We start from the raw sequence: 57671 nt of genomic DNA on the forward strand, positions 1-57671 counted from the left end.
ATAGAAGCTTGAAGAGGGCAATAAACATAAGCAAGAAGGGAAGGTGAGCTTTTTTTAAAAAAATAAAAAATTACTTGTGTGCTATTATTATTATTATTGCATTGTTCGTTTACGGGAGCTCCTACAATAAACGGACATGTTTGAAAAATGTGTAACCTTAAAAAAGTCAGAGTCATGAAGGTGAAATTGTTTTTTGCTGCCATTGCCTTTTTTGCATTATTTTTTGTCTCGAAAAGTGCAGTGCATTCATCGAGCGAAAAACATAAGTTAGCGGCAAAAACTTGTAAAGTGAAAATTGTAGTTATAAATGAAAATGGAGAGAAAAGAAAGGCAAAATGTAGAGCAGCTACTTGTAGCGAAGCGATGCTTTGTGCTTCACAAAAGCTATAATGGTACTTTGAAGTAAATAATAATAATAATGCTATGAAAAAGCTTCTTACTTGGTGGTTGGCTGCGTTACCGGCGCTGCTCTGGGCGCAGCCACCTATAAAAGTGGAGTATCTGGTTATAGAAGAGCCTACTTGGAAAAATCAAGAAAAGTTTCCTAAGCCCACTGACAAAAACTCACTGGAGGCTGTGCTATGGGGACTTCCTTCGGAGTGCCTCTATTGGGAAGTACATCCCGGGCTGGATTATGAGACTTGGAAGCAAGAGGAAAATAAACGAATAAGAGAAGAAATACAGAAACAGTTTCAAGAAGGGAAATTAGAAATAGAAGTTTCATATGATGTAACCAAACTTGTAGAAAGCAGAGGAATTTTCCTCCAAAAAGGAGGCAGATGTATAGATGTAGATACTACTAGAGGAAGGGGTATAGATGAATATGGGCAATATGCATACGAAGAGGTGATTCAAATAAATTGGCAACCTTATCCCAATGAAACCAAAGAAATCTTGGGGTTTAAGTGCTACAAAGCAGAGGGCGACTTTCGCGGGCGGCACTATATCGTATGGTATTGTCCCGACTTGCCCTATCCCTACGGACCATGGAAATTGCATGGCTTACCCGGCTTGATTCTGGAAGCTCATGACGATTTGAATCAAGTGAACTTTATAGTTAAAAGAATAGATATCTCTGCAAAGGCAGATGAAGAAGTACAGCAAAAAATAGCTTCTTTCAAAGCGTGGATGAAAAAGCCTCCTATTGAGATTATAAGTCAAGAGGAGCTTTTGAATTGGTTTAAGAAACACACTCGGAGAAAGCTGAGGAAAGACTTAGCTCAAGGGGTGGAGGTAGAGCTTGATTACAATCCCTATCGGGAACAGCAATTCTATGAGATAGTAAAGGAGGTGTTGAAAGCAAAGTAAGAGGCGTACACAAAAGAGACGACGGCTGTTGTCTCTTTTGTGCTATATAGTGGCTTCGAAGCACTTCTTCTTGAGAGGAGTATTTAAGCAAAAAAGAAGCCCTGTCGTGCTTACAAGCCCGTAGCATGGCTCAATTGAGGTCTCTTGCTCGCTTCGCTCGTTCGGGATAACAAGCTGTGTTTGATACGAAATAACAAGGGCAGCTTCTTTTAGATGCCATAAGAAGCAAAAGAGATTTCCCGCATGCGCTCGAAATGGCAAAGGAGGGGGCTAAATGACAAGGGGGAGCCCCGGAATGCTAAATAGAAGCTTGAAGAGGGCAATAAACATAAGCAAGAAGGGAAGGTGAGCTTTTTTTAAAAAAATAAAAAATTACTTGTGTGCTATTATTATTATTGCATTGTTCGTTTACGGGAGCTCCTACAAATAAACGAATATGTTTGAAAAATGTGTAACCTTAAAAAAAGCAGAGTCATGAAAAAGATTTTATTTTCTTTGATTTTGATGTTGGCAGTCAACGCCGGCAGTATGGCATCAAGTGTATTGTCTGAGAAAGAGGAAATAAAAGCACTTCCAAGTGTTGAGTACGGCTTTGTAGAAAAGTACTCTGAAGAAGAAAGCTGTACAGTGACAGTTACGCTTTCAGCTACGTTTTCCCTTTTGGGACAGTCCGTAACAGTTACCTCTTCAGCTAGTTGCACTGCTGATACCTGCGAAGAAGCAGGAGACTGTGCATCAGCCGGTGCATTACTCGGGTTGAAAGCTGCTAAAAAGTCACTTGCTGATGTATTCTAAGTATCTTGCCTTCTCCCTCTCTTTTGAGAGGGGGGCTTTTTACTAAATTAGTAATATTAATATTCGTGTAATAATAAAAAATATAATTTGGTGATGAGATGTTTAGTAATGCTATTTTTGTTAATTCCGGCGTGTGATCTCTTTGCCCAACAAACTGTACATGTGGAGTATCTGGTAGTAGAAGACATGAAGTGGAACAATGCCGATACCTTCCCCGAGCCTACTGATTTAAACACCCTGCATGCAGATTTGTGGATACATTCTTCGGGGCAGGTTTATCATGAGGTGAAAGAGGGCAAAACCGTCGATGAGTTAATTGAAGAGGAGTTGGATAAAGGCTTAGAAGAAGTACAAGAAAAAATGGGGAAGGAAATTGAAGCGGGCAATAATAATGTGCATGTTAATATCAATATCAACATTGAGGAAGGGAAACTGAAAAGAGAAACATGGTTGGTTTTTGAAGGTGAATATGTGGTTGATTTCGACACTGTCTCGCAAGAAAGGACTATGTTTGCTTCTTATCCTGCATATTGTGAGCCGGAGAGCGCTTTAAAAATAGCTTGGAAACTCTTCCCCAATCAGAAAAAGAAGATAGCCGGCTTTACTTGCTACAAAGCCGAAGGCGACTTTCGCGGACGACACTATGTGGCGTGGTATTGCCCCGACTTGCCGTATCCTTACGGTCCATGGAAGCTACATGGTTTGCCCGGCTTGATCCTGGAAGCTTATGACAGCAAAAGAAAAGTCAACTTTCTGTTCCAGTCCTACAGTTCTACCAAAGAAGTACAAAAGCAATATGAGCAGCTTAGTGGCAAAGTACCCCGCTTACCAAAAGATGACTGCATAGACCGTGAAACGTACTTGAAAGCTTTTGGTGAGGGCATCAAGCAATGGCGACGAAAACTAATCGCGACAATAGGGGCTTCGAGCGCAGATGTCTCAGTAAGAACGGATGAAGAAGTAAAAGAAATGTATAGAGAGAAGGATTATGCTGACTATATACCCAAATAAAAAAACTGAAAGGTGGAGAACGTATTTTGGGAAGGCTGCCGGCAAGTATGTCGCAGCTTAACCCGCAGAATCAATAAATTTATATAGAATAGAGGGGGAAGCCTTTTTTCCTTATGCTTAGAAGAAAGTAAGGCGAAAATAATTTCTACATCTCTACCTCTTTCGATGTTTTCTTTTGCTATATTCGGCAAGCTGGTAAGACAGAAGTCGAAGCCAAGGCGCTCTCATTAGTAGATAGGAGCGCCAAAATATAAAGAGAGTAAACTAACATGAAAAAATATATCGCTGTCTTTTTACTCTTGCTATGCTTTTTTTGGGGGGCAATGCCCACATATGCACAGCAGGTGAGGATACAGGGGCAAGTAATAGACACGCTTACCCGCGAACCGGTAGTAGGGGCTTATGTGCTTTTGAGCGACAGCAGTGGCGCAAAGCAATATGCCTATACCGTATCGGACGAAAACGGCTACTTTGAGATGTCCGCTGAGCAACAAGCAGAGGGCGGCTACTGGTTTTGGGTCATGAGCATCGGCTATGAAGAATACCGTGCTCGCTGGGACGGCAAGTTTTTTGTGCAGCTCCGGCTGCAACCTAAAAACTATGAACTGGAGGAAGTGGTTGTGGAAGGTGAAAAATATCCTGTAAAAATCGTGGGCGACAGTGCCATCTTTCGCAGCGAAGACTACCGCGACAGCACCGAGCTGACCGTTGCCGATGTATTGAACAAATTGCCTGATGTGAAGGTCGAAGCCGGCAAGATATATTACCGCGGTAAGCTGGTGGAGAACGTGTATCTGGAAGGTGACAACCTCACCGGTAGCTATTACGAACAGCTTATCAACAGCATATCGGCAGATTTGGTTGAGGAATTTCATTTTGTGGACCGCTTCGAAGAGGAAGAGGTACTGCGGGGCATCACTACTTCAAACAAACTGATTCTAAACCTGAAAATAAGCGAGCGCTTTCTTCATACATGGACGGGCAGTGTGCAAGCGCATGCAGGCAACGACTGGCGACGCAAAATCAACGCTTCAATGTTTTATATACGCCAACGGCGGGGGGGCGTTCAGGAAGGCGCCGGCAAAAAATACGACAAATACTTTAACCTCTTGCATCACAATAGCTTGGGCGAGACGGCAAGCAGCCAATTTGGGGGCTACGACTACCGCGACAACTTCTTGTATGTGCAACAACCCTTTACACAAAGTGCCACCGAATTCTACGGCATGAGCATCCCTTATATTTTCCCTAATACAACCGGCGGCAGCGTGGTATCCGACAACATAGGCTTGGTGAAATACCTCAACGATTCCTCGAAGGTGATTCTGTCCGGTTTTGGTTATTACAACGATTTGGGGTATCCGTTCACCTACAGCAGCGATTTCCGGGCAAATGACATCCGCTTTTCTACCGAAAGCCGCGACGACATACGCCAATACAGGGGAAGCATAGCCGGGCGATTTTTGTATGAAAACACGCTTTCACCGACCACAAGCATCAAATGGCGCTCGCTGCTCAACCGCCACCAGTTTGACAACCGCTTTTCCAACCTGTACTTCATAGACGGGCAAGCCAATGACTCGTTGTCGCGTCGTTCGCTCTTGCAGCACCAAGGGCAGGAGCACAGCCTCAAATGGGCAAAGCGTCTGCACAAGCGCCATGGCTTGGAGATGAACCTCTACTACCAAAGCGGGCAAATGGTAGATGAAATGCAGGTGGACGGCATCTTCGACCGCTATGGGGCTTGGCGGGAAACAGCGGAAGCCTTGTCCCGGGCGCGGCAGCAATTGCGTATCGAAGAAGAACGCATGGAAGGCAATATATTATGGCACTTCAAAGCAGCACGGAGAGACAGCCGCCGCCAATTGGGCATATGGTACAACCGCCACACGCAGCGCTTGGTGCCCCGGCTCTATTTCTTGAACGACGACCGCCAAACCGGCGACAGTTTGAGCTATAGCCCCCCGTACAGCTTGCAGAAACAGCAATGGATGGCACAGACCGAATGGATGGCAGGAGGCAAGCGCCTGAAAGCATTTTGGCAACTGCAGGCAGGCTTTGAGCAGGCAACACAGGTCGATACCTTTCGTACCCGCTATACCAACATCACAGGACGCCTGACGATGAGCCAGAACATTGACCTTCGGAGTCGCAAACAAAACAAAAATAAGGGCAAAACCACCCTGATTCTCACGCAAAAATGGGAACGCTTTACACCGGACTTAGCGACCGTGGCATCACCTTTATGGATGCGTGAGTTTCGTTCGGTACGCACCGGAGGCGCCCCCTTCCGGATAGTAAACCGCTATGGCGGTGATGTGCAATTGGAAACTCATTATCGCTTAAAAATAGCCTTGGGAGGACAATACCAAGACCATACCTATGCACAACAGTTCCTGCCTTCACCGGTTCTTTCACTATACAACCACGTGTTGCTCGATGACAGCTATCAATGGAAGACAAGTATAGACTTACCGGCTTGGTATATGGATTTCTTGCTGGCGGGGTTGGCTGTTAAGGCGAATTACTTCCAGACGACCGGCAGAAACCGCCTTGCGGAAGATGACCGCTGGTGGCAGAGTGAGCAATGGAGTGTGTCGGCAGCTTTGCGTTCTGCCTTCTTTGGCTTTTTCAATTATCGCTTATCTGCCGACCGCCGGCAAACGCGCACGCTGGTAAGAAGTGCAAGCACCGGTGCTTTCCGGAACGAAAACCTCATTCACCATCTACAGCTGGATACTTACTTCGACTTTTTCGACAAGCGGTTGCGTGTAGAATTGCAGCAACACTGGCTTCAGTTTAACGACTCGCCCGGAAGCTACTATATCGACTTTGAAGCTACCTGCTACTGGCACCCGAAACGCAAGTTTCCTGTATGGATAGAGGGGCGCAACCTGACCAACCTTTCCGGAATAGAAATTCGTAGTGTGAGCGATACAGGCAGCAGCTCCGCCCTTTATTGGGTGATGCCCGTTTACGTGACCATAGGCACACAGTGGAATTTTTAAATCCCGCTACCTCGAAAAGACAAGAAGGGACACAGGGTGATAAAAGAAGACCTCAAAGAGCAGGGCGCAAGCACAAAGCATAGTATAAGCTGTCATTTCTCACCTCACGCAGCCTGCCATCTCGAACAAGCGAAGCATAGCTTGTCATTTCGAACCGAACGCAGTGAGGTGAGAAATCTAAATTCCAACAAGCTACAAGAAGCAAAACAGATTTCCCACATGCGCTCGAAATGGCAAAGGAGGGAAGGAGGAAGGTTGAAAAATAAATAAAACGAAAAGAAAGAGGGGCAAGAAAACAGAAGCAGCCGGAGACGTATTGCTTTGCTTACTGTCTCTGCCCCCATTTTTTACCCTTTCAGGTCAGCATCGGAAAAGAGACCTTGGCGGCGGGCTTCCTGCAAAAAGAGCTCCGTCATTTCGCTTTTGAAGTTGAACTCAAAGCGTATGTCCATTACATAAGCCTTCAAACGCATCTTTAAATAAGGGCGCTGTTGGTTCAGCGTATGAAAGAAAAGCACGGTAATGGGCTTGTTCAGATAAATATACTGCGACGTTTGCGCTACTTCGGTGGCTATTTTACGCGCCAGTTGGGTGTCTATGTAGGGCGGCAGGAAGAGTTCGGCAACTACTTGGCAGTTGGGTTCACCTGCATTGGAGTTGATGATGGCTTCGTTCATAAGCTTGCCATTGGGAACACTCACCAGAGAGTCGTCGGGCGTGACAATGCGGGTAGAGCGCAAGCCGATTTCTACCACTTCGCCGTATTGCCCGCCTATTTCCACTTTGTCGCCTACTTTGAAAGGAGCATCTAAAAGGATTAAAATGCCCCCAAAGACATTTTGCAAAATATCTTGTGAGGCGAAGCCAACGGCAATGCCCAGCGAAGCCGAGATGGTCAGAATGGTTTCTATGGGAGGGGCAAAGACACCTTCTATGATGATGAAAAGCACGATGAGCCAGCCGAAAATTTTGATGATGGGCAACAAGCCTTTGACTTGTATGCGGTATTGGGCATTCCGCTCGGCAAAGCGTTCCAGCAAAGCAGAACTGAAGCGGATGATGAAATAGCCGCCCAACGCAAAAACTATAGCCCAGAATATCTTATGCCAGGCAAAGACTTTATGCAACGGCGGCGGGTTCTGAATGCCTTTGGATGCCTCTTCAGTTTGCTTGGCTTCTTCTTTCTCTTGAGTGACTGCAGGCGTTTGCAGCTGGAGCTGCACTTGCTGCGCTTCGATACGTATCACTGCCAAGCTGTCTTGGGCAGGACTTTGTTGGGCACGGGTTTGCGGAGTGGCTACCAGCATGCACAGCAGCCACAAGAAGGGAAGATAATATACGCGTATTTTCATGGTCTTTCGCATTTTTAATGAATGATATTGCGGCTTTTCAAAACTTGAACAATAGCCTGATAAAGGATGGGATGCAGGTGATAATATCCGTCGGGGCGTTGCAATACGATGCCGTCATCCATCAGTAGCAGCAGCAAAGTGTTGATTTCGCCGGCAGGCAGGCGCAAACAGCGGGCAAGCGTATCGCGATGGGCAGCCCCATGCAACAACAAAGCACGCATGACCAGAAGCTTTTGCATGCTTTGCTCTTTCAAAAACGAAAAGTGAATGCCTTTGAGCGAGGTGATATAAATAGCTTGGTCGTCGAACTGCTCGATGGCATTAATCCACAGCAACTGTGCTATGCGCAGATTCCCTTGTATAATGTTTTGAAGATCTTTAAAAAATTCATCCTTGAGCAGCGCTTGTTGCGCTTCGTGGTCAAGATTTTGAAACTTGCGACTCTGTTTTTCTACTGCTGAACTTTGGTAGCGCAGCTCGTAGCCGCTGATTTGGTGTTTTTGAAGAATCAATTTCTCTATTTCATCTTTCTTGAAAGCACGAAGATGAATGGGCGGGTAAGCCAAAAAGTCATTGACCTGCTTGGTTTTTTGCAAGTACTGCCAGCTGTAATCATGACAAGAGCCTATCCAGAAAACATTGCTGTTGGTTTGCGACATGATTTTGAGCTGCAACAATATGACTTCGAAACCGGTTACTTGCCTTGTGAACAAAAATTCCATGTTTTCGACGATAATACAGCAGCGAGGTGCTTGCATGAGTGCCCGGCAAAGTGCTTCCGGCGTGTCTTCTTCAATCGATAGCCCCGGCAGTGTTTTGTATGCATGAATCAACTCAATGGGGTGTTCTATGCGCTGCTGCAAGTCCAGTACGTGTACCGGCAGGTTTGAAGGCAGAATGTTGGCTTTTACGTAATTAAGGAAGGTGGTTTTGCCATTGCCGGCTTCCGCAGTGACAACGATGGGGGCAAAGCCGCCTTTCTGCCAGTTGTCAAATGCTTTTTTTACTTGCGATTCAGCTTCGGGGCGGGCTATGTAAAAGCGCCAGTTGTCCAGTGGTTGAGGCTCGAACAACTTGCGGTAGATAAAAGGAAGCGACTGCACACGTGCCGAAGCGGTTGCCAAAAAATCGGCAATGGGGATCTCCAGCAAGAGGGGGTTGTCTAAAAGCCCCAGGCGAATGGCTATTTTGTGGTAATACTCGATGACTTTGGTTTTGCCGGTTCGCCAAGCGGCCAGCAGATGGGCAGGCAGGTGCACAAGAAAATCCCATGCTTGTTGGCGGTAGTGGCGCAGACGCTCGCGGGCTTGGGCTTTGCGGATACGCAACTGCAAGCCCAGCAGGCGATCTATTTGCTCCATCTCCAGCAGGCGTTCCACGAAGCGCCTGTCTGCTTCTTGCAGCTTGTTTTGTGCCGCCCCTACTATCTGTTGAAAATCCATGCCGGCTTGGCGTATTTGCTCGGCGGCACGCTGCAAAGCGCCCGTCAGTACATCCTTTGCCGATACTTCTTCTTTTTCGTTTTGTAGCCGTTCGGTAACGGTATGAAAGTTGAACAGCACGGCCTCCCAGTTTTGAAGCAGGCGGCTTTCTACTTTGGTAAGCGCGCGTGCCAGCTCTGTTTTGACTTCTTTGAGTGCTTTACGGTAGGCCGGCAGGCTTTCATGTTGTATCAGTTGGTTGAGATTCACAAAACTAACTTTCTTGGCAATACCCCGCCGGAAGTTGATTTGTGGTATGAGGGGGCGAAAGAGTGTCTGTTTTTTAAAGAAATCATCCAGGTACAGTTCGTAGGCAGTGAGTTGTTCGCCGGGCTTGTGTGTGTCGAGCAATTGGCGGAGGCGTGATTCCATGTTTTGCCTTTCCGTTTGCAGGCGCACAAGCCATTCGTTGATAGCTTGTGGGCTTGTTGTTTGCTGCGTGCTGATTTCTTGCTCCAGCGCATGCATGAACGTGCAACTGCCTTCTATGCTTGTTTGGGCAAGGGCTTGCCGGAGCGCCTGCCAATGGTCAAGCAAATGGGCTTCCTGAAGCTTTATTTCGCAACTTATTTTAATGAGCGACTCATGTGTGCGCCAGTCGGAAAGCAGGGCAGTGGCAAGTCTGTTGTGGGGCAAGAGTGTTTTGCGGTAACGCTTATCCAGCCGGCGTTGCTTTCGCCGGAGGGCTGCTGTCCGGAAGCGCCGGTTCGAAAGCTCCCAAGTGCCTGCTTTGGCATACAAATCTTCGGCGAGGGTGCTGTGTTGCCGGAGCAGCTCTTGAGTGATATATTCGCTTTGCCGTTTGGCAAAGACATTTAGTGCTTCCAAAAGGGTCGCTACGTCTTCGGATGAATGGCCGCCGGTGAGCGGAAACAGTGCCTTGCTTTTGTCTATGCTCAATTGCTTGACAGCGGCAAACTGTTGATTCATCAGCTGAAACCACTCCACATAAATGGGCAAGAGCGCCTGCGGTAGTTGGTAGAGGCACACATGAGCAGCAATGCCACGAAGGGCAGTGCGCTGACGGCCATAGCCGATGCTTTGTTTTTGTTTGCGGAACAAATTGGCAATGCGTCGCGGCAAGCGGCTTAGCTGCCATCCGGTGCGCTTGAGTGGTTTTATGAGGTAAGCTATTGCGGGGTCGCCTGCTTGCACATAATAGCGCTCCCGTGCTTGGGTGTGCTCTACCATTTCGGGCAGTGTCAAAAGAACACTTTCCACGCGTTGTACATAAGCTTGCCGATCCCGGGAAAAAAACAACTGTTGCCGCTTCAGCCGCCGTTCTGTTTGTTGTATCAAACGGGCAAAGGCTTCTTTCTGCGTTTGCAGCTCTTTGTAGGTGGGTGCCGGAGTCCGGAGCAAGTGTTGCACTTGTTTCAAAAATTGTTCATGAGCTTCGATTTCGCCGTGCAACGTCTTGAAGGCATACTCATGAGCAGCAGAGACGGCTTGTTTGAGTTGTGAGGTATGTTTATTGCCTTGATCCATAGGCTGTTGCTTTTAGTTAAGGTGGCTTCGGTAAAAAGAGAAATAAACTCTTAAAAAATAAAAGTTTTTTGAGTGAAGACGGTGTGTTGAACACAAAGTCACCACATAAAAAATGAAAATACATAGAATGGAAGTCAGCAAGGATTATAGTCTCTTACACTGCTTGTTTGGTCTTTTCATTTAATAAAGCTGTACTCGATACTCATGCCGAAGCGGCTGCCCGGCGTAAGCGGTCATTGATGGCGCGCCCCAGGTGTTCTTCGGGCAGCAGGGGTGCCACCACTGCCTTGACAGGCAGCTCTTCTATTTCACGCAAGGCAGCAAACAGGCGTTGAGCCGCCTCCGTGTAATTGCCTTGTGGCGATAGAAGAAGTTGGTTTGCTACAGGCAGCACGGCAAGCGGTTCTTTGAATACGATGGCGCCCAGCTCCTGTGGACTATATATCCTGAGTGCGGCTTCCAGCGAAAGAAATACCTTTTTTCTTGGAGCATAATGAGCCGACAGCATGCCCGGGGCTTTGGGGTTGGACGAAGAGTGGGTTTGCAGCATCACCTTGCCGGCTACTTTTTCTATTTCTTCCAAAGGAATGCCGCCCAAACGAAGTACAATGGGTTTTTGCGTTTCTTCGTTCCACGCCACGATGGTTGACTCCAAACCAATTTGACTGCTGCCTCCGTCTAAAATATAGGGAATGTGTTCGCCTAATTGTGCCTCTACATGCCGGGCATTGGTTGGACTCACATAGCCGAAAGGGTTAGCACTGGGCGCTGCTACCGGAAAGTTGAGCGAAGCCAGCAGGCGGCGCGTGAGGGGGTGTGAAGGAATGCGCAGCCCTACCGTGGGCAAGCCGGCCGTGACAATGTCGGGTATTATGTCTTTTTTGGGGACAACCAAAGTCAGAGGTCCGGGCATGAAAGCCTCGGCCAGCTGCTGCAAGGGGGCAGGAATGGCGGCTATCCATTGCATGGCTTTTTCGAGCCGGTCGGTGTGCACAATCAGCGGATCGAAATGAGGACGTTGTTTTACCGCAAATATTTGCGCCACTGCTCCGGGATTGAGAGCATTGGCAGCCAAGCCATAGACGGTTTCGGTGGGAATGGCTACCAGTTGTCCGGCTTCCAAATAAGCACGTGCCTTCTCTATGTCTGTTCCTATCTCTGCCATGCATGTAGCTCTTGTTCGCTGCAAAGATACAGGATTTTGCATGAAAAAAGAGCGCCTTATGCATAATAAGGCGCCTTGGGATTGTTGGATACTTTGTTTTTATGGGATGGCTGTTTAAAGACAGGCTTCATGTCTCACGTAACTTGTCATTTCGAACCTCACGTAGCGAAGTGAGAAATCTCAATCTCGTAGCACCATGCCACAAGAAGCAAAAGAGATGTCTCGCTTGTGCTCGAAATGACAAAATGGATGCCCAAAATGATAAAGCCGTAAAGACTGAAAGGCAAAGCCTGTTTTCGTTTACACGCCCGTTTTATGGCTCAAAGCGGAAGCCGAGCACCGTCACATCATCCACCTGCGGAAGACTACCTTTCCATTCGTCAAAAGTGTGGGCAAGGCGCTCGGCTTGCATGGCAAAGGGTTGCCGGTGAATCTCTTCGATGAGGTTAACAAGGTTTTTGCTGTAGAAACGCTTGCCCGACTCACCGCCAAACTGGTCTTGAAAGCCGTCGGTGTAGAGGTAAATATGCATGGGCTCATATGGCAGGTTTATTTCTTCGAAAGAGGCTTCTTCCTGCTCATATCCACCGATGGCTTGCCGGCTGCCTTTCAACACTTCCACCTCGCCTCTGCGAATGATGAGGGCGCCCAGATTGCCGCCTGCCAGGCTTATTTTTTGTGCCTTGCGGTCAATACACAGCACTACGGCGTCCATACCGTCGCGTGAGACGGTTTCTTCTTGTCGCAGCCTTTCTATGATACCTTGGTTAATGAAAGAAAGGATTTGACCGGGCGCATGAATTTCACGGTCGTGTACCGCCTGGGCAATTAGGTTGACCCCCACCATGCTCATCATGGCACCGGGCACACCGTGTCCCGTGCAGTCGGCCACCACCACAATGGTCTTGTCTTCCCCATTTTCGGTTTTATGGGCTACCCAGTAGAAGTCGCCGGATACGATGTCGCGGGGGCGGTAAAAAAGCACATGCTCGCCAATGGTTTCCTGCAATTCCTGCTTGGAAGGAAGCATGGCTTCCTGTATGCGCTGGGCATAGCGTATGCTGCTTTGCACCTTTGCAAGCAACTGCTCTACTTCGGCGGTGCGCTCACGCACTTTCTCTTCGAGCGAGGTGTTCAGTTGGCGCAGCTCCTCAATAAGGCGCTCGCGTTCGTCGCGCAGGCGCAAGGTTTCAATGGCTTTTTCGATGATCATCTCCAGCTCGCCGCGGTCCCATGGCTTGGTAATGTACTGGTATATACCACTTTTGTTGACTGCCCGCACGATGGCCTCTATGTCGGCAAAGCCGGTTAATATCATGCGAATGAGGTTGGGATAGCGCTCTACGGTGTATTCGAGCAACTCCACGCCGGACATCTGCGGCATCTTGTAGTCGGTAATCAATATATGAATCGGATGTTCTTTGAGGATGTCGATGGCTTCCTGGGCTGAGGTGGCCGTATGCACCGTGTACTTACGCTTGAAAGCAGTTTTGAAAATACGCAGGTTGCTCTCTTCGTCGTCCACGTATAAAATATGGATGTCTTTATGCTTGTTTCTGTCTTCTTGCATAGCTCTTTAAAAACTTCTTTATTGTTCGTGAAAAGTGAGTCGAAGGTGTTCGTTGTCGATTTTTTCGACGCTTGTATGGTTGTTGAAATACTTATCCAAGCCTTTGATTAAAGAAATAAGCAGGTCTATCAGCCCACGGCTTGATTGATAATGAAGCAGCAGGACATTATCGGATTCCCACCGGTATTGAAAGCGGGGTGGATGCGCATTGGGAATGCGCTTGGTTACGATGTCGTGAATGAAGTCCAGCTTTGTGATGAAGTCTTTGGTACTTTTAGGACCTATAAACAAAGCTTTGTACACTTTGGGGGCATAATGCAGGCACCAATATTCGCCAAAGTCATCGAAGATTTGCTGGAGTGATACGCCACATACCTCAGCGCTTTTGACAAAGAGCTGTACACTGAGTTGCTCGTCTATGTCTTTATCGATTTCCAATGCAAAGTGGTGGGTTGCCGGCAGGTCGCAGCGGCGAAGCACCTCTTGCCAGTTTGCTTGTCCGTATTTCTTTGCTATGGTTTCTTCTAAGCAGGTTAAAATAGTTCCTTTCATCGTAGTAGAATTTTATGGTTTTTTGGGGTACTTCACACTTCATGCTTGGGCAGAACAATGATAAACTCGGTTCCTTTGCCTACTTCGCTGTGTACTTCTATTTGTCCGCCGTGTTTGTCTATAATGGAATGCACGATGGCCAGCCCCAAGCCGGTGCCCACACCTACGGGCTTGGTGGTAAAGAAGGGCTCGAAGATGCGCTGCAGCTTGTCCTCGGGGATGCCCACACCGTTGTCTTTGATGCGAATGACGACGTTTTCTTGTTTGTCTTCGGTGTAAATTTCTATTTTGCCGTCAGTGCGCTCTTCGGGAATTGCCTGAATGGCATTGCTTATCAGGTTCATGAATACCTGGTTGAGCTGCCCGGGATAGTGGGCAAATGGTTTTAACTCAGGGTCGTAATACTTTTTGATTTCAATGCGGTTTTTGTATTTGTTTTGCAGCAAAATGAGGGTAGAGTCGATGCCCTCGTGGATGTCGGCTACTTTGCGCTCCTCTTCGTCGAGGCGGGAGAAGGTGCGCAGCCCTTTCACTATTTCCATGGTACGGCTGGCGCCTTTGGCTATGTCGCCCACCAGCGCATGAATATCTTCTTTCACTTCTTCGAAGTCTATTTCTTCTTTCAGGGCTTCTACCTTTTCAAGCTGAGCCAGCAGTTGTTGATAATCGGCTTTGAGCGGATGCAGGGCTTCGTAAGCATCAACTACTTCAAACATATCCTGCAGCAGCATACGCAGTGTGTCGATACCATTGTACACGAAGTTGATGGGATTGTTGATTTCATGGGCGATGCCGGCCGTGAGTACACCCAAAGATGCCATCTTTTCCGATTGAATAAGTTTGGTTTGCGCCTCTTGCAGCTGTTTGACCAGCACTTCCAGCTTTTGCTTGGTTTCTTGCTCTTCCTTCAGGGCCCGCTCCAGCTCTTCCCGGGTTTTGAGCAGCTGCTCACTTTGCTCGAGTGTTTGCATGAGTAGCTCGCGCATCTGCTCCTCGTTTTCCTCCAGTAGTTTTTTGCTTTCTTGCTCTTTTTTCAACAAAGACTCCAGTTCTTCCCGGGTTTTGAGCAGCTCTTCACTTTGGGCAAGCGTTTGCTCCAGCAGCTCGCGCATCTGTTCCTCGCTTTCTTTGATGCGCTGGTTATACAAGTGCTGCTCGGTAATATCTTGAATGACGCCGCCCCCTGTAATCACCCCCGTTTGCGGATTCCGCTTGGCATAAGCCGTAGTGCGTGTATAGCGTATGTCGCCTGTGTCGGCACGCCGCACGCGGAATTCAACGGTGTCTTCAAACTCGTCGGAGTTGAGTGCCGCTGACAGCTTTTCAAGCACGTGGGCATGGTCCTCGGGCAGCACGAAGCGCTGCATCCATTGCATGAAATTGAAACGGTAGCCGCCTTCTGCCTCGGCGTTCGTGCCCAATATTTGATAATATTCGTCGGTAAGCGTGAGATAGGCTTCTTCGCCTTTTGCTTCGAAGGACCAAGCCCCCAGCTTGCCAATGGCAAATGCTTCTTTCAATTGTCGTTGTGTGCGGTACAACTCCTCGCCGGCTGCCAATTGCTCATCCATGAGTTGCAGCAGCTGCTGTTCCGATTCCTGCAGTTTGCGGTTCTTTTCTTCAAGTTCTTGCCGGGCAAGCAACAGTTTTTCGGTAGTCTCCAGCTGTTTTTGCAAGGCAGTGCGCATCTGTTCTTCGGTTTCTTTCAGACGCCGGTTTTGCGACTCTATCTCCGCCACTTGTCTTTCGATGGTGTTAACTACCGGACGAAAGAAGCCATAGGCCAAGAAGGGCAGCACTGCCAGTATCATAAGCCCTACGCCGTAGGTGGCAACGCGCAAAGTGTAAAGCTGATCGCTTGGCTCGATGCCTTGCGCCAGCAGGGTGGCCTCCAGGTCGTTTACAGTGACTTGGGTAATGACTTCCGCCAAAAGAACCAGACCGGCAATAACATACAGGGCTGTTTTGTAGGTGTTTCTCAGGTTGGTGTATCTGTTCATATTGTTTGTCTTGGGTTTATTTTTACAGCGATGCTTCTACTTGTTTGTCAAGTGCTTCGAGTGTTTGGATTAGTTTTTCAGATAATTGCTTCATTTTTTCATACTCTGCCCCGGCTTCGTGCAGCTGCTTGTGTATTTCTTCCAGCTGCTGCATGTCCTTCAGCTGTCCGTATTTTTCCATTCCTTGCGCGTAAATCCATTTCCCGAGGCGGCAGTCTGTGTGAGAGAGCACTTCTTCATGGCTAAGGCTCTCTTTGCCTTCCAGGTAGTTGAGCAGCCTGATACGCCAGTTGATATGATTGGCTTTGGCTGTTAAAAAGTCTATGTTGCGCATAGTTTGAAATATTTTACGGTTTAAAAATATGTATATTTCTTCTCACAGTTTGTTTCTTTCGACGAAAGAAATGCTATGTAAGACCAATAACCATTGTGAAACGATAAAAGTGTCAACGTCAATAAAGGAGTGTACTAAAAAACCGGTGGAGTCGTTTTGTTATGAAAATAGCTATCTTTGCAAGAAGATAGAAAAAATCAAATAAAAACTTAAAACAATGAAAAAAGGCATAACTACATTGGGCATCAGCCTGTTGTTGGCAGCAGCTGCCCAAGCACAGTTGGCATACCCGCCCATGAAGGCGGCAGCACAAATAAAACAAGAAGAGCCGCCAAAAAACTGGTTCAACCTGGACAACGAGCAAGACGGCGTGAAGGGGATGAGCGTGGAGCGTGCCTATGCCGAACTGCTGAAAGGCAAAAAAGGACGTACGGTCATTGTGGCGGTCATCGATTCGGGCGTGGATATAGAACATGAAGACCTGCAGGGACATATATGGACCAATGAGGATGAAATCCCCGGCAATGGCATCGACGATGACAAAAACGGCTATATCGACGATGTGCACGGATGGAATTTCATAGGCGGTAAGGATGGAAAGAACGTGTATCATGATACTTATGAGCTTACCCGCTTGTATGCTGCTTACAACAAGCGTTTTAAGGAGGTTGACCCTGCCACCTTGAGCGGAAAAGACAAAGAAGATTATGACCATTATTTAGAGATAAAAAAAGCATACGAGCAGGCTTATGCAGAGGCAAAACAGCGCTATCAGCAATTTATGAGCATCTATGAGCCTTTTGCTGATGCTTGTAAAAAGCTGAAAGAGCGTCTGAAAGTAGATGAGCTGACCCCCGAAGTACTCAACGAACTCGAAGAAGACGAGCTGCAAGAAGAAAAAGCCACTTACTTATATCTCACACAAATGCGTGGTTTGTCGGAAGCTGACATGGAGGAGTATAAAAGCTACTTCGAGGGGCTCATGAAGTATGGTTATAACCCCGACTTCAACCCGCGCACCATTGTAGGCGATAATCCCGAAGACATCAACGACCGCTTTTATGGCAATGCCGATGTGGAAGGACCGGACGCCACTCATGGTACGCATGTAGCCGGCATCATTGCTGCCGTGCGCGGCAACGGCATTGGTATGGACGGCGTGGCTGACAATGTATTGATTATGCCGGTGCGGGTGGTACCCGATGGCGACGAGCGCGACAAAGACGTGGCTTTGGGCATCCGCTATGCGGTAGATAATGGGGCACATATCATCAACATGAGCTTCGGCAAAGCTTACTCGCCGCACAAAGAGTGGGTAGATGAAGCCATTCGCTATGCCGAATCGAAAGGTGTTTTATTGGTGCATGCAGCCGGCAACGATGGTAAAAATACCGATGTAGAGCCCAATTTCCCTACCAAGTTTTTTGGTAACGAACGCAACGATGACCAACAGGCGCAAGCCTGGTTGGAAGTAGGGGCTTCTTCTTGGGCAAACGACCCCAAAGAGTTTGTGGCGTCATTTTCTAATTACGGAGACAAAACTGTAGATGTTTTTGCGCCGGGTGTAGCCATTTACTCTACTGTACCCAACAACCAATACGAAGACCTGCAAGGCACCAGCATGGCATCGCCTGCCACTGCCGGGGTGGCTGCGCTGATTATGTCTTACTATCCGGAGCTGACAGCCCGTCAGGTAAAAGACATCATCATGCAGTCAGTGGTGAAATACGAAGGCATGGAGGTGAACAAACCCGGCAGCCGTAATGACATGATACCTTTTGATGAATTGTGTATATCAGATGGTATCGTGAATGCTTACAAGGCGGTGCAGCTGGCAGAAGAGATGACACAAGGGAAGGGGAAAAAGAAAAAGAATAAAAAGAAAAGAAAAAACAAGAAGCGTAAATAAACCTTAGGTAAAGAAAGCAGGAAGCCGGGTGCGTTGGTGCCCGGCTTTCCTGTTTTGATAGGCTAAAGCGAAACAGGCATTTTATGTTCTCTTCGTCCTTCCGGGTGCTCTCCCTTTTATGTTTTCAAACCTTCCTCTTCACGCTTTCGAGTCTTCCCTTTGGGCTTTCGGGCATCCCTTTTGTCATTTCGGGCATCCCCTTTGTCATTTCGAGCGCAGCGAGAAATCTCTTTTGCTTCTTGTGGCTTGGCTTGATGGGAGCTCTCACTCGCTTCGCTCGTTCGAGATGACAAGCTAAGCCTATGTGGGGGCCATCCTTTCTTTGTCATATTGTCCCTCTTTCTTTAAGCCGCTTTTTGTTCTTTCAAGTACTCTCCATTTTCATTTCGACTCTCCTCTTTTGTCATTTCGAGCGCAAGCGAGAAATCTCTTTGCTTTTTTGATTTGGCTTGGTGAGATTAAGATTTCTCACCTCACTACGTGAGGTTCGAAATGACAAGTTACACTTCGCTTGTTCGAGATGACAAGCTACATTGAGCAGTGCCGCCTGCCAAATAAAAAAGAGCTGCCTTAAAGCAGCTCTCTTACCCATTCTTGCTAAAAAAGGTTAATCATTGTCTTGTTTATCGAACGATACGCGCAAAGTAAAACGCAAGGTTTCTGCCAAGGGGTGGTTGCGCTGGGTAGGAATCAAATAGGCTGCATCGATACCAAATACTTGATAGCGCGCCCCCAAGCCAACGGAGAAATACTTGCGGTCGCCTTTGTTTTTATGCTCGGTAGCATAGCCGGCACGTGCAAAAAAGAGGTCTTGATAGCTGTATTCCACGCCAAAATTGCCTACAAACTCTTGCAACTCTTCCTTGAAGCCGCCCGGGGCGTCGCCAAAAGAGCGGAAAATGCCTTGCAGGAGTGTTAAGTCCCTCGGGTCTTGCCCCTTTACTATGTTGCCTTGGCTGTCCACCTGAGGCGGCGTAGGCACCAGCAGTTTGTTGGCATCGATAAGGAAGGTTACCTTGTTGTAAGGGTCCAAATGCAAGCCTATGGCCGTGCCTATGCGCAAGTTGGTAGGAATGAAATCTTTCACATTGTCGTCTGAATAAGACATCTTGGCGCCTATGTTGCTGATATTCACACCAAAGGCCAGGTCCACTTCCCGGTTGCCTACATTCAGCCCTTGGCGGCGGTAGAAAGCAGCCACATCGGCACCGGCACTGTTGCCCGGTTTGGCTTGGCTTGTTTGGGAAGTGCTCACGTTGCCGGCAATATTCGAGTGGATGAAGAAACCGCCCACTGCCATGGAGAAATACTCGGACAACAGTACGGAATAGTGTGCCCGCACGGCAAATTCACGCGGGCGGTAATCACCCAGCGATTGGTTGTTTTGGTCGGTGAATTGTATGTCGCCCAGGTCAAAATAGGTCAACGAAAGGTCAACGGCTTGGCGTTCATCCCACTTATAATAGCCCGAGAGGAAGGTAAGCGACATGTCGTTGACCAGCTTGCGCAGCCAAGGAGAGTACGAGAGTGACACTTCTGCTTGTTTTTCGGCAAAAGCGATGCGGGCAGGGTTCCAATAAGCCGCATTGGCATCGGCATCCATGAGCGCCACGCCGGCATCGCCCATGCCGGCAGAGCGGGCATCGGGGGCTATGTTCACGAAGGGAACGGCCGTAGTGATGGGACGCTTGGTGGTGTCCTGTCCGCTAATGACAGGTGCCGGACTGCCCTGCCCATAGCCGGCATACAGGCTGCTGCCTGTCAGTAAAATGCTAATCCACAATTTTTTCATCGGGTTCTTCCTGTTTGATTTCACTTGAGTAAAGAGGTGTTTCATAAGCAAAGAAAGGCTGCTTTATTCATTTTTTATGATTTTTCCTGAATAGACGACTTCTCCTTTCGGGGCACGTAATATAAGACGGTAAATATACAAACCATTTGGCAAATTCGACAGATTGCCGCTTTCTATTCGCCACCTTTGGGGGGCGTGAGGATGATAAGCGGTGAGGGTGGCGGCTTTCTGCCCCATATTGTTGATAAGCTCAATTTGTGCATTCACTGCTTCGCCGGCTACATCGTGGGCTACCATCCAGCTGAGCGAGCTGCCGAAAGGGTTAGGATAGGTTTCTACCGTGTGGATATGCACACTTTGGCTGTCGCTGACAACGAAACGGATATTGGCTTCGGTGGGATTCATGTATGTATCCCAAGCCAGCAGGCGCAGGCTGTGTTCGCCCGGCGGCAAGTCGGAGAGGGGGTAGCGCAAAGTGCCGCGTGTGTAGTCATCGCGGTCGGCAAAATAGTAGTTGCCCGCCCGGAAGGTGAGAGAGTCATCGAGTATGAGCACAATACCTTGTCCGCGGCTGCTGCCTGTCAGGTTGATGCCGTGTTCGTCGTAGAAGCGGGCATACACCACGGAAGAAGCGGGCACCATGTCGCCATTGCGGAAGGTAGAGTCGTTCATGTATAAGTCAATGCGGGGGGGCGTGTTGTCTTCGGGATAAGTGGAAGCCGTGCCACCCACGCGCAGCCCGGCAGTGCCACCACCGGCATCTATGTTGCGGAGCGTGTCGGCTGCATACAAACTCAGCTTGCCATAGCCTTCGTAGTATTGTATGCCTTTGGGTAAGACAAACCGAAAGCTGAACTGCCCGTTTACAACGCTTGCTTTGCCCTGAAAGAGCAGATTGTCGTAGCTGTAATAAGTCATGGGCGGGTTGCCCTGCGAGCCTTTGGTTTGCAGGGAAGTGGCTTTATCGAAAAAACGTATGCTCAATTCGCCGTCAAATGCGAGGGGTTGCCCGTTGTCGTCGGTGATGCTGCCTTCCATATGCACTTCTTCCAATGCCGATAATACTTCGTTTTGTGTGGCAGTGGCATAATCCATGCCGTTGATTCGTGTAAGGGTGATTTGATAACGCGGGTAGGCAAGTCGCAGGGCAGGGTCGCCCAGCAGGCTGAAGTTGCGGTTCACCACGCCGGCCAGACTGTTGTTTTTGGTGATGCGCATCAGGTCGCCCAAACGGGGCAGCTCTCCATCTACCGGTGTAAAGAGGGCTTCATACAGTTTCTGGTTCAGTAAGAAGTTGGTACTGGCATAGACGGGTCTTGTGGTGGTCAGCAAGCCTATGGCACCGCCCCCGGCACGCAGGATGGCTTCTTCGGCAGCCGACTGCAACGAAGGGTCATCGTAGCGCCCAAATTCACAGGTGGCAGTAACCATGAAAGGGTAGTGGTTTTGCCAGTTCCACCGGTCCCGTATGTCGTTGTAGGTGAGTATGCCTTCTTGCGTCCAGCCAAACTCGCTGCCGTGCCCGCTGTAATTGAGCAACAAACTGCCCCGCTGTAGGAGACTGTACAGCTCTTGCCGTGCGGCCGGCGATATTTCGCCTGAGGGTGTGCTTTGCTGCTCGAAAGCATCGAGCAACAGGCGGTGTGCAATATAGGCGGGGTGGTTGCTTTCCAAATAAGCAGCCAGTTGGTCGGCATCGCGCTGATGCTGGTTGTTGTCGCCGTCGTCGCCTACCAACACAAACTGCTGCCGCCAGTCGCCCAGGAAGCGGTTTCCGGTAGTGTAGGCAATGATTTTGTCTACCACGTTTTGCGCTTCCTGCAGACTGTTGCACGGAATGCGCCCTATGCCTATGTCAAGCGTATGTTCATCGGCAGGGGTAAAAAGAAAATTCTCTTTCCATTCGCCTTCATTGCTTTCCAAAAAGCCGAAGTAGTCATCCGAAGAAAAGCTATATACCGGGTGAAGGGATTGGCGCGACTCGTAAGTAGGCACCAGGCTTTGAGAACGTGTGTTTTCCAATAAGTGACGGTAGTCATAGGAGGCATCGCCCATCAACAGCAGGTAGCGCAGGGTGTTGGGGCTTCGCTCATAGAGCATACGCACGAAGTCGCGCAGCGCGGTAGGGTCCTGCTTGCCGCCCGAAAACTCATGATATACTTGCCGGATACTTACCACAGCTACGCTCATGCCGTCGTGTTGGCGGTGATGCTCGGCCAGTTTTTCGGCAGCGGGCAGAAAGTCGGGATATGCCACAATCAACAGTTGAGGGGTGGGCAGGGCATGAAGGTTTTGTTTTTCAATGGCTTCTATGCTTGCCGCCGTAAGGAATGGACTGCCTTGCCATGCTACGAAGAAACGGGGGGCGCCACCGGAAAAGAAAAAAGACAGCTGTGCGTTTTGCCGGACGGCAGCCATTTGCTTTACTTCAAAGGGGTTGCTGATGTCCCACACTTTGGCATCGCTTTGTGCACCTTCTATCACAAAGCGGTAGTTGCCGCCGTTTAGGGTTTGCAAGTTGGTAAAGAAAAGGGTATCGTCGGCAGCATACAAGCGGGCTAATCTTTTGCCGCGCAGTTCAATATAGTTTAAATAAGCCTTGAAGGCATTGTTGGGGTACGACAGCGAAAGCTGTAGTTTGTCGTTGGTGATAAGCGAGCGCGGCACCACATAGTTGCCCGTGTCTTGTTTGGCTTTGAAGTCATATTTGCTGCCTGAGACAGGAGGCAATGCAAGTTTGCCGATGGCTTGTCCGTTGGCGGTAATATCGAGAGCCGAGGCAGTGGTGGCGGTGCCGGCAGCCACTATGCGCAATTGCAGGTCGCTGCTTAGGCCGGGCAGTTCGAAGTCCCAACTGTAGGTACGGGTGACAAAAAACATTTCGCCATACCATTCCCTGCCCGAGCCTGCCGAAAATTCGTTTTTCAGTATGTTTTGAGCGTCTTTTTCATAGTGTAAAAAATAATCATAGGTGGTCAGGATTTGGGCGTTACTACTTGAACCGGCGGTTTCGGTTATGCGCTTTCCGTTGCCTTGCGAGTGGGTGAGGAAATAATAGTTGTACTTGTCATAAAGATGCTGCTCGTAGCGCAGTTCACCGGCTTGGTCGTCGTAATAGAGGCGGGAGGGGGCTTCGCCATAAAAAAGAATGTAGTCGCCGGGGTCGAATTTACCGTCTTCTTCGCCTGCTACACGTATGGCTACTTCTTGTAAATCACCGGGGCGGGGAGCGCTGTTGGCTTGCGGAAGCATGCCGCTGCCATGTGCATACAGACGCAGGCTGCGCGGGTCAAGGGCATCTACCGGCAAGCCGGCTTCTTTCAGTTCGTTGTAAGTGATTTTGTAAAGCCCCCGTTGCATGATGCCTATCTTCCACCACTCGCCTTGTGCCAGTACAGAAGAGGGAGCAAATTGTGCATGGGCAAGGTGCTGTGTCCCTAAAAACAGCACCAACAGAAGGTATTTTAACTTGTTTAGCATCTTTTAGTTTTGCTTCATTTCGTGTGTGAATACAACAAATAATATGCGAAGTAAGCCAATTTAACAAAAGAAGACGTCATGTTTTAAAACCAGAAATGAAATACATAGTTCTGCTTTTCTATTTGAAATCCTGCTTTTTCATAGAATTGTATTGCTTGGCGGTTGTGATATTGGGTGTTGAGGCGCAGGAAACGGCAGCCGGCCTCCCGTGCTCTGTGGGCGGCGTGTTGCAAGAGGCAGCGCCCTACGCCCTTGCCCCGCTCCGGCAAATCCACCGCAATCAGTTCTATGTAAGCGGTTGGGGGGGTGCTGCGCAATGCCAACAGGGCGGTGGGGTGTTGAGGGGTGCCGGCTATCCATACGCTCGTGTCGGAAGCCTTCAGGCAGCGTGCAATCCAGTGGCGGTACAGCCGCTCAAATTCCTGATTCCGGAAGTGAGGGTCCAGGCGAAAGCGGGAGTGTGTACCGCTTAACAAAGCGAGTGCCTCCAGGCGGGCCGTAGCGTGGGGCAGTGTATATTGACTTATACTACAGGCTGCACCGGTAGTTGCCGGGCTTGCTTGTCCTTGCAAGGGGCAGACGAGGTGCACTTTGTGGTCGGTCCACAAGCCACCGGACGCCTGCATGGGCTCAATAATACCGCTTTGCACGGGGGTATATACATACAACAAGCGGATTTGCTTTTGTCGTGCTTCATCCATCAGCGCAGGAATATGGGAGGCAAGGGCATCCGCTTGCTCAAAAACATATTTTCCAACCGGATAACCGAAGAAATCACTGTCCCAGTGTAGTATTTCTATGCTCGTGGGTTTGTACATTGACAGTTTCCGAAATGACGTAAAGAGGGCGCCCCTGAATGCCCTCGAATATTTTACCTATGTAAAGCCCCAGCAAGCCCATGCACATGAGCAGCACCCCCGCCAAAAACCATATGGATATAATCAGGCTGGCATAACCCAACACGGTGATGTATCCTAAAAAATAACGCACCAAGGTGATGATGCTGAACAAGAAAGCAAGGGCAGCCAGCCCCAACCCCAGCTGTATGACCAGCCACATGGGGCGCGCCGACTGCGCCAGCATGACATCCACAGCCAGGCGCAGCAGCTTACGCAGGTCGTAGGTGCTGTGGCGGCCGTCGGGGCGTTGCCGGTGTTTGATGTCTATGGTTTTGGCTTTGAAGCCGGTCCATTGTACCATGGCAGGAAAGAAACGCACGGGCTCGCGCATGCGGCGCAGCGTATCCACCACTTTGCGGTGATAAATGCCAAAGTTGGCAATGCTTGGGTCGTAGCGGCGCCCGCTGAGCCAATGGAGCAGGCGGTAAAACAGGCGCCCGCCGGCTTGCTTATAAAAAGCGTGCCGCCGTTGTACACGCCGGGCAAGTACCATGTCGCAGTTGCCTTCAATGGCTGCTTCCCAGAGCGAGGCAATGGCTTCGGGTGGGTCTTCCAGGTCGCAGTCCATGACTACCACCCACTCGCCCCGGGCTATGTCCAAGCCTGCTGTGATGGCGTGGTGCTGTCCGAAATTGCGACTCAAGCGCACGGCTTTGATGTGTGCGTGTTTGCTTGCTTGTGCCTGCATGTATGGCCATGAGCCGTCGCTGCTGCCGTCATCTACCAAGATGATTTCAAACGGGCAGCCTATGCGCGCCATGACTGCATGGAGCTGCTCCAGCAGTGCCGGCAATACACCTTCCGCTTCGAATACCGGGCTTACGATGGACAAGGTGGGAGTGGATGCCATGGGGTTATAAACTGCTTTCGTCGGGCAACGAAGATACAAAAAAGCAAAGTTTATATACCAACCGGAGCAAAAAGGTGTTCCTCTTTGTCATTTTGAGCATCATTTTCTGTCCTTTCGAGCGCAAGCGGGAAGTCTCTTTTTGCTTCTTGTGGCTTCTTGCGATGAGATTGAGATTCTCACCTCACTGCGTTCGGTTCGAAATGACATACTACGCTTGCGTTCTGTGAGAAATGGCAGGTGTTGTTTGTGCTCTGTTCGAGATGATAAAAAAGCTGTTTTGTTTGTTTGAAGTTCTTGTCCGGTGTGTGTCTGGTTTTGTGTGATTTTTTTAACAAAATTACTTGCATGGTTTTTTTTTTTTTTTTTAGACTTGTGCTGTCAAGGTTCGAGCATCTTTCGACATACGATGCCGGCTTAGTATGTTGGGAGGTGTTTGGATATTGACCCGGTACCGATAATCATTTCTAAATCATGTTGAACATTAAAAACTTAGAGAGTCATGAAAAAAGTATTGGTTTCATTACTGATTCTTACAGCCACTTCACCCATTATTGCCAATAACGGTGGTGGAGGTGATGAGAAAGAGAAAAAGCAAGAAAAACAAGAAGTAGTTAAGAAAGAGCAATCAGTGGTGCAGGAAGAAAAAGCTACTAACGAGCAAGAGTCCGCTCTTCGATGCAAAATAATTACAGAAGACGGTAGCATTTACAAATGCTGGTTTTGCGACTGTGCTGAGCTTGCAGCAGTTGCTAACGCTCAATAAAGCTACTGCTTAATTTAATGTAGGCATAATAATTTTTTCCGGGTATCTGGCACAGATACCCGGAATCTTCCGTGAATGCAAAGAAAGCAAAGCACAATGCCAAAATGTTTACTATTATGAAAAAAGGGGTCTACAACTTACTACTTTTATGGTGTTTTGGTTTGTCTTCTTATCATGCTATTGCGCAAACCAACAAGGGAAGCGCCGAAGGCTTGCATATCGTGTATATTTATAAGCGCAGTGCTCTCGATTTGCCTTCGGAGATGCATGCATATTTTTCTGCCGAGGTAAACTTCCTTCAGCAATACAAACCGCCACGGACCTATACACCGGAAGAGGTAATTGGGGCAAATACCCAGGTGAGTGAACCGGCGGAATATTGGAAGATGTGTGTTGATTATTTGAAAAAACAAATTATTTATCAGCGTACTTTCGACGATTCTTCCAAAATTTATGCTGTTGAGCCTTTGATGAATTTGCAATGGAAATTCACCGGTAGAAAAAAAGAGATTTTGGGGTACCCTTGCGAAGAAGCTGTGATTACCATAGAAGAAGCCAAGAAGCATCCGCTGCTGGCTTATAAATTCAATTATAGTGTTCATGAATATCATTTTTGGTACACTACTGCCATTCCCGCCAAAGACGGTTATTTGTTTTTTACCGGTTTGCCCGGGGTGGTTTTAGAGGTTGATTATAGTAACCCTGATTCGGGAAAGTATCACCGTGTGTTGGTGGCAGATAAAATAGAAAAGGTAGGTTTCCCGAAAACTGCCTGCGGAGCTTTGACAGAAGGGGTGCCTGTAGCGTCACTTAAAGAGGCTTACTACTGGAACTTCTACCAAAAGTATATTGGAAAGTCCAAAAAGAAGAAGAAATAACAACGAAGCCGGGAAGCCCGCTATCAGGGCTTCTTTGTTTCTATGGTGGTCCTTAAAGCTTTGGAAAGAGATGGAGTTGAAGATACTCAACCGGCTTTTGGGGTTTTTATTGGCGGGTATTTGCGGCTTTCCCGTTACACTTTGGGCACAATACCACATAGAAGGGCGAGTGACGGATGCCCAAACGGGCGAGCCTGTGCCTGCTGCCATGGTGTCGTTGTTGCCTCAGCAGGGCGAGCAAACCCTTGCTTACACGCTCACGGACCAAGCGGGGCGCTTTGCTTTTTCTTATGGGGGCGAAGTTCGGGTGCTGCGTTTGGTGATACGTCATTTGAGCTACCGGGAATATGCTCAATTATTGGTGCTGGCAGAAGAGAATACGGCACCGGTAGTAATACGGGCAGCCTTGGAGCCGCAGGAGTTCGAGCTGGGCGAGGTGGTGGTGCAGGAAGCGCCGCCCATTATTGTCAAGCAAGACACCGTCATCTACAACGTAGAGCATTGGCAACAAGCCGGCGACCAAACATTGGAGGATGTGTTGCGCAAGATGCCCGGTTTTGTGGTGCTGCCCAATGGCGACATTCAGTATAATGGCAAGGTGATTCAAAAAGTATTGGTGGATGGCAAGGAGGTATCGAACGTAGGGACGGCAGCCGTTACGCGCTCCATTGACCCATCGAAGGTGGAAAGCGTGGAGGTGCGCACCAATGAAAAAAGTCAAAAGCTGAAAAACAGTTTGCTCGACCGCAATGAGTTGCTTGTTTTGGATGTGAAGCTGAAAGAAGACGTGAAGCAGTCTTTTTTCGGCAGGTTAGGCGCGGAGGGCAGCTTTCAGGCAGAGGAGCTTGCCGCGGGTGGCTATGCCAACCTGATGCATGTAGGCAAGCAGGCTGCAGCCCAACTGATTGCCGAGCAAGAGCCGGTGGGAATCACAGAAATCTCCATCTATGATTTGCGTAGCATCGGTACCGATGCTTTGGCTGAGCTGTTTAGTTTGCCGGCAGACTTTGAAGAATTGAAGCGCCGGGAAGGGTATGCGGCTGTCCTTTATGGTTTTCGTGATTATCTGCGCAACCCGAATACCATTGCCGGCATCAGCACCAAATGGCAGCTTTCGCCTCATTCAGAGCTGACGGTGGCTTCTTTTAATCAACACAATGAGCTGACCACACAGAGCAATACCCGTTGGGATTTTGCAGGGAATAACTCTTTCAACGAGTGGCGCAATAAAGTCTTTCAACTTGACTTTCAAAACAAGAGTAAGCTGCTTTGGGAGCGGGATACTGAAAAAAGCAAAAGCCGGGTAGCGCTGAATGTGGACTATAGGGATGTGCGTCCCAATACTTTAAACGAAGAAAGCACTTCCGGTCTGTATTACGACTTTCGCAGCCGGCAGCAACGTCTGGCGCTGTTGCCTACGGTCTTTTATGAGCATTTGCTGAACGAGCGCTGGGCTATACAGTTTAAAGGAGGGTATGTGTACCGTCTGCAAGACCTCGACAACCGACTTTTGCACAACGATTCTTCGTATGCAACTTACTGGCAGGATGACAACGGCAATTTTATTAATCATTTTCGCCAGAGCCGCCGCTACCTTCAGCATGCTTTGAAAAGCGCCGCTTTGCTGCAATACACTTCTGCTTCCTTGGGGGATTTTAGACTGGGGGGCGCTTGGGATTTCAACCATATGGCAGCAGACAAAAAAGCAAGCTACTATGCCGGCGAAAACTGGAGTCCTCTCTCGCCTTCTGCTTTTGATGGAAGCATAGAAGGTCTGCAATCGTATCTGATAAAGCCATTTTTCACACATAATTTTCAGGCAGGCGGTCTTCTGTTGAGTCATACTTGGGCATGGGCGCAGCAGTGGTATCCAACATTGCCCAATAATGATATGCGCAGCAAAAGCCGCTTGGAATATGAAGTAAACTTATCGACAAGTCTCGCTTCATGGAGCTTGGACGCTTCTGTTTCGCGCCGCCTGCTTGATTTCCCGCTTGTAGCCTTGACCCCCGGCGACGAACTGGAAGACTTCCGCAGCATCGTTCGCACCCGTCAGTTGCCACTTGAGCCACAGGTGGGGCAGGTGTTTTCTTTCACTGCCTCGAGGTCGTGGATAGGTAGCTGGGACTTTTTGTTGGCAGTAGCAAGAGGCAAAACACGCAACGCACCTTTGTTTAGAGTGCAAAATGTACCTTTTATTGAACAGCTCTATGCCCAACAACTTGCCGACTACTGGATGGGCGAGATACAGCTGACAAAAAACTTCCTCGATCCGGCATTAAAGTTGGAATTCGTGCAGTCTTTTCTCCAAAATGGGCAGGAAAACATAAACGGAGCCGACAGCACTACCTACCGTTCCGATGCCGTGCGCTGGATGACGGAGCTGAATGCCCACTATGGCGGTATGCGCAGCCGCTGGAAGCTCACTTGGTACAACAAGCTGTCGAACTATGCTTTTCGTAATGAATTGATAGAAGGTGTGCCGGTGCAGCGTATGTTTTCTTCACAGTTGAATGTGGAGTATGAATTGCTGCTCGAACGCTTGATCCTTGCAACACAGGGGCGTTACGTGTATTTTTATGATGCACAAACGGCTACTTTCCGGGAGGTGAATGCAACGCTGACTTGGATAAACAAGGCATGGCGTTTTTATGTGGAGGCAGGCAACCTTTTAAACAACCGTGCGTTTGTCATGCAAGACATAAGTCCTTTGCTTATCAGCACGAATTACCGGCGTGTGTTGCCACGCTATGTGAAAATAGGGATAAGACGGACGTTTTAAGGCTTTGTTTTGGGAGGTGCCCCTTATGTCGCTATGGGCACTTCCTTTTTTCTTTATTTCGGCCCTCCACTTTCTGTCATTTCGAGCGCAAGCGGGAAGTCTCTTGCAGCATAAACGGGCTTGGCTTGACGGGATGTCTCACTTCGTTCGACATGACAAAAAGTAGAAGGAAATTTGGCTTGAAGGGATGGGGTTCTCTTTGAGTTTTTTTGCTTTTTCAGAAGCACCTTTTGGTCTTCTTGTTCTTTCTTTGTCATTTCGAGCGTAAGCGAGAAATCTCATGCTGAATGAGCTTCGAAAGGGGATGAGGCTATTTATGCTTTCCGGGATGGTAAAAGGAACTTTACTCATAAAAAAAGACCGGATTACCTGTTCCGGTCTTTTTCTTAGTTGTGTTTCTTGGCTGTTTTCAATACTGCGCCAAGCGCTCCATGCAAACTGTTTCGTTGTCTATCTCCAGCAGTTGGGTGCTTTCGTGGGGAAGGTTGCTTTTCCATTCAATGCTCAAAGTGGCCGGTTTCAGTTCGCACAGCTGTGCGGCCGGGATATAAATTTCAAAATAACCGTCGGCAAGGGTAGGACGAAACTCGCCTGCTTCACTTACCGGTTGGGTTTGGGTGATAAGATGGTTTATTTCTTTGCCTTCATGGAGCAGGCGGAAATAGAAGCGCAGGCGGGTGCCCCAATCTGCCAGCACCAAGTCGGGCATTTCGTAGTGAAAGCGCAAGACGGTATGCTCTACGCCTTCTATCTTTTGTTTGCGGCTGTCAACCAACTGAACACGCACCAGCTGGGTGGCAGGCAGCTCTTGGGGCAAGGGTACGCTGAGCATGGCGTGCAGGAAGTCCGCCTCCTTGTCTTTTAGGGCTACTCTGATGTGCTTGCCTTCTTCTACTGCATAAAGCGGCAGGAAAAACTTCCATTCGCCCGTGCCCGCCTCTAATTGATAGCCTTCCGGATGAATGTTGGCGTTGCCTTTGATGAGGTGAATGTATGGGATACCTTTTTTGGCGGCAAAGGTGCTGTCGTAGTATTCTACAAAAAGAAGGGTTTGCGACTCATCGAAGTTGCGGGTGCGCAATACTACGCTTACTTCATAGCCTTGTACGCCTTGATAAAGGCTTGGCGTAAGGGCAATGTTGCGCGCCATGACAGCCAATGCGGGGCTGCTCTTTATTTGTAGACTGCCGCTTTCCACTACGCCTTTGCTTAAACTAACCTCGTTGTGGTTGTTTTGGGCAGTCCATTCGTGGGTAGTGAGCAGCATATGTTGCCGCGAGGGGTCGGCATGCCATAGCTGCCATTGCAGCAAGTCGCCCTCGGCTGCATAGGTGGTGAAGGTTTGAGCGGGCACTTCGCTTGCTTCGGGGTAAACCTCGCTTTGTCCGAATACTTCTTTTCCCACCAATGCCTGCACAAATACATTGGGGGCTTTTTTTCTGATGTACTGTGGGTAAGCAGGTATGTTGTGGCGTTCGCTGCTCCATGCAGAGTAGGGGCGCAGTGCCAGCCGGCTTTGTTGCATGTGTACACGGTAGCGTGCCGCCTGTTCAAACGATATTTTTTGCCGGTGAATACTTTTCTTATGCAGCTTCCCTTCCAGGTCGGTAAAGTGTAACACCAGCCATGCTTCCTGCTTGCCGCTTGGCAGGTCTATGTCTTTGTAAGGAATCAGCCAGTCGCCGGAGAAGTGTAGCATGGCTTCTCTTGGCTTGGTGATGAGGTAATGATAGCTTGCCGCTTGGTTGAAATAGTATTCCGGTGCTTGCCGGGGTTCATAAAGAATTTGCCCGTCTTCTGTTTCCAAGGTGGCATACAGACAATAGTAAGACAAGGCAGGCTTGTTGCCGGCGCCTTCTATGACCTCATATCCGTAGCTAAAGGTGCCTTGTGCCGACACAAGCAGCCCGTTCAAACCTTGTTTTTTTTGCCTTTCGGTAACGGACAACTGCGAAAAATTGATTTCCTGCGAGCGGTAGGAATACATCTTGGGCTTGAACACCATCAACGATTGGCTGCCTGCTTCATAGCGGTGGCTTCTGTCGAAATTGTAAACAACTACCTGAATATTGACTTGATGATTGCCGGGCGGAAGCTTGAGGTGCTCATAGGGCACGAACAGCTCCACTTCTTCTATAATCTGCCGGTCAAACTTTGGATTTTCTATGGGTTGTATTTTAGCCCACCGTTCATACCAGCGTTCGCCGTCTGTTGTTTGAAATACGGTGTTGCCGCTGCTGTCGCTAATGATAAGCCCTACAAAAAAAGTACCTGCTTCAGCCGGGCGGTCGGGGGCCGCAAAGGCATCGTGTGGGTGGGCGGCTTTGAGATTGAAGCGCACATTGAAGCCTTTGGTGCCACTCTTGGCGTCGGCCTGCAGCAGCAGGTGATCGAAACTAAACGATTGAGCCGTGTAGTCCAGCGAGCGATTGCCTTGTATCTCTATGCTTAGCGGACTTTGGTGAATGCTTCCAAAGTCTTTGGGGTTGTCGAACTCACCGGTGCGGGCGTGCAGTTCAAAGATGAGATGGTGCTTGCCGGCCGGCAGGTTCAGCTCACTCTGCGGGACACGCAAGATGAGCCCTTCGGCATAAGCTTTGCCCGGGTTCGAAAAGCTCTCGGTGGCAAGCGCCGCTACGTAATTTTTGGGGTTATTGTACAGCTCCTTGCCGGAAGCAGCCTCTTTGATGACGGCATAAAATTTATAACGCGAATTGCTTAAATCTTTTACCGGAAACTTGAAATAGCAATTGAAAGTTGCTTTAATAAAACGCTTTCCTTCATGCACATCTGCGCTGTTGAGCTGAAAGGAGCGAATGGTGAACTGCTGCCGGTGATGGAGAGGAACACTTTGTGCCCATACAGCCTGAACAAGGCCAAGTGCTACAATCAAGCAAACAGTTAGAAAGTGCGATTTCATAATCTTAGGACTTAATATTCTTTGCCGTAAAGAGAAGTGCATATCCATGACATTAAAGCGTGAGCAAGAATAGTTTCAATCTACAATTTGAAAAAAAGGAAATGTATTGTCAAATAAGCACCTACGACAATATGTAAGCTTTGGTTTGTTTGTTTGTGCTTATTTTAATGTATTTAAGTCTTTTTCTTTCAAAGAAAAAAACACTTTTGAGTTATTTAAAAGAAAATAAGCTTGGTGGTGGCTGCCAGTTGCCGGTGTAATAGTTTCTTTTAAAAACTCCATTTTAGTCTTGCAAAAATTACATTCCCCTGGTTTTTGAAACTTTTGTCTGTTTCGGCAAAATAGACTTGTGTTCGGAGTTATGTTTTTTTGCTTTTCCGCTAATTGAAAAAGAATAAAAAAACGCATAAAAACACAAAAAAAGACTGCCCGTGGGCAGCCTTAATTAAGTTTTTTATTGTTCATCGTCGTAAATCATGACTTTTATGTTACCTTGGGTGTCCACATAGCCCCGGTACATACCTTTGGTGTTGAAGGGCATGGCTATGTTGCCTTGGCGATCCAGTGCAATGACACCGCCATCGCCGCCCAGCTTGTCTACCTTGTCTATGACCGTTTGTGCTGCTTCCTGTACACTCATGCCTTTGTATTTCATGAGGGCTACAATATCGTGGGCCACGGCAAGACGGATGAAGTACTCGCCCCAGCCGGTAGCCGAAACGCCACAAGCTGCATTGTCGGCATAAGTGCCGGCACCGATAATGGGCGAGTCGCCCACACGTCCGAAACGTTTCATCATCATGCCGCCGGTAGAGGTGCCGGCAGCCAAGTTACCGGCTTGGTCCAGTGCCACGCAGCCCACGGTGCCATGTTTTTCTATTTCTTCATAGTCGAGGCTTTGTTTGCCGCTTTTTTGTTTTGCCCGTAGGTACTGCTGGTAGCGTTTTTCATCTTTGAAATAGTCCGGTTCCACCATTTCCAAGCCCACAGCGCGGGCAAAAGCTTCTGCACCTTCGCCCGTCAGCATCACATGGGGGGAGCGTTCCATGACGGCACGGGCCGCTTGAATGGGGCTTTTGATGCGCCGCACGCCTGCCACTGCACCGGCATTGAGTGTCTTGCCATCCATGATGGAGGCATCCAGTTCGTTGGTGCCCGCATCGGTGAAGACAGCACCGCGGCCGGCATTGAACAGCGGCGATTCTTCCAGTATTTGAATGGTGGCTTCTACTGCATCCAGGCTGCTGCCACCACTTTGCAAGATGCCGTATCCTTTGCGGAGGGCTTCTTCCAGCTTTTGTCTGTAGGCTTTCTCCAGCTCCGGTGTCATGCGGTCACGCGAAATGGTGCCTGCACCACCGTGCACTACGATGGCAATGGGCGATTGACCATAGCACAAAGAAAAGATAAACAGTTGCAGGAAAAGAGTTAAAAAGGTACGCATAAGCTTTGTGTTTTTAATTAACGATGAGGTTCAAGCATGATGACAGAGGCAAAACGCCCGCTTTTTGTGCCTTCGCGACGGGCAGAGTAAAACTGTTCTTTGGCTTCATAGGTGCATACTGCATATGATTGAATGTTTTCCGGCGGAATACCTTCCGCCATGAGTTGAGCTTTGGCTACTGCCAGCAGGTCAGCATGATAACGTCCGCTTTCTTTTTTTCGTATACATACCTGAGAGCGAAAGGCAACAGGTACGGCATCTTGAAGAGCCGTCGCCACTTCTTCACCCACTTCATAATATTGTACTGAAATATGTGGACCAATGCCAACCACCAGCTGCTTGGGCAAGACACCGTAGGACTTTTTCATCTGACGGATGCTTTCGGGAATAATGCCCGCTGCCAAGCCACGCCATCCGGCATGAACGACGCCTATGGCAGCTGCTTGGGGCGCATACAGCAACAGGGGTACACAGTCAGCCGTAAGCACACACAAGGCAATCCCTTGGCGGTTGGTTATCATGGCATCGGCTATGGGTGGGGGCGCGCCTGCCTTGTCAATGACTGCTACTGTATGGCCGTGCACCTGCTGCATGAAACAAAGGTGAGCCGGTGGAATATCCAAATGCTGTGCTACTATCTGCCGGTTCTTTTGCACATGCTCCGCCCGGTCGCCGACGTGCATGCCCAAGTTCAAAGAAGCATAAGGCGGCAGGCTGTATCCGCCTGTGCGTGTGCTAATCAAGTGCTTTACCTTTTCGTCAAACTGAAAGGGCGCAATGAAGACAGGATGTCGCTGCATAAGCTGTGTTTCTTTTCCTTATATTAGCCTTTAAATTCAACAATTGTGACAAGGAATGCAAGTTGGTATTGGGTTATATGCCTTTGTTGTTATGGGCACATAGCGGCGGCGCAGAGCACTCTTTGGAAAGGGCAGTGGCTGCTTCATGAGTCGGCGTGGTTTACACAAGAGGCTTTTTGCTTAGATTCCCTGCCGAAAAAAGAAGGCGCCTATCTCTTGCTTGTGTTTGATGAGGGGCACCGCTTGCACCTGTCTGTGCCCGGACATGTAGCCATTTGTGAATCACCGGCCGTACAGTTGGACTCCGGAGCATGGTGGTTGGAAGGCAACTCCTTGCTGTTGTATCTAAAAGGGAAATGGGGCGACGGGCAGGGATTTGAATATAAAATACAATATGAGTGGAAGGCAACCCCGGGGCGTCGTTGTTTGAATGTGCTTCGAATATTACATGCTAAAGAGTAGCACAATCATAAGAAGTTATTGACTTTTATATTGCTGCTGTGTTCGTTTTCTATCTCTGATTTTCAGAGGGATAATAAAAAAAAGCTCTGAATGCAGAACAATCTACGGCATTTTCATTATCTTGCCTGAAAAGTTTTATTTTTTTGCTGAAAAAACAAATTTCTCTTATTTTTAAGAATAAGACAACCAAACACACACGGTTATGAAAAGCGACTATCCATGGTTTAAAAGTTACCCTGCGGGGGTGCCCCACGAAATCAATCCCGATCAATACAGCTCTTTGGTAGATATGCTTGAAGAAAGCTTCCGCAAGTTTGCCGACTTGCCGGCTTATGAGTTCATGGGATGCGTGATGAGTTACAAAGAGCTGGAAGAAAAGTCGAAGCACTTTGCAGCTTATTTGCAAAGTTTGGGGCTGAAAAAGGGCGATAAGTTCGGCATTCAGATGCCTAATGTCATGCAATATCCGGTGGCTTTGTTTGGGGCTTTGCGCGCAGGCTTAACGGTCGTCAATGTGAACCCGCTTTATACCGAGCGGGAAATGGAGCACCAATACAATGACGCCGAAGTCAAAGCCGTGATTATCTTGGCAAATTTTGCCGACAAGTTGGCGCACATATTGCCCAAGACACAAATCAAGCATGTGATAGTCACCGAAATAGGCGATATGCTGGGCTTCAAGCGCTTCTTGGTCAACTTCGTGGTGAAGTACATCAAGAAGATGGTGCCCAAATTCCACATTCCGGGGGCTGTTTCTTTCCCGGACGCGCTATCGAAGGGAGCAAAGGTGCAGTATGTGCGTCCTGAAATCAACAATGAGGAGCTGGCATTGCTGCAATATACAGGAGGCACCACAGGCGTATCGAAAGGCGCCATGCTGACCCACCGCAACCTGGTAGCTAACCTGCTGATGATCAAAGCTTGGATGCTGGGGCTTGAAGAAGGAAAGGAGATAGTCATTACGCCTTTACCTCTGTATCACGTTTTTGCGCTGACGGTCAACTGTTTCCTGATGTTCAGTGTAGGCGCAAAGAATGTGTTGATTGCCAATCCCCGGGATATCCCCGGTTTTATCAAGGAGCTGAAAAAGCATAAGTTTACTACAATGACGGGCTTGAATACGCTTTTCAATGCCCTGCTCAACCATCCTGACTTTAAGGAAGTTGACTTTTCCCGTGCAAAATATATTGTGGCCGGTGGCATGGCCATGCAACGGCCGGTAGCCGAACGCTGGAAAGAAGTAACCGGAACCATCATAGCCGAAGGGTATGGTTTGAGCGAAACGTCGCCGGTGCTTACCTGTAACCCCTTGGATGGCACTGCCCGCATTGGCACCATAGGCTTGCCCGTGCCCAGCACCGAGTTGAAAATAGTAAAAGAAGACGGCACGGAAGCCGGCATAGATGAGCCCGGTGAAATCTGGGCGAAGGGTCCGCAGGTGATGAAAGGCTATTGGAACCGCCCCGATGAGACCGCCAAGGTCATGACCGAAGACGGCTGGTTTAAAACCGGCGACATAGGAGCTATGGATGCCGACGGCTTCTTCCGCATTGTGGACCGCAAGAAAGACATGATTTTGGTTTCGGGCTTTAATGTATATCCCAATGAAGTGGAGGAGGTGGTAGCCGGGCACCCCAAGGTGCTGGAAGTGGCTGCCATTGGGGTGCCTGACCCACAATCTACGGAGCGGGTTAAAATATTTGTGGTGAAAAAAGACCCTTCGCTTACCGAAGAAGAGTTGATGGCTTACTGCAAAGAAAACCTGGCGGGCTACAAGGTGCCCAAATACATTGAATTCCGCGATGAGTTGCCCAAATCGAACGTAGGTAAAATCTTGCGCCGCAAGCTCAAGGAGGAAGAAATGCAGAGAGCGGGCAGCTCTGCTTAACGAACGTATGAAAGCATGGGGAAGAGGCTGCCTGCTCGCTAAGGCTGCCTCTTCCTCTTTTTATTTTTACGGTTTAAAAAAATAAGCATGGAAGATAAACACTTGCACTACTTACAATTGGCAGCAGAAGAAGCACAAAAAGGGGTGCTTCAAAATGAGGGAGGACCTTTTGGCGCCGCCATTGTATGTGGCGGCGAACTGATAGCCCTCGCTCATAATGAAGTGCTGAAGACCAACGACCCTACGGCTCATGCCGAAGTGGTGGCTATAAGACAGGCAGCTGCCAAACTAAAACGCTTTGACCTGTCCGACTGTATTTTATATGCCACTTGCGAGCCTTGTCCCATGTGCTTGTCGGCGGCTTATTGGGCTAAAATAAAAGTGTTGATATATGCCTGCACACGGCACGATGCGGCACAGGCCGGCTTTGATGATGCTTTTATTTACGACGTATTGGAAGGAAAAGCTACGGAAAAGCGGATGCAAACGCTTCAAATAGGGCGGGATTTGTGTTTGCCGGTATTCGAGCTATGGCAGAAGAAAGGTGATAAAACTCTTTATTAGGGTTTAAAAAATGGATTTTCTGAAGGCAGAATGGCGCCGGTTGATTGTGGCAAACTATGAGGTGCCGGCTTCATTGCTTGCATCTTATGTGCCGGCCGGTACGGTGCCGGATTTATGGCGTGGACGCTGCATGCTGAGTCTGGTAGGTTTCATGTTTTTAAATACCCGTGTATGGGGGCTGAAGATTCCGGCACATGTACATTTTGAAGAGGTGAATTTGCGCTTTTACGTGCAACGTCAAGAAAGAGGAAGCACTAAGCGGGGGGTATCCTTCATTAAGGAAATCGTTCCGAAGCCGGCTATTGCCTGGGTAGCCAACACACTTTATCATGAGCACTACGAAGCTATGCCCATGTGTCATCAACAAGAAAGAGGGGAAGTAAGCCAAAAAGTAGTTTATGAGTGGAAAAAAGGCGGGCGATGGCATAGTTTGGAAGTAGAAGCTTCTACACAAAAACAGCCTTTATTGCCGGAAAGTGAAGCGGCTTTTATATTGGAACATTATTGGGGCTACAGCCGGGTCAATAGGCGAGAAACCATAGAGTATGAGGTGAAACATCCATCTTGGCTTGTGTATGAGGTACAACGTTACCGGATAGATGTTGATTTTAAAGAGGTGTACGGAAAAGAATTTGCTTTTTTAAACAGTCAAGCACCTTGTTCGGTGTTTTTAGCCGAAGGGTCGGCTGTTCGGGTGAGCAACAGACGTAAAATCAGAATAAAGTAACTATCTATTTCTTCTCCATTTCGAGAGAGTCCGGCAAATAAAAAAAGACACCTTGCAAGGTGTCTTTTTTTGGAGTGTATAGCTTTATGCTTTATGGTTTTTGAAAGGGATAGTAAAAATCAAGCTCGCTGTCTATGATAAGGTGCAGGCTTTCGGAGGGGTTGAAGCGGAATGCCTGGAATTTCCATGTACCCATGCTCCCCAATAAGTGGATGGCCTTATCGGAGGCTTTATAAACTTGATAAACAGCCAATGGTTGCTTGGAAGGGTAGTAGTTACGGCGGGTGATATTGCCTAATTTGGAGCTGTATTTTACAGCAAACACATTGGTGTGGTGTGCCAAATTATTGACCCGGCTTACTGCTTTTTCCCCATCGGGGAAGCTGATTTCGCTGAAATTGCCGATGACCACATAGCCACGTTCTACCGGTACGAGGTTCACCACATTGCCTAAAAGACGAAACTCCTGTTGCCAGTTAAGCTGCCCGTTGCTTGCTTTGGCTTCTATGAGCAGAACTTTTTCATTAGCGGTAGCCGGGTCGAAGAGGGCTTGCCCTTTGGCAAGTAATGTCCAATAGCCAAAAACATCATTGTAGCGAATAAAGCGCGGGCAGTCAGTAAAAGGAAGGGGGACCTTTTCAATGCGCTTGCCTGCATTGCTAAATCGTTCTATGGCAGCTTTTTGTATGCTATAAGGACCCGTGGCGCAGGCAACGGCGGTTACCAGGCAGCCGTCTTCGGTGAGGGTCAGTGAGGTGTAAGCAGTGGAGTTTTGTGCTTCACTTTCTTTTTCTTGGTGCATCCATACAACCTTGCCTTCCGATATTTTTGCCACGAAACCGGTCAGTTGGTCATTGGCTGCGCGACGGAAGCCGCAGAGATAATAATTGCCTGCACCGTCTTTTACACTTTCAGCCACGACCCATTCGCCTTCTTTTACCTCGTCAAGTGGGCGCCAATTGGGGGCAGTAGGCAAGGGTACATTTTCGTAAGAAGTGACCGGCATGCTTTCCAGCAGGCGGTTGATTTGGTCTTTTACCTCTGTCTCCAGCCGGCGTACCTCTTGATTTATCCAAGCATCTTCTTGTGACAGGGCCTGGCGCAAGGTGTTGAGTGAAGTATAGCGGCTATTCAATATGGTTTCATACTTTTTAAAGTTTTTTTCATTGGCTGCAGCCAATGAGGCAGATAGCGCTTCTCTGGCTTTTCCCCCATAGAAAAGCAGTTCGCTGAATTGCTGTGCTTCTTCGCGTGCATCTAAATTGGTTTCGAGCTTGGCAATTTGCTCTGCTTGTGCATAGGCAGATTTGTGTGTATAATATTCTATTAAGTTGGATATGAGTGAGTTGTAATCATAGCGGTTCAGTTTCAGCAACAGTGGGCGATCTATTTCATAACTTTGCTTGTTGTCGGCAGCTTGTATGGCCTCTTTAAAGGCGGCCGCCAGCGACTGTTTGAGTGGTTTTATTTCTTTTTGAATATTTTCCACGGTTTGCCTTGCCCACTGTGCATAATTCCACAGTTGAATGTCGGGGCGCAGAAAGTCTACGAAAGGCTCCACGCCATCTATGCGGAAATCCACAATAGGGCGCACCGTATATCTTTGGTTGTATCCTTCAAGCGGATATTGGTCGAGTGCCTGGCGGTAGCGATCGAGGTAATAAACAGTGGAGTCATAGTGCAAAGCCAGCCGGTTGAGTGTCTCGATCACGTTTTCATCGGCCAGTATAAGCAGCTCTTTGTAGGTATAATACTGTTCGGTGAGGCCGTTATAAAGACGCAGGCTTGCGTCGTAGTGTTCTACGGCTTTTCCAAAATGCCGGAGGATGGTGCTTAGGTTTTCTTTGAGCCGGCGATAATGAGCTATTTTTTGCTCAATGACAGGCTTCACCTCGCTTATTTCTATTTTGGGCTTTCCGCTGGCTTTGTCCTCTTCGTCGAAAAAATCCTCATAATACTCTGCATTTTTGCGCAGTTCTTTTTCGGTAAGGCGCTTATCGAACTCCGAGAAATAGTAAATGCAACTATCGGCATAGCGCATGACGATATGCCCTTGAAGCAGCGGGTCGAAGCGGTTGGCGCGCTGTTCGCTGATGCGTGCCAACTGATAGTAGGCATTGATGGCATCGGGCTCTTTTTGAAGGTAAATGTGTAGCATGCGGTAGGCTTGCAAGTAATTTCCTTCCTGTATTAAGGGGTAAATGTCGCGGCTGTATTTAATCTTTTGGCCATAAGCCGGCGCCAGGCTTGCGCAACACAATAGCAACAACAACCAATATTTATAGATGATTTGTTTCATAGTTTACAGTTTTTAAAGAGGGCTTTAAATAGCAATTACAATCAATTCACAACGCCGGTTCTTTGCGCGGTTTTCGTCTGAGTCATTGGGTACTATGGGCTGAGACTCGCCATAACCTTTGGGAACCATGCGGTCTTCGGGAATACCAAATTTTTTCAGATAATTGAACACACTTTGTGCACGGGCTTGCGATAATCGTTGATTGAAAGCTTCCGAGCCTTTGTCGTCAGTATGAGCCGCCAACTCTATCTTAAGGGTAGGATTGCGGCGCATCAGTTCTATTACTTTTTTCAGTTCCCGCTCCGAAGCATCGGAAAGCTCGGCAGAGCCTGTTTCAAAGTAGATGTTGTTGAGTGTGAGCTTGGTGCCTATTTTTAGTGGTGCCAATTCTATTACTTTCTTTCTGGTAGCATCTTTGGCACTGATTACCGGGTTTTTATCCGAATAGAAAGCATAACCGGCAGGGTTGCGCACCTCCAGCTCATATTCATCCGATTCCCGGATATGCACTTTGTAATAGCCGGGTGTATTGCTGCTGTTTTCGTCGAGCGTAATGACCTCATCACGGCTGCGGTTCACCAAAACCACCGTAAAGGGCAAACCTTCTCCTGTTTCAAGGTCTTTAACTACAATCTCATATTCTTTGGTTTCCGGACGCAAAATAGCATCTTTCTCTACCACATTGTAACGAACCTTCCGGCTAAGGTCAATGACAAAGCTTGTGTCTATATAATTGTCGGCTTGCACTTTGAGCCGGTAGCTTGCGCCAATGGGTAGCTTGAGGGTGGTTCTGCCATTTTCGGTTTGTTGCCGGGCTATTTGTTGTTCGCCCTCTTGTTTGGTTACCAATATTTGGGCGTTCAGTGGTTCGTAGATGAGGCGGTCAATGGCGTTGACATGTACGTCTGCCGTGCGGAACAGCTCTATATCGCGTTCAAACTCTTGGTATTTGTCCAGCTTTCGCAGATCGAACTCAAAAAAATAGACCGTATATCCTTGCTTTTCCACTTCTATGATGTAGCGTTTCCCTTCCGATAGCACAACGGTATAACGCCCGTCAGAGGGGTTGTTTTCCAGGCGCATAAGCTGCTCTGTGGTTTCGGCATCGTATACATTTACATAAGCACCGATGCCTTGGCGGCTTTCACCATCGCGAATATATCCTTGGATGGTGATGTTCCGGTTCTGCCGGAACTTTGGCGGAATGGGTACTGTGTAAATGTCGTTGTTGGTTACGAAGTAAAGCAAGTCGCCCGAAGCCGATACGCTGGCAAACTGGTCTCGTTCGGGGGTGCTGGCAAAGTCCATTAAGACAGGATTGCTCCAGTCGCCTTCTTCGTTACGTCGTGAAAGGTAGAGGTCAAACTCACCGATGCCGCCCTCCCTTATAGAGGAAAATATGAGGGTTACATTGTCGGACATGATACGTGGGGCTTTTTCGCAGCCTAAGTTGATAGGCATGGGCAGCGGGTAAGGCTTTTGCCATTGTCCGTCTTTGCCCTTTTCGGCAGCGAAAATACGGTAGCAAATAGCATCGCCACGGGTAAGGATGTCGCCATCTTCGTCGGTGCTTTCCCGGATGAAGTAGAGCGTTTTGCCATCGGCAGAAATACAAGGGAAGCCTTCGTAAGCAGGCGTGTTGATGACCGGACCAATATTTTTAGGCTTACTCCACCGGTCGCCAATGCGCCGGCTGTAGTAAATGTCTTCACGCCCGTATCCGTCTTTGAAAGAAGCAAAGAAGTAGAGCGTGTTGCCATCGTAACTGATGGAAGGTCCGCCGATGAGGTCGGTATCGCCTCCATACATATTGACCGAATCGATGGGTTCGGGGTTGGTCCAGCGCCCATCACGCAGATAGCTTACATACAGCTCCCACTTGCCGTTGTTCCGGTTGGTTTCGAAAATCATGGTCCGTCCATCGGCGCTTACGGTGGGGGCGTACTCTATGGCTGCTGTATTGATGGGTGGGGGTAGCGGTTGCTTTTGCGCCCGCAGCCATGTGGGCAGACACAGCAGACAAAGTAGAAAAAGATAAATGTTCTTGTTCATGTTTCAAGATGGTTTTTAGTGTTTATACAAGACCGGAATATTATTCAATACCTGTAATGACAAAGCTTCCCCAATAGTAAGGGTGCGGGTACTCTTTGCGCAAGCGCTCTTGTGCCTGACGGAAGGCAAGATGCGTATTGCCATTTTTCAGATATGATTCATAAAAGTAGCTCATAAGCTTTTGGGTGGCTTCATCGTTGACCTTGAAAAGGCTCATGACAACGCTGCGTGCGCCGGCCACCAAGAAAGCGCGCTGCAGTCCATAGACGCCTTCGCCTATTTGTACGTCACCGAGTCCCGTTTCACAGGCCGAAAGCACTACCAGACGGGTATTGTCCAAGGGCAGGTTTTGTGCTTCATAAGCAGTAAGCACACCGTCGGCTGTATTGATGGCGGCCGCGCCTTCGCTAAGCAAGCGCCCTCCGTCTTTGAGCAGCAGGCCGGAGCGCAGCATAGGGTCATTGGCCAACAGGTTTTCAAAAGAGGTATTTTCCGAATAGTTGTCACTACCGGGGGCAAAAAAACCGTGGGTTGCAAAGTGAAGGATGCGTGGTGACTGCTTGAGTTGTTTAATGCTTTGCTCGGTGGCATTGGCGCCCAAGAGCGTGAGAATTGGCCAGTTGAATGACTTCAGCAGTTGAGCAATGAGGCGGGCTTCCAGCTCGGCGCCGGGCAATGGGGGTACTTCTCCGCCAAAATCCGGATTGCCCACAATAAGCACCTGTCCGGCAGTGGTTTTTTGCTCTATGGGCGCCGGACTGCGTTTCAGCAGCTCTTTACTGTTGCTGATGTAGCGTATGTCGTAGGTATCGAAGACATAGTTGTCTTTCAACGGGCGGTAAAAAGCGGCTATGTTGATTTGATTATATACGCCATCGGGTGACACAAACACACGTTTGACCGTGGCGGGCAGGCGTTCTTCGATATTCTGCCAGAATTGCTCATAAGAGAAGCGGTCGCGCAGCTTGAAGCGGGTGGCGTTGCGGTAATAGTTGTAGTAGCGGTTTTCGAGTGTCTTGCCTTCCTTCAAGACTACCGGCACAGGGCGCTTGCCTGCAGGCAGCAGGATGTAGGCTACATAATAAACCGAGTCGGTAAATGCATTTTGCTGTGGGTCGAAGTGTTGCACCCGGATGAGCTCGATGGCTGCCTCGTCGGGCTGTAGTTGCTTTTGTACTTGTTGCCAATTGACTTTTTCTACTTTCAATTTATTGAAAAGGGCAGCGCGCTCGGACAACTGCTTCTCCAGCCGGTTGATTTCCGACTCCAGGGCCAGTACATTCACTCCACTGCGTAGTTGGTCTTCTTTGCTCAAGTTGAGCAGGGCTGCCAACTGCTCTTTTCTTCTCACCCATTGGTTGTAAAGGGCTGTCAAGGTGCTGTCTTGGCTTTGGGTCAGCTGTTGCCGGGTTTTTTGTCCGGCATTGAGCAGAATGGCCTTGGTAGTCAGAGTATAGTTGAGCAGGGTTTCGTGCAGGGGGCTGCCCGCAGGACGTCCTGTAGCCAATGATTTGAACAGTTGGAAGTGGGGCTGTATGCTTGCCCAATATTTGGCTTTTTCGCGCTCGCTCAGGCTGGGGAAATAGCGCTCGATAAATAAAAGGTAGCCGTCCAGGCTCTGTTGGTAAAGTGCGGCTGCCGAGTCCACTTGCCCTTTGACATAAGCCAGGCGCGCCAAATAACTGATTTGACGGACATAGGCAGGGTGTTGCTCGCCAAAGGCACTGGCATAAATGTCTCTTGCTTCTTGAAAATAGGCGCGGGCGTCATCATAAGCCCCTTCGCTTAGGCTTACTTCGCCCAATAGGCTTTTGACATAAGCCACTTGGTGGTGTTTTTTACCAAACTTATTGCCGTAAATTTCTTCGGCTTGCTTTAAGAGCCGGACAGCATCGCTGTAGCGGCGCTCGTTTTTATAAAGAACGGCAAGCGAGCTTATCAGTTGGGCATAGGTGGGGTGTTGTTTGTCGAAAGTGCTTGCTGCCAAGTCGATGGCTTCCTTTAAAACGGCTTCGGTTTCGGCATAGCGTTCAGGGTGCAGGCTATACTCTATGAGGGCTGCTTCGCTCAATATATCGGCCATTTTAATATGCAGCTTGCCCAGTTTGTCTATTTGTATGCGCCGAATCAGCTCGGCTTCGGCTTCGGCTTTTTCAATGTCGCCCAATTCTATATGTATTTTGGCTTGTTGTGTAAGGACATCGGCATACTTGAGTGACTGCTTGCCGTAGCTTTTTTCTGCAATATCGAGCGCTGTGTAAATATGTTTTTGTGCGTCGGTATAGTTGCCTTGCAGGATGAGCACGCTTGCCATGGCTTGATGGGGGCGGATGAGACGGCGGCTGTTTGCCCCGTATTTTTTTTCTTTTTTGTCCAGAACGTCTGTAAGCAGCCGCAAGGTGCTTTCAAACTCACCGGTGCGGGCATACACCTCGGCAAGCTCTTCTACAGAACCGGCTTTGAGTGCCGTATAGTCGGTAGGAATGCCTTGTTTTTTTTGCTTTTTGGCTGCTTGGCGCTCTACGGCAGTAATGGTGGCATTGGCTTGGCTTAGCAATTGGGTGGCTTTGTTATAGTCGCTAATGGCAGCATATATTTTAGCTACTTGCATCAGTGCCAAGGCATAATCAACACTTTCCGGGTCACCATTCTTTTCTATGATTTGCAGGGCATCCTGTGCTTCTTCACCGGCTTGTTTGAACTCCCCGTTTTCTTGCAGTATTTCAGCAAAAAGCAGTTTGGCGCGTGCCACTTTGATATGCCGTTCGCCATAGCGCCGGTTGAGTTGCTCTACGGTCTGCTGCATGAGGGCTTTGGCACGTGCGTAACGGTCGTTGAGTAAAAAGAATTCGGCATATAAGCGGTGGTAGGCAGGCGAGAGGTAGTGACCAAAATACATTTTCTCTTCGAAAAGTTCTACCGGCACTTCTTTTTCAAATATATTTTTGGCTTTTAGAAAATCTTCGCCATAATTGACGTGGAAGCCGGCCCAATCAACTTGGGCAAGGCGGTAGGCAAAGGTTCCGGGGATGAGGCGCTGCTGCTGGGCTTCCAAATAGCGTTGGTTCAGCTCCTCTGCTTTTTGTATGGATACGTCGTTTTGCACGTAGAGTTCCGTCCATACGCGCAGCAAGTCGGCGTAGATAGGATGATCTTTGGGAAGCTTTTCGTTTTGGGTGATGCTAAGCAGGATGGCTTCGGCTTCTTTGAAGCGCCGGTCACGGATGGCGCGCTCCATCTCAATGATTTGTGCTCTGAAATAATAGGGGGACTGCTTGCCGTAATATTGTTCTGCGACGCGCTTCATCTCGCGTATGTTGGCGTTTTGCACGAACCGCAGTTGCCGCCGCTTTACGCTATTGCGTGCAATGCCTTCGAGCAGGTGCAAATAGGTTTTACTTGACTCCTTAAAAGCAAAAGCATAATAGAGCTGGGCACGCTGTGCCATCTTATAATACGAGGTGGCTTTGGCGTAATTCTCCTGTGCATCATAATTCTCGCCGAAGGCAATCAGGTGTGCGGCATAATCCGGGTCGGTAACACCCACCAAGCGGCGTACTGTGAGGTTGTAAGTCTTCAGCAGCGAGTCAGCTTTTTCGTAATCGCCATACACGGTTTGGGCGCGTGCTTGCAGGGTGAGGTCGCGTGCCAGTTGCCGTTTTACAAAGCGCTTTTCCGGACCTGACAGCTTGCGGGCACTGCCTTCTGCCTGTTGGCGGCGCTCCTTGGCTGCTTCCTGTGCCAATGCATAGGCTTGCGCAGCTTCTTGGCTTTCCAGCAGAAGCCATGCTTGCATTTCTTTGTAAAAAGTCTTCACCAAAGGGTCTTGAATGCGGCTGCTGTCGATGGCTGTCAACAGCTGATGCGCACGCCTGAAATTGCCGTATTCAAGATAAGTATGGGTTAACAATAGTTGTCCCAAGGCAAAGCTGTCGCCTTGGTCTTTTGCTTTTTCCCGTATTTTACCGCTTTCTTCAACGGCCTTTTGCATGTCTTCGAAACGTGCCAAGGCTTCCAGGTTGCGGGCTTGAAGGGCTTGGAGCCAAGCTCTTTGAATATCACTTTTGGCACGGCTTAGTTTCTTTTCTGCCAATGCATGGGCACGCTTATAGTCGCCCATGCGGTAGCTTTTTTCAATATTTTGCGTTAGCTTTAAGTATTGCCTCAATACCTGCGCCTCGGAAGGCAGGCTGAGAAGCAATATAAACAAGATGGCAACCCCCAATCGTTTCATAAGCTTTCTTGTGTAAGTTTTTTCATATATTATGTAAGTTTACAAAAATTGCACCATTTTAGCACACTCTTTGCGTCAGGATAAACCGAAAACCAAAATTATTGAAAAGCGTATGCGTGGATTGTATGTATTGTTGTTGTCTGTTTGTGTCTCGGCGTTTTCATTTTCACAGCCTTCGGTCATAGGCAAGTGGCGTTTGGTAGAAATCCGTATGCACCAAATTGTAATTACCGAGGCAGAAATGGCGGCAAAGCGTTTGGGGAATGTGATGGTATTTGCAGAAGGCGGCATATGTCAGGTATATCCGGACAATCCGAAGGCCAAAGTACTGACCAGCCGTTGGTATTGGGACCGTCATCCGGAAAAGCCCGCCCTTATCATAGAAGCCCGTGACCCGATGGGCAAAGTCGTGAAGCAGCGTTTTGAAGTAGAGAAGCCCAACCGCAAAACACTGATTCTGCACATAGGCGAAGGCATCGACAAAGAAAGTTATGTGTACCGGGCGCTAAAATAGAGATTGTTGTATGTCGAAGCGTTGAGGTACTTTTAAATCCAAACCAAGCTTTTGATTCAACTGACAGATGAGGTAGGCTGCCAGGTCGGGAGCCTGCACATTGTCCGGTTCATGAACGAAGAAAAACACTTGCTCTATCCCTTGTGCTTGCCAATGTGCCAACCGCTCGACCCACTCGTCTATGCGGCTGTAATCGGTGGGGTGCAGCCCGTTGCCTACGAAGCGAATCATGGCTGTGGCATTGCATAAGCCCATGTGCAGCACATCGCGCCGCCCGGCAACGTCTGTAATCACCAGTCCGGCACCATAACTGTGCAGCTTATCGGCTGTTCGTGAGAGGTACTTAAACCAGGAAGCATGCCGGAACTCTATGGAAAGTGGCAGCTTATCGAAGGGGTAACTATCTAAAAAACGAAGCAAAAACGTAGATTGCCGCGTTGTGAAAGCAGGGGGAAGCTGCATAAAGGGCGTGCCTAAGCGCTCGCCCAAAGCATCGCAAAAGGCAACAAAGGCTTCTATTTCTTTTTTCAGAAAAGGACCATCCAGCTGATGACTGATGCCTTGGGGCAACTTAGGGCAAAAACGAAAGCTGCCGGGTGTTTGTTCTACCCATTTTTGAACGGTGGTGCCGCCCGGCAAGGCATAGTGGGTGCTGTTGAGCTCTATGGTATTGAATTGGCGGCTATAATGCCATAAGTACTTCTGAGAAGGGGTTTGGGGCGGATACCATTTGCCTGCCCACTCTTTTTGTACCCAGATGGGGCAGCCGACAAACCAACGAGTAGCTTGCTTGGTTGTGGCTGCCTTCGACAGGTAATAACGGTTAAAGGCAGGGTCGGGGGGGAGTGAAAAATCGATACCACTGATGTCGCTTACTTTACCGAACTCCATACCTATTGCAGCTCTGCACGTATTTTTTCAAACACTTTCTTTGCCGGCACTTCTTCATACAGTATTCTGTACACCCCGTTCATGATAGGGCAAACCACGCCGTGCTTACGGCTGATTTGATAAATGCCCTTGGCAGCATAATAACCTTCGGCTACCATTTTCATTTCCATCTGTGCCGATTTTACACTATACCCCCTGCCTATCATGTTGCCAAAGGTGCGGTTGCGGCTAAATTGAGAATAAGCCGTAACCAGCAAATCGCCCAAATAGGCGGTATGAGTCAGTTCACGGTGTAGCGGGTAAACCGCATCGATGAGCGCCTTCATTTCACGCAGGGCATTGGCTACCAATACGGCTTGAAAATTGTCGCCAAATCCAAGTCCATGGGCAATGCCACAACCAATGGCAATGATATTTTTCATGATGGCGCAATATTCCACACCGTAGAGGTCATCGAAGGGGGTGGCTTTCACATAACGGCAGTTCATCAACCGGGCAAAGGCTTCGCTGATGGCGAAGTTAAGCGAAGCAATCGTCAGATAGGACTGCCGTTCCAAGGCTATCTCCTCGGCATGGCAGGGACCGGCAATGACAGCCATGTTCTCTTCGGCAAGCTCAAACTGCCGGCTTATCCATTGGGTCACCAGCAGGTAGTCTTCGGGAATGACCCCCTTAACCCCCGACACTACTTTTTTTGAGGACCAATCGTCGGCGGTGGTAGAAGAAAGCGCTTCCTTAACAAAGGCAGCGGGAATGGCCACCACCACCCAGCGGGCCGGTGCCAGCACCTCCCGTATCGAGCTGCTGACTTGTACGACTCGCTCCGGCCGGATTTCCACATCGCTCAAATAGCCGGGGTTGTGCCGGTAAGTGCGTATGTGTTCGGCTGTTTCCGGGTTGCGCACCCACCAGTGAATGGCTGCCTGCTCGTTTTCCGATAGTATTTTCACAAGGGCGGTAGCCCAGCTCCCACTACCTAAAACGGCGATTTCTTGCTTCTGTGTAGTGCTCATAAGCCTTTTCAAATAGGGTGAATGCCCCTAATCAGGGGCATAAGTGTTAGTCGTTGACACGAACGAGGTAGTATTTCTTTTTACCATGCTGCACCAGCAGGTAGTGCCCTTGAAGCAGTTCAAACTGAGGCTTGGCCTGTGGGTCGCTTACCTTTTCTTTGTTTATGCTGACGCTATTGGCTTGAATTGCTTTGCGGGCTTCGGATTTCGACTTGAAAATGCCGCCCTGCGTGACCGTGGACAGCAGGTCAGTGATGCTTTCACAAGCTTGGTATTCGCCCCTGCTGATGCTTACTTGCGGCACCCCTTCGAATATCTCGAGCAGCGTCTGCTCGTCTATTTTTTTGAGGGCTTCCACTGCATCTTTTTTAAAGAATATTTCAGTGGCTGCTCGTGCCTTTTCCAGCTCTTGGCGTGAGTGGATACGCTCGGTGAGCTCTTCGGCCAAGGTGTTTTGCAACACACGCAGGTGGGGCGCTTGTTTATGCTGCTCTATCAGGGCTTCGATTTCTTCACGCCCTTTTAAGCTGAATACTTTGATTAAGCGCTCGGCGTCTTCGTCGCTTACGTTGATCCAGAACTGATAGAACTTGTAAGGCGAAGTCATCTTGGGGTCGAGCCATATGTTTTCGCCCCCTTCGGACTTCCCGAACTTGGTGCCATCGGCTTTGGTGATGAGCGGAGTGGTGAGGGCATATGCCTCGCCGCCGGCAATGCGTCGAATCAGCTCGGTGCCGGTAGTGATGTTGCCCCATTGGTCGGAGCCGCCCATTTGCAATTTGCAGTTTTTGTTTTGATACAGGTAAAGGAAATCGTAGCCCTGCATGAGTTGGTAGGTAAACTCCGTATAAGAAATGCCTGTTTCCATACGGTTTTTTACCGAATCTTTAGCCATCATGTAGTTTACGGTGATGTGCTTGCCCACGTCGCGCAGGAACTGCAGGAAACCGATTTCTTTGAACCAGTCGTAGTTGTTCAACAACTCTGCCGAGCATTCGCCCGCGTCAAAGTCCAAAAACTTAGCCAATTGCTGTTGTATGCACTGTTCGTTGTAGCGGATGGTTTCTTCGGAAAGGAAAGCACGCTCGGCGTTTTTTCCACTGGGGTCGCCTATCATGGCGGTGGCACCCCCCACCAAAGCAATGGGCTTATGCCCTGCCAGCTGAAAATGCTTCAGGAGCATAATGGTAGCCAGGTTGCCTATATGCAAAGAGGGGGCGGTGGGGTCAAATCCTATGTAGGCGGTGGTTACTTCTTTATTCAGCTGCTCTTCGGTACCCGGCATCATATCGTGCAACATGCCGCGCCACTTGAGCTCTTCAATAAAAGATTTTTTCATTGCTGCTTTGTTTTTTGGATGCTTTGGGTGCCAAAACTAATGAATTGTGCCTAAAAAAGCGAATAAGCAAAGGCAAAGCGTTGGTCGAGCGCCGGTTGTCTTTTATCGCTACAAAGCGTGCTTTTGTAGAAAGCAGCTTCTTTGAGAAAATGCCGTTTGTATCTTTATGTTAGAAATTAAACAAAATTAAATTCATGAAAGTCAATCTTCTTCTTCTAAAACAGTGGTGCGAACGCGACCTTTCACCGATGGCGTGGCAGCGGATAGCTCTGCAGGCCTATGCCCGTCTTAGAGACAAAGGCTATAGCATCAAAGAACTACAAAACCCACCGGCAGACATGAACTTGGAAGGAGAAGACTTGGCTGCCATATGCGACGCCATCCGGGAGTTGTACAAAACAGATGCACCGCTCAATGACTTGGCTTGAAGCAAAAGAAAATAGAAAAATAAAGGATTTACCTAAGGGAAAGAAAGATGATGCAGATCGTGAAAATCAAGGAAGTTTGTGAACAAAAGCTGTCACCGGTAGCATGGCAACGCATAGCCACGCACCTGGCGCCCCATTTTATGAGAAAATATGCCTTAGGCTTAAAAGAACTCTTCATGCCTTCTGAGGGGCTGCTGTGTGATGAGGAAGACTGGCAGCATATACAAACAGTCGTGCAGAAACTATATGAATGCACGCTTTCGGAAGAAGAAGTGTTGGCATAGCCCCGGCTGTGGCGTATTCAAGCAGTAACTTTGGCTTTATGTAAGGCTCATTTTGAAGCTTGACACCATGAAAAAAGCCACCCCGCGGGGTGGCTTTTCTGTTTTTTTAACCATGCGATTACATGCCCTCGCCGCCATCGAAATCACCGCCGTCGAAGCCGCCATTCCGGTTGCGGTTCTGCCGGCGTTTGAGTTGTTTGCCGAAGGTGTATTGGAAGCTGAACATGATGGTACGTGTATTCCCTCTAAATTCGAAGTAGTTATAAAGAGCATCGGTGCGGCGCTCGCTGCCGAAGCGCATGCTTTGAGCTATATCGCGCACATTCAGGCTGAGGGTGCCCTTTTGCTGCAGTACTTTTTTGCTCACGCCTATACCATTCATAAAGAAAGCAAAGCGGGTGCCCTGTGCCGTAGCCGAGGGGGAACGGTAAAACAAATTGCCTTGCAGGCGCCAGTCGCCGGGCAGCGAAAGGGTAAGCATTGTGCGCACATCCCAGGCATAGGCATCATTGAGCACCGATTCGTCGAGGTTGCTGCCGTCGATGATGAGGCGGTAATACGAACCGCTGATGTTCCAGTTCAGCTTGCGCGAGGGTTGAAAGTTCAAGATGAGTTCACCGCCATAGTTTTGCGAAGAAGCAATGTTTTGAGGGAAGTAAACGACCGTATCGCCTTTTTGCTGTCCCAACACGCCTTGGATGACATCTTGCGTGTATTTGTAGAACGTATTGACGGTAATGTTGAATTTATCCCAGTCTTGTTGGTAGCCTATTTCTGCCGAATGGGTAAGTTCAGGACGTAAGAAGGGGTTCCCGCTTCTTTGCACCAAGGGGTTGCTGAAGCTACGGAAGGGGTTCAAGTCCCGGAATGAAGGGCGGTTGATACGACGGCTGTAGGTAGCTTTTACCTTCTTGGCGTCGTCTATGTTATAAACGACCGCGGCACTGGGGAACAGGTTGAAATAATCTAAGCGGAAGGTTTCGCCTGTGTTCAATAATTTAGACTCGGTGTAGGTTTGCTCTACACGCAGGCCGGCTTCCATTTCCCATTTGCCCATCCTGGCAGCCCACAACCCATAGGCTGCATGCACCTGCTCTTGATAACGGAATTCATTGCTAAAGCCGGTATTGGTGACCCACTCATTGCTCAGGCGGTCTTGCAAGAGAAAATCACGGTTGATTTCCCGGATAATACTTTTGGCACCGGCTTCTAATTTCATATTTTTTTGAATGGGGCGCTTATAGTCCACTTGGAACACCCACATGCCGTTGTTGTTGTTATTGCTTGAGCGTTGGAAAAAATCTTCGCCGTTGGAGCTGCCATCGGCAAGGAAATAGTTTTCTTCAAAATCACTTCCTTGGGTTTCCCAGTTTTGGTTATACGAGGCATAGGCGCTAAGGCTGTGGTCGCTACCCTTGATGCGCCAGTCATAATTCAGCGATACGCCATAGTTGTTTTCGTTTTCATCTTCCCATGAATAACGGTAGAAGTAGTCTGTCAGCTGACGGTTGGCATCCAGGCTTGCATTATAGACTGTGCGGTTTTGGTAGGAGTCATCCAGCCCATATACTCCTTCCAAGCGCAAAGAGTGCTTGTCATTGATAAAATGCTCTATACCGGCGGTGGCAGTGCCCGAGCGGCGCATGCGGTAGAAATCCCAATCCTGATTCAGAAAGGGTGTGGTGCCCGGCAGGAAGTTCTCGCGGCGCACGGTGATATTGCCAATGCGGGTGTCTTGGCGCCCATTGAGGCTGCCGTAAATATTCCACTTGGGGGTTTGGTAGTTTAGGTCCACACCTGCATTGTAGCGGTCATAATTGCCAATGCTCAGCTGTGCCGTTCCATTGAGCCCTCTGTCTTTGGGTCTTTTCAAAATGATATTGATGATACCCGCCCCACCATCGGCATCATAACGGGCCGAGGGGTTGGTAATGACTTCGATGCGCTCGATGGAAGAGGCAGGAATGCGCTCGAGCACCGCCTGGCGGCTGGTGCCTGTGAGGGCCGACTGCTTGCCGTTGATTAAAATGGTAACATTTTGGCTGCCGCGCAAACTGAGTGCCCCGTTTTCATCGACTTGTACCGAGGGGATATTGCGCAGCACGTCTGTTGCCGAACCGCCGGCATTGACCAGATCTTTGCTGACTTCATAGGTAAGGGTACCAATTCCCGTTTGCATCATTTCTTTTTCGGCAACCACTTCTACCTCTTCGAGTGCTTGCGCATCTTGCCGCAGAGTGATGGTGCCTAACTGAATGTCTTTGCCTGCAATTTCTATTGTTTTCTTGTAGCTTTGATAACCAATGAATTCAATGGTGATTTGATATTTCCCATTACGGGGGAAAGCCAGTGTGAAGTAACCTTCCTCATCACTGGTTGCGCCTGTAAAAGCTTGTGCTTCTTGTGGAATGGTACCAACAATGGTAGCATAGGGGAGGGGCTTGCCTTCGCTATCTACCACTCTGCCGCTTACCTTGCCTTGTGCCCACAGGCTCGATGCACTCAGCATCAAGCCCATCATGAGTAATAGCCGTGCATACATACTCTTTTTCACTTTGTTCTTTTTTAGTATTTGACAATAAATCTGAAGTAAAGTTTTTTCTTACTTTTTTGCTTTGCATGGTAATAACGAGCCGGCAGGCTGTTTTTATATATGCCTTCTCAAAATTTATGGATGTCCGGAAGTGATTTTTTGCTTTCTAAAGCAAGAAAAGCCCCGGAGGGCTTTGTCTTGTTTTTTATGTTTTAAAAGAGCCGGGCTATTGTTTGATGCGTGGGCGTCGTTTTTTCTTGCTGCCTTCTGACACTTCAATGTTTACCCGTTTGCCTTTGATTTGGCGGTTTTGCATCTCCCGCACAACCATCTGAGCAACATCTTGTGGCACTTCTACAAACGAGAAGTTGTCGAGCAGTTCAATTTCACCGATGCTTTTGCCCGGAATACCTGTTTCGCCGGCAATGGCACCTACGATGTCGTTGGGGCGCACTCTGTCTTTTTTACCTACACTTAAAAAGAGGCGCGTCATGGGACCGTTGTCCCGGTTGCGGCTTTTACGCTTCTTGCGGGTGAGGTCTTGGTTGTAGCCATTGGACGAAAACGACGTCTTTTCCGGCCGGAAGCTTACTTCTTGTTCTTCTTTTAACAGGTGTCCCAATTGTTTTTGCAACAACACCATGGCTACCTCTTCGGCACTTATGCCTGCTTCGTATAGCGCATGCAGTGCCGTTTTGATTTCATCATGAGGCTGCGCTGCTTGAAGGTTTTCTATTTCAGCTTGTAATTTCTTTAAGTGAAATGCAAGGATATCCTGCTTGGTGGGCGGGTCTATTTTGTTGATTTTGCCTTTGGTGTAGCGCTCAATGTCGCGCAGGCGATATTGGTCTTTGCGTGAAGACACGAGGTTGATGGCCACGCCATGCCTTCCGGCTCTACCGGTTCGCCCGATGCGATGCACATAGTACTCCTCATCCAAGGGCAGGTCATAGTTAAAGACCGCCTCCACGTTCTCTACATCGATACCGCGCGCCGCCACGTCGGTAGCAACCAGCACTTGGCAATTGCTATTGCGGAATTGGCGCATCACCTTGTCGCGCTGTGCTTGCGAGAGGTCGCCATGGATGACTTCGGCGCGTATGCCCAAGCGGTTAAGAGAGTCGGCCACCTCGTCGGCGGTACGCTTCATGTTGCAAAAGATGACACTTAGTTCATAACCATAGGCTTGAATAAAGCGGGCAATCAGTTGCGGTTTCAGCGGCTCTTTTACCTCACAATAATATTGCTCGATACGCTCTACGGTGAGCTCCTTGCGGGCAATCTTGATGATTTCGGGGTTTTGCTGATAGCGTTTGGTGAGCTCCATAATGGGGCGGGGCATGGTTGCCGAGAAAAAGACCGTTTGTTTCTCTTCGGGCATGCGCTGCAAGATATGTTCTATATCCTCACGGAAGCCCATATTGAGCATTTCGTCGGCTTCGTCCAACACTATCATGCGCACGTGGTCCAGTTTGAGGGTGCCACGGTGCAAGTGGTCAATCATACGGCCGGGCGTGCCAACAATGACGTGCACCCCTTTTTTGAGGGCTCTTATTTGCTTGTCGATAGACTCGCCGCCGTAAATTGCCAGGCTGTAAATGCCTTTTTGGTATTTGCTGAGCTTGTAGATTTCTTTTTCTACCTGCACTGCCAATTCGCGTGTAGGGCAAAGCACTACGGCTTGCGGCGCTACCAATTCGGGGTCGATGCTTTCGAGTAATGGAATCGCAAAGGCAGCTGTTTTACCGGTGCCCGTTTGGGCTTGTCCAATGACATCTCTGCCTGATAATAAAAAGGGGATGGTTTGCGATTGAATGTCAGAAGGGGTTTCATACCCCATGTCGCGTACCGCTGAGCATATCGCTTCGGATAGCCCAAGCGCTTGAAAGTTTTGAGATTGTTGCATACTGTGTTTTCCTTATCTTCCTTGCCGGTGTCTTCCCCTATGACAACAGCAAGCGACAAATAAGGAATGCAACGGCTTGGAATGATTCAAAATTTATAAAAAATGTTTTAAAACACAAAGGTAGGGATTCGCAACGGCATTTGCAAATAAAAATAGCTTTCCGGACTAAAAAAATATTTTTTAGCTTTGGCAAAAAAACAATAAACCGGCTATGAGCATGAATAGCAAGAAAAAAATTCTTTTCCTTGACCGCGACGGCACCTTGATTGTGGAGCCCCCGGAAGACTTTCAGGTGGACAGCCTCGAAAAGCTTCAGTTTGTGCCAAAAGTCATCACTGCCCTGCATCGTGTGGTTACACAAAGCGATTACCTCTTGGTCATGGTGACCAACCAAGACGGGCTGGGCACCCAATCCTTTCCGGAAGATACCTTTTGGCCTGCCCATCAAAAAATGATGCAAACCTTTGAGCAGGAAGGTATTCGTTTTTTCGATGTGCATATTGACCGCACCTTCGAGCACGAAAATGCACCCACACGCAAGCCCCGCACAGGTCTGTTGACCCATTACATGGAAAGCGAGGAGTATGACCTCGCCGCATCGTTTGTGGTGGGCGACCGCCTGAGCGATGTGCAGCTGGCGGCCAATTTGGGGTGCCAAGCTATTTTATACACGGCAGAGGAAGAAAAATACCGCAAATGGAAAGCCGAAGAGGAGGCGCTGAAAAAGCAATACCCTTGCTTGCGTCTGATTTGTAATGACTGGTACCGGCTGGCGGACTATGTGTTGATGCACAAGAGCCGCCGGGCACAGATACACCGCCAAACCAATGAAACGGATATAGTGGTTGCTCTGGATTTGGATACCCCCACGGAAGCTGTTATTCAAACGGGCATTCCTTTTTTTGACCATATGTTGCACCAGCTGGCGCGCCATGCAGCCTTTGGCTTGCAGCTGGAAGTGAAAGGCGACCTGGAAATAGACGAGCACCATACCATAGAAGACACCGCCTTGGCGCTGGGACAGGCTTTTGTGCAGGCACTCGGAAAGAAGTGGGGCATCCGGCGCTACGGGCATTTTTTGCTGCCTATGGATGAGACCATAGCGCAGGTGGCTGTTGACTTTTCCGGGCGCCCTTATTTGAATTTTCATGCCCAATGGCACCGGGAGCGTGTGGGGGGCATGCCTACCGAAATGGTCAAACACTTCTTTGCCTCTTTTTGCCATGCGGCGCAGTGCAACTTATATATGAGGGTGGAAGGCGAAAACGACCATCATCAAATAGAGGCTTTGTTCAAGGCTTGGGCACGTGCCATGCGTATGGCGGTAGAAATCATAGATGACCGCTTGCCTTCTACCAAGGGAACTCTTTAAAAGCTTTATATTTGCCCGGGTGAAACCAACACAACCATAAAAAATAAGCTCTCATTATGACATCTTTTCAAATACTTGGGCACAAAGACACCCGTTCGGGCTTTGGCGACGGCTTGCTTGAAGTAGGCAAGCAAAACCCCGAGGTAGTTGCTTTATGTGCAGACCTCACCGGCTCGCTTAAGATGACCGCTTTCCAAAAAGCATTTCCCGGGCGCTTTTTTGAAGTGGGCATTGCCGAAGCCAACATGATGGGCATTGCTGCCGGCTTGAGCATTGCCGGCAAAATCCCTTATACCGGTACCTTTGCCAACTTCTCGACCGGGCGTGTTTACGACCAAATCCGGCAGTCTATTGCCTACTCGCATAAAAATGTGAAAATATGTGCTTCGCATGCGGGCATCACCTTGGGCGAAGACGGAGCCACCCACCAAATCTTGGAAGACATCGGTATGATGAAGATGCTGCCCGGCATGGTGGTTATCAATCCTTGCGATTACAATCAGACCAAGGCGGCTACCATTGCCATCGCCGAGCATTACGGCCCGGTATATTTGCGTTTTGGGCGCCCCAAAGTGCCGGTGTTT

At 48.8% G+C, this 57671-nt stretch carries 40 protein-coding genes (1 of these 40 running past the window's edge); 18 read left to right on the forward strand and 22 right to left on the reverse strand.

Going from position 1 to position 57671, the window contains the following annotated elements; translation table 11 throughout:
• Window positions 1-174 precede the first annotated feature (174 nt).
• The 5 genes from K384_RS03635 (at window position 175) to K384_RS03655 (ending at window position 6122) form a co-directional block, all read left to right on the forward strand.
• Window positions 175-390, forward strand: a complete 216-nt coding sequence (locus K384_RS03635; protein WP_038029549.1) for a hypothetical protein — start codon at window positions 175-177, stop codon at window positions 388-390.
• A 33-nt stretch (window positions 391-423) separates the two neighbouring features.
• Window positions 424-1308, forward strand: a complete 885-nt coding sequence (locus K384_RS13265) for a GLPGLI family protein (RefSeq protein ID WP_051633095.1) — start codon at window positions 424-426, stop codon at window positions 1306-1308.
• 474 nt (window positions 1309-1782) lie between these two features.
• Window positions 1783-2103 carry a hypothetical protein gene (locus K384_RS03645; RefSeq protein WP_038029551.1) on the forward strand — a complete coding sequence of 107 codons (321 nt, stop codon included), beginning with the start codon at window positions 1783-1785 and terminating at the stop codon, window positions 2101-2103.
• A gap of 162 nt (window positions 2104-2265) precedes the next feature.
• The gene (locus K384_RS03650; RefSeq protein ID WP_211245215.1) at window positions 2266-3114 is read left to right on the forward strand and encodes a GLPGLI family protein; all 849 of its coding nucleotides are present in this window, start codon (window positions 2266-2268) and stop codon (window positions 3112-3114) included.
• 269 nt (window positions 3115-3383) lie between these two features.
• Window positions 3384-6122 carry a carboxypeptidase-like regulatory domain-containing protein gene (locus K384_RS03655; protein ID WP_038029554.1) on the forward strand — a complete coding sequence of 913 codons (2739 nt, stop codon included), beginning with the start codon at window positions 3384-3386 and terminating at the stop codon, window positions 6120-6122.
• Window positions 6123-6469: 347 nt separating this feature from the next.
• On the opposite strand, the gene K384_RS03660 is transcribed toward K384_RS03655, so the two are convergent.
• The 7 genes from K384_RS03660 to K384_RS03690 form a co-directional block, all read right to left on the reverse strand.
• Complete coding sequence (locus tag K384_RS03660) at window positions 6470-7474, reverse strand: mechanosensitive ion channel family protein (RefSeq protein ID WP_245605275.1); 1005 nt, start codon at window positions 7472-7474, stop codon at window positions 6470-6472.
• Window positions 7475-7488: 14 nt separating this feature from the next.
• Entirely contained in the window at window positions 7489-10443 is a 2955-nt protein-coding gene (locus K384_RS03665; RefSeq protein WP_038029557.1) for a hypothetical protein, read from the reverse strand.
• A 202-nt stretch (window positions 10444-10645) separates the two neighbouring features.
• Entirely contained in the window at window positions 10646-11608 is a 963-nt protein-coding gene (locus K384_RS03670) for an L-threonylcarbamoyladenylate synthase (protein ID WP_038029559.1), read from the reverse strand.
• Window positions 11609-11921: 313 nt separating this feature from the next.
• On the reverse strand, window positions 11922-13178 hold the full coding sequence (locus K384_RS03675; RefSeq protein WP_038029560.1) for a response regulator: 1257 nt from the start codon (window positions 13176-13178) through the stop codon (window positions 11922-11924).
• 18 nt (window positions 13179-13196) lie between these two features.
• Window positions 13197-13730 carry a heme NO-binding domain-containing protein gene (locus K384_RS03680; protein WP_038029562.1) on the reverse strand — a complete coding sequence of 178 codons (534 nt, stop codon included), beginning with the start codon at window positions 13728-13730 and terminating at the stop codon, window positions 13197-13199.
• Between the two features lie 32 nt (window positions 13731-13762).
• Complete coding sequence (locus K384_RS13270) at window positions 13763-15730, reverse strand: ATP-binding protein (RefSeq protein ID WP_051633096.1); 1968 nt, start codon at window positions 15728-15730, stop codon at window positions 13763-13765.
• Window positions 15731-15752: 22 nt separating this feature from the next.
• Window positions 15753-16064, reverse strand: coding sequence for a CZB domain-containing protein (locus K384_RS03690; protein WP_038029565.1), 312 nt, complete (start codon window positions 16062-16064; stop codon window positions 15753-15755).
• Window positions 16065-16281: 217 nt separating this feature from the next.
• On the opposite strand from K384_RS03690, the gene K384_RS03695 reads away from it, so the two are divergent.
• Entirely contained in the window at window positions 16282-17973 is a 1692-nt protein-coding gene (locus K384_RS03695) for a S8 family peptidase (RefSeq protein ID WP_051633097.1), read from the forward strand.
• 607 nt (window positions 17974-18580) lie between these two features.
• Here K384_RS03695 and porV read toward each other — a convergent pair.
• The 4 genes from porV to K384_RS03720 form a co-directional block, all read right to left on the reverse strand.
• Window positions 18581-19765, reverse strand: a complete 1185-nt coding sequence (gene porV / locus K384_RS03705; RefSeq protein WP_038029569.1) for a type IX secretion system outer membrane channel protein PorV — start codon at window positions 19763-19765, stop codon at window positions 18581-18583.
• A 63-nt stretch (window positions 19766-19828) separates the two neighbouring features.
• Complete coding sequence (porU, locus tag K384_RS03710; protein ID WP_038029571.1) at window positions 19829-23245, reverse strand: type IX secretion system sortase PorU; 3417 nt, start codon at window positions 23243-23245, stop codon at window positions 19829-19831.
• 83 nt (window positions 23246-23328) lie between these two features.
• A complete protein-coding gene (locus tag K384_RS03715; protein WP_038029574.1) occupies window positions 23329-24063 on the reverse strand; it encodes a GNAT family N-acetyltransferase in 735 nt (244 codons plus the stop codon).
• A complete protein-coding gene (locus tag K384_RS03720) occupies window positions 24020-24994 on the reverse strand; it encodes a glycosyltransferase family 2 protein (protein WP_038029575.1) in 975 nt (324 codons plus the stop codon). The genes K384_RS03715 and K384_RS03720 overlap by 44 nt, the downstream gene beginning before the upstream one ends.
• Window positions 24995-25493: 499 nt before the next feature.
• Between K384_RS03720 and K384_RS03725 the strand changes: the two genes are divergently transcribed.
• The 3 genes from K384_RS03725 (at window position 25494) to K384_RS03735 (ending at window position 29417) form a co-directional block, all read left to right on the forward strand.
• The gene (locus K384_RS03725; protein WP_038029576.1) at window positions 25494-25757 is read left to right on the forward strand and encodes a hypothetical protein; all 264 of its coding nucleotides are present in this window, start codon (window positions 25494-25496) and stop codon (window positions 25755-25757) included.
• Between the two features lie 116 nt (window positions 25758-25873).
• Complete coding sequence (locus K384_RS03730) at window positions 25874-26635, forward strand: GLPGLI family protein (RefSeq protein ID WP_169737609.1); 762 nt, start codon at window positions 25874-25876, stop codon at window positions 26633-26635.
• A 70-nt stretch (window positions 26636-26705) separates the two neighbouring features.
• Window positions 26706-29417 carry a carboxypeptidase regulatory-like domain-containing protein gene (locus K384_RS03735; RefSeq protein ID WP_038029578.1) on the forward strand — a complete coding sequence of 904 codons (2712 nt, stop codon included), beginning with the start codon at window positions 26706-26708 and terminating at the stop codon, window positions 29415-29417.
• Between the two features lie 409 nt (window positions 29418-29826).
• Here K384_RS03735 and K384_RS03740 read toward each other — a convergent pair whose 3' ends face one another.
• The 3 genes from K384_RS03740 to pgeF form a co-directional block, all read right to left on the reverse strand.
• Window positions 29827-32337 carry a hypothetical protein gene (locus K384_RS03740; protein ID WP_038029580.1) on the reverse strand — a complete coding sequence of 837 codons (2511 nt, stop codon included), beginning with the start codon at window positions 32335-32337 and terminating at the stop codon, window positions 29827-29829.
• 454 nt (window positions 32338-32791) lie between these two features.
• Window positions 32792-33781 (reverse strand): isoaspartyl peptidase/L-asparaginase family protein, encoded by a 990-nt coding sequence (locus K384_RS03745; RefSeq protein WP_038029582.1) that lies wholly within the window; start codon window positions 33779-33781, stop codon window positions 32792-32794.
• Between the two features lie 17 nt (window positions 33782-33798).
• Entirely contained in the window at window positions 33799-34581 is a 783-nt protein-coding gene (gene pgeF / locus K384_RS03750; protein WP_038029584.1) for a peptidoglycan editing factor PgeF, read from the reverse strand.
• 45 nt (window positions 34582-34626) lie between these two features.
• On the opposite strand from pgeF, the gene K384_RS13720 reads away from it, so the two are divergent.
• The 4 genes from K384_RS13720 (at window position 34627) to K384_RS03770 (ending at window position 38222) form a co-directional block, all read left to right on the forward strand.
• Window positions 34627-35043 (forward strand): hypothetical protein, encoded by a 417-nt coding sequence (locus tag K384_RS13720; protein WP_157630040.1) that lies wholly within the window; start codon window positions 34627-34629, stop codon window positions 35041-35043.
• 202 nt (window positions 35044-35245) lie between these two features.
• Window positions 35246-36931 (forward strand): AMP-binding protein, encoded by a 1686-nt coding sequence (locus K384_RS03760; protein WP_038029588.1) that lies wholly within the window; start codon window positions 35246-35248, stop codon window positions 36929-36931.
• Window positions 36932-37018: 87 nt separating this feature from the next.
• Window positions 37019-37495: a nucleoside deaminase gene (locus K384_RS03765; protein ID WP_038029590.1), complete on the forward strand. Its 477-nt coding sequence runs from the start codon at window positions 37019-37021 to the stop codon at window positions 37493-37495.
• A gap of 10 nt (window positions 37496-37505) precedes the next feature.
• Entirely contained in the window at window positions 37506-38222 is a 717-nt protein-coding gene (locus tag K384_RS03770) for a YqjF family protein (protein ID WP_038029592.1), read from the forward strand.
• 91 nt (window positions 38223-38313) lie between these two features.
• On the opposite strand, the gene K384_RS03775 is transcribed toward K384_RS03770, so the two are convergent.
• From K384_RS03775 to K384_RS03785, 3 genes are read right to left on the reverse strand one after another with little or no spacing between them, the layout of a single operon-like run.
• Complete coding sequence (locus tag K384_RS03775) at window positions 38314-40521, reverse strand: hypothetical protein (protein WP_038029594.1); 2208 nt, start codon at window positions 40519-40521, stop codon at window positions 38314-38316.
• 24 nt (window positions 40522-40545) lie between these two features.
• Entirely contained in the window at window positions 40546-42573 is a 2028-nt protein-coding gene (locus K384_RS03780; RefSeq protein ID WP_038029596.1) for an OmpA family protein, read from the reverse strand.
• 40 nt (window positions 42574-42613) lie between these two features.
• Window positions 42614-46807 carry a CHAT domain-containing protein gene (locus K384_RS03785; RefSeq protein ID WP_038029598.1) on the reverse strand — a complete coding sequence of 1398 codons (4194 nt, stop codon included), beginning with the start codon at window positions 46805-46807 and terminating at the stop codon, window positions 42614-42616.
• A 112-nt stretch (window positions 46808-46919) separates the two neighbouring features.
• Between K384_RS03785 and K384_RS03790 the strand changes: the two genes are divergently transcribed.
• Complete coding sequence (locus tag K384_RS03790) at window positions 46920-47321, forward strand: hypothetical protein (protein ID WP_157630041.1); 402 nt, start codon at window positions 46920-46922, stop codon at window positions 47319-47321.
• On the opposite strand, the gene K384_RS03795 is transcribed toward K384_RS03790, so the two are convergent.
• The 3 genes from K384_RS03795 to tyrS are packed head-to-tail and all read right to left on the reverse strand — an operon-like array spanning window position 47313 to window position 50564.
• Window positions 47313-48212, reverse strand: a complete 900-nt coding sequence (locus K384_RS03795) for a DUF72 domain-containing protein (protein ID WP_038029603.1) — start codon at window positions 48210-48212, stop codon at window positions 47313-47315. The genes K384_RS03790 and K384_RS03795 overlap by 9 nt on opposite strands.
• A 2-nt stretch (window positions 48213-48214) precedes the next feature.
• Window positions 48215-49225 carry an NAD(P)H-dependent glycerol-3-phosphate dehydrogenase gene (locus K384_RS03800; RefSeq protein ID WP_038029604.1) on the reverse strand — a complete coding sequence of 337 codons (1011 nt, stop codon included), beginning with the start codon at window positions 49223-49225 and terminating at the stop codon, window positions 48215-48217.
• A gap of 46 nt (window positions 49226-49271) precedes the next feature.
• Window positions 49272-50564 (reverse strand): tyrosine--tRNA ligase, encoded by a 1293-nt coding sequence (tyrS, locus tag K384_RS03805; protein ID WP_038029606.1) that lies wholly within the window; start codon window positions 50562-50564, stop codon window positions 49272-49274.
• Between the two features lie 194 nt (window positions 50565-50758).
• On the opposite strand from tyrS, the gene K384_RS03810 reads away from it, so the two are divergent.
• Window positions 50759-50992 (forward strand): hypothetical protein, encoded by a 234-nt coding sequence (locus K384_RS03810; protein WP_157630042.1) that lies wholly within the window; start codon window positions 50759-50761, stop codon window positions 50990-50992.
• Window positions 50993-51039: 47 nt separating this feature from the next.
• On the forward strand, window positions 51040-51276 hold the full coding sequence (locus K384_RS03815; protein WP_038029609.1) for a hypothetical protein: 237 nt from the start codon (window positions 51040-51042) through the stop codon (window positions 51274-51276).
• Between the two features lie 118 nt (window positions 51277-51394).
• Here the strand turns inward: K384_RS03815 and K384_RS03820 are convergent, their stop codons facing one another.
• Both K384_RS03820 and K384_RS03825 read right to left on the reverse strand, forming a co-directional pair.
• Window positions 51395-53818, reverse strand: coding sequence for a TonB-dependent receptor domain-containing protein (locus tag K384_RS03820; RefSeq protein WP_084147111.1), 2424 nt, complete (start codon window positions 53816-53818; stop codon window positions 51395-51397).
• 217 nt (window positions 53819-54035) lie between these two features.
• Window positions 54036-55715 carry a DEAD/DEAH box helicase gene (locus tag K384_RS03825; protein WP_038029613.1) on the reverse strand — a complete coding sequence of 560 codons (1680 nt, stop codon included), beginning with the start codon at window positions 55713-55715 and terminating at the stop codon, window positions 54036-54038.
• A gap of 217 nt (window positions 55716-55932) precedes the next feature.
• Between K384_RS03825 and hisB the strand changes: the two genes are divergently transcribed.
• Both hisB and K384_RS03835 read left to right on the forward strand, forming a co-directional pair.
• Window positions 55933-57087: a bifunctional histidinol-phosphatase/imidazoleglycerol-phosphate dehydratase HisB gene (gene hisB, locus K384_RS03830; RefSeq protein WP_038029863.1), complete on the forward strand. Its 1155-nt coding sequence runs from the start codon at window positions 55933-55935 to the stop codon at window positions 57085-57087.
• Between the two features lie 56 nt (window positions 57088-57143).
• Window positions 57144-57671, forward strand: partial view of a transketolase family protein gene (locus K384_RS03835; protein WP_038029615.1) — the 5' portion only. Its footprint extends 429 nt past the window's final position; 528 of the gene's 957 nt are visible here — the first part of the coding sequence; it begins with the start codon at window positions 57144-57146; the stop codon falls past the right edge of the window.

It is taken from the genome of Thermonema rossianum DSM 10300 (genome assembly GCF_000426825.1).
GTDB lineage: Bacteria > Bacteroidota > Bacteroidia > Cytophagales > Thermonemataceae > Thermonema > Thermonema rossianum.

Excerpts from the sequence above, each read along its gene's own strand:
- K384_RS03690 (WP_038029565.1), bottom strand. The coding sequence starts at position 16,064 with ATGCGCAACATAGACTTTTTAACAGCCAAAGCCAATCATATCAACTGG.
- tyrS (WP_038029606.1), bottom strand. The coding sequence starts at position 50,564 with ATGAAAAAATCTTTTATTGAAGAGCTCAAGTGGCGCGGCATGTTGCAC.
- K384_RS13265 (WP_051633095.1), top strand. The coding sequence starts at position 424 with ATGAAAAAGCTTCTTACTTGGTGGTTGGCTGCGTTACCGGCGCTGCTC.
- K384_RS03795 (WP_038029603.1), bottom strand. The coding sequence starts at position 48,212 with ATGGAGTTCGGTAAAGTAAGCGACATCAGTGGTATCGATTTTTCACTC.
- porV (WP_038029569.1), bottom strand. The coding sequence starts at position 19,765 with ATGAAAAAATTGTGGATTAGCATTTTACTGACAGGCAGCAGCCTGTAT.
- K384_RS03810 (WP_157630042.1), top strand. The coding sequence starts at position 50,759 with ATGAAAGTCAATCTTCTTCTTCTAAAACAGTGGTGCGAACGCGACCTT.
- K384_RS03675 (WP_038029560.1), bottom strand. The coding sequence starts at position 13,178 with ATGCAAGAAGACAGAAACAAGCATAAAGACATCCATATTTTATACGTG.
- porU (WP_038029571.1), bottom strand. The coding sequence starts at position 23,245 with ATGCTAAACAAGTTAAAATACCTTCTGTTGGTGCTGTTTTTAGGGACA.
- K384_RS03820 (WP_084147111.1), bottom strand. The coding sequence starts at position 53,818 with ATGTATGCACGGCTATTACTCATGATGGGCTTGATGCTGAGTGCATCG.
- K384_RS03775 (WP_038029594.1), bottom strand. The coding sequence starts at position 40,521 with ATGAAACAAATCATCTATAAATATTGGTTGTTGTTGCTATTGTGTTGC.
- K384_RS03695 (WP_051633097.1), top strand. The coding sequence starts at position 16,282 with ATGAAAAAAGGCATAACTACATTGGGCATCAGCCTGTTGTTGGCAGCA.
- K384_RS03770 (WP_038029592.1), top strand. The coding sequence starts at position 37,506 with ATGGATTTTCTGAAGGCAGAATGGCGCCGGTTGATTGTGGCAAACTAT.
- K384_RS03730 (WP_169737609.1), top strand. The coding sequence starts at position 25,874 with ATGAAAAAAGGGGTCTACAACTTACTACTTTTATGGTGTTTTGGTTTG.
- K384_RS03800 (WP_038029604.1), bottom strand. The coding sequence starts at position 49,225 with ATGAGCACTACACAGAAGCAAGAAATCGCCGTTTTAGGTAGTGGGAGC.
- K384_RS03825 (WP_038029613.1), bottom strand. The coding sequence starts at position 55,715 with ATGCAACAATCTCAAAACTTTCAAGCGCTTGGGCTATCCGAAGCGATA.
- K384_RS03665 (WP_038029557.1), bottom strand. The coding sequence starts at position 10,443 with ATGGATCAAGGCAATAAACATACCTCACAACTCAAACAAGCCGTCTCT.
- hisB (WP_038029863.1), top strand. The coding sequence starts at position 55,933 with ATGAATAGCAAGAAAAAAATTCTTTTCCTTGACCGCGACGGCACCTTG.
- K384_RS03725 (WP_038029576.1), top strand. The coding sequence starts at position 25,494 with ATGAAAAAAGTATTGGTTTCATTACTGATTCTTACAGCCACTTCACCC.
- K384_RS03760 (WP_038029588.1), top strand. The coding sequence starts at position 35,246 with ATGAAAAGCGACTATCCATGGTTTAAAAGTTACCCTGCGGGGGTGCCC.
- K384_RS03655 (WP_038029554.1), top strand. The coding sequence starts at position 3,384 with ATGAAAAAATATATCGCTGTCTTTTTACTCTTGCTATGCTTTTTTTGG.
- K384_RS03660 (WP_245605275.1), bottom strand. The coding sequence starts at position 7,474 with ATGAAAATACGCGTATATTATCTTCCCTTCTTGTGGCTGCTGTGCATG.
- K384_RS03635 (WP_038029549.1), top strand. The coding sequence starts at position 175 with ATGAAGGTGAAATTGTTTTTTGCTGCCATTGCCTTTTTTGCATTATTT.
- K384_RS03745 (WP_038029582.1), bottom strand. The coding sequence starts at position 33,781 with ATGCGTACCTTTTTAACTCTTTTCCTGCAACTGTTTATCTTTTCTTTG.
- K384_RS03680 (WP_038029562.1), bottom strand. The coding sequence starts at position 13,730 with ATGAAAGGAACTATTTTAACCTGCTTAGAAGAAACCATAGCAAAGAAA.
- K384_RS03645 (WP_038029551.1), top strand. The coding sequence starts at position 1,783 with ATGAAAAAGATTTTATTTTCTTTGATTTTGATGTTGGCAGTCAACGCC.
- K384_RS03790 (WP_157630041.1), top strand. The coding sequence starts at position 46,920 with ATGCGTGGATTGTATGTATTGTTGTTGTCTGTTTGTGTCTCGGCGTTT.
- K384_RS13270 (WP_051633096.1), bottom strand. The coding sequence starts at position 15,730 with ATGAACAGATACACCAACCTGAGAAACACCTACAAAACAGCCCTGTAT.
- K384_RS03670 (WP_038029559.1), bottom strand. The coding sequence starts at position 11,608 with ATGGCAGAGATAGGAACAGACATAGAGAAGGCACGTGCTTATTTGGAA.
- K384_RS03740 (WP_038029580.1), bottom strand. The coding sequence starts at position 32,337 with ATGAAATCGCACTTTCTAACTGTTTGCTTGATTGTAGCACTTGGCCTT.
- K384_RS03780 (WP_038029596.1), bottom strand. The coding sequence starts at position 42,573 with ATGAACAAGAACATTTATCTTTTTCTACTTTGTCTGCTGTGTCTGCCC.
- K384_RS03765 (WP_038029590.1), top strand. The coding sequence starts at position 37,019 with ATGGAAGATAAACACTTGCACTACTTACAATTGGCAGCAGAAGAAGCA.
- pgeF (WP_038029584.1), bottom strand. The coding sequence starts at position 34,581 with ATGCAGCGACATCCTGTCTTCATTGCGCCCTTTCAGTTTGACGAAAAG.
- K384_RS03815 (WP_038029609.1), top strand. The coding sequence starts at position 51,040 with ATGATGCAGATCGTGAAAATCAAGGAAGTTTGTGAACAAAAGCTGTCA.
- K384_RS03735 (WP_038029578.1), top strand. The coding sequence starts at position 26,706 with ATGGAGTTGAAGATACTCAACCGGCTTTTGGGGTTTTTATTGGCGGGT.
- K384_RS03785 (WP_038029598.1), bottom strand. The coding sequence starts at position 46,807 with ATGAAACGATTGGGGGTTGCCATCTTGTTTATATTGCTTCTCAGCCTG.
- K384_RS03715 (WP_038029574.1), bottom strand. The coding sequence starts at position 24,063 with ATGTACAAACCCACGAGCATAGAAATACTACACTGGGACAGTGATTTC.
- K384_RS03720 (WP_038029575.1), bottom strand. The coding sequence starts at position 24,994 with ATGGCATCCACTCCCACCTTGTCCATCGTAAGCCCGGTATTCGAAGCG.